The organism is Streptomyces corchorusii, assembly GCF_001514055.1.
GTDB lineage: Bacteria > Actinomycetota > Actinomycetes > Streptomycetales > Streptomycetaceae > Streptomyces > Streptomyces olivaceoviridis.
This window is the reverse complement of sequence record NZ_KQ948357.1, coordinates 266,348-322,720: the sequence shown is the minus strand read 5'-3', so window position 1 is coordinate 322,720 and position 56,373 is coordinate 266,348. Positions and strand designations below refer to the sequence as shown.

The following is a 56,373-nucleotide window of genomic DNA, read 5'->3' as shown; positions in this document are numbered from 1 at the left end:
GACCTGGACCACCGACTTCCCCGGCGACCTCACCGTCTACGGCTACCCCGGCGGCCTCCAGGTCCTCGTCCTCATCGGCGCACTCCTCGCCACCCTGTTCGCACTCGCCTCCTACGGCATCCGCGGCCTCGGATGGCTCGTACCCGCCGGCCCCGACGCGGCCCTGCGGTTCGCCACCCTCGCCACCTTCGCCACCAGCTGGTACACGGTCCTCGCGATCAGCGTCGACCTCGGCGGACTCGTCAACCTGGAACCCGGCGGCTTCCTCGTCGCCCTCGGCAGCCTCGCCGCCCTCGCCGGCGCCCTCTCCCTGCCCTTCCAGCGCCCCGAACCCGAGCCGATCGACCCCGACGACACCGGCTGGGAGAAGTTCAAGCACGGCGCCGCGTACAAGTGGGAGACCACCAAGGCGGTCTTCACCGCCGGCGCCCCCCGGCCCGTGGCCACCCTGCCCTCGTACGCCGAGATCCTGATCATCGTCGCGATGCTCGCCCTCGGCCTCGTCGTCTTCACCTACGGCATCGGCACCGAGTACGACGAACAGTTCATCGGCTTCCTCATCACCGCGGGCTTCGGCTTCGCCGCCCTCAACAAGGCCGGCCTCATCGCCCACGCCTCGCAGATCGCCTCCCGGCACACGAACATCACCATCTGCGGCGCCTTCGTCGCGGCGGCACTGTTCCCCTTCACCCAGACCAACGACCAGTACGCGACCCTCGGCGTCTACATCCTCATCTTCGCCACCGTCGCCCTCGGCCTGAACATCGTCGTCGGCCTCGCCGGCCTCCTCGACCTCGGATACGTCGCCTTCCTCGGCGTCGGCGCCTACGCCGCGGCCCTGGTATCCGGCTCCCCCAACTCGCCCTTCGACGTCCACTTCCCGTTCTGGGCCGCCGTCCTCATCGGCGCCGCCGCCTCCCTCGTCTTCGGCGTCCTCATCGGCGCCCCCACCCTCCGCCTGCGCGGCGACTACCTCGCCATCGTCACCCTCGGCTTCGGCGAGATCTTCCGCATCACCGCCAACAACCTCGACGGCACCTCCGGACCCGACCTCACCAACGGCTCCAACGGCATCGCCTCCATCCCCAACCTCGACGTCCTCGGCTTCGACTTCGGCGCCCAGCACGACATGGGCGGCTTCACCATCGGCCGGTTCGCCAACTACTTCTTCCTCATGCTGATCATCACCGCGGTCGTGGTGCTGGTCTTCCGCCGCAGCGGCAACTCCCGCATCGGCCGCGCCTGGGTCGCCATCCGCGAGGACGAGACCGCCGCCCTCGCCATGGGCATCAACGGCTTCCGCGTCAAGCTCATCGCCTTCGCCGTCGGCGCCTCCCTCGCCGGACTCGCCGGCACCGTCCAGGCCCACGTCACCTACACCGTGACCCCCGAGCAGTACCTGTTCGCCGGGCCCATCCCGCCCAACTCCGCCTTCCTCCTCGCCGCGGTCGTCCTCGGCGGCATGGGCACCATCAGCGGCCCCCTCATCGGCGCCGCCCTGCTCTTCCTCATCCCCAACAAACTCCAGTTCCTCGGTGACTACCAGCTCTTCGCCTTCGGCCTCGCACTCATCCTGCTGATGCGGTTCCGCCCCGAGGGCCTCATCCCCAACCGGCGCCGCCAGCTCGAATTCCACGAAGAGGCGGAAGCACCCACCCTCCTGACGAAGGCGGGGGCCTGACCACCATGACCACCCACACCACCACCCAGGACACCCCCGGCGCCCCCGCGCCCGGCGAGACCGTCCTCGACGCCCGCGGCGTCACCATGCGCTTCGGCGGCCTCACCGCCGTACGCGGCGTCGACCTCACCGTCCGCGCCGGCGAGATCGTCGGCCTCATCGGCCCCAACGGCGCCGGAAAAACCACCTTCTTCAACTGCCTCACCGGCCTGTACGTCCCCACCGAGGGCGAAGTCCGCTACAAGGGCGACGTCCTGCCGCCCAAATCCTTCAAGGTCACCGCCGCCGGCATCGCACGCACCTTCCAGAACATCCGCCTGTTCGCCAACATGACGGTCCTGGAGAACGTGCTCGTCGGCCGGCACACCCGCACCAAAGAAGGCTTCTGGTCGGCCGTCCTGCGCGGCCCCGGCTTCCACAAGGCCGAGAAGGCCTCCAAGGACCGGGCCATGGAACTGCTCCAGTTCATCGGCCTCGACCACAAGGCCGAACACCTCGCCCGCAACCTCCCCTACGGCGAACAGCGCAAACTGGAGATCGCCCGCGCCCTCGCCAGCGAGCCCGGCCTGCTCCTCCTCGACGAGCCGACCGCCGGCATGAACCCGCAGGAGACCCGGGCCACCGAAGAACTGGTCTTCGCCATCCGCGACATGGGCATCGCCGTCCTCGTCATCGAGCACGACATGCGCTTCATCTTCAACCTCTGCGACCGCGTCGCCGTCCTCGTCCAGGGCGAGAAACTCATCGAAGGCGACAGCGCCACCGTCCAGGGCGACGAACGCGTCGTCGCGGCCTACCTCGGCGAACCCTTCGAAGACGCACCCGGCGCCGAGGAAGCGGCCGAGGTCGAAGCCGCCGAGGCACACGCCGGGACCACGGCCGAGGCCACCGGCGCACGCGCCGACACCACGACCGACGCCGCGCCCGGCAAGGAGAACGACCGATGACCGCACTGCTCGAAGTCGAGGACCTCAGGGTCGCCTACGGCAAGATCGAAGCCGTCAAGGGCATCTCCTTCAAAGTCGAGGCCGGTCAGGTCGTCACCCTCATCGGCACCAACGGCGCCGGCAAGACCACCACCCTGCGCACCCTGTCCGGACTGCTCAAGCCGGTCGGCGGACAGATCAGGTTCAACGGCAGATCGCTGAAGAAGATCCCCGCCCACCAGGTGGTCTCCCTCGGCCTCGCCCACTCCCCCGAGGGCCGGCACATCTTCCCGCGCATGAGCATCGAGGACAACCTGCGCCTCGGCGCGTTCCTGCGCAACGACAAACCCGGCATCGAGAAGGACATCCAGCGCGCCTACGACCTCTTCCCCATCCTCGGGGAGCGGCGCAAGCAGGCCGCGGGCACCCTCTCCGGCGGCGAGCAGCAGATGCTCGCCATGGGCAGGGCACTGATGTCCCAGCCGAAGCTGCTCATGCTGGACGAGCCGTCCATGGGCCTGTCGCCGATCATGATGCAGAAGATCATGGCGACGATCGCCGAGCTGAAGGCCCAGGGCACGACGATCCTGCTCGTCGAGCAGAACGCCCAGGCCGCCCTCTCGCTCGCCGACCAGGGACACGTCATGGAAGTCGGCAACATCGTCCTGTCCGGCACGGGACAGGACCTGCTGCACGACGAGTCGGTCCGCAAGGCCTACCTCGGCGAGGACTGACCGCCCGGGTACGACACAGGCCCGCGCCCCCTTCTCCGGGGCGCGGGCCTTCGTCGTACCGGACGGGCTCAGTCCTTCTTGGCCGCCTTCTTCTCCTCGTTGTCCGCGATGACCGCCTCCGCGACCTGCTGCATCGACATACGGCGGTCCATCGACGTCTTCTGGATCCAGCGGAACGCGGCCGGCTCGGTCAGGCCGTACTCGGTCTGGAGGATGGACTTCGCGCGGTCGACCAGCTTGCGGGTCTCCAGCCGCTGGGTGAGGTCGGCGACCTCCTGCTCCAGCTGCTTCAGCTCGGTGAACCGGGAGACGGCCATCTCGATCGCCGGGACGACGTCGCTCTTGCTGAACGGCTTGACCAGATAGGCCATGGCACCGGCGTCCCGGGCGCGCTCGACGAGGTCGCGCTGCGAGAAGGCGGTGAGCATCAGGACCGGCGCGATGGACTCACCGGCGATCTTCTCGGCCGCGGAGATGCCGTCCAGCTTGGGCATCTTCACGTCCAGGATGACCAGGTCCGGCTTGTGCTCGCGGGCCAGCTCGACGGCCTGCTCACCGTCCCCGGCCTCGCCGACGACGGTGTACCCCTCCTCCTCCAGCATCTCTTTCAGATCGAGCCGGATCAGGGCCTCGTCCTCGGCGATGACGACACGGGTCGTCAGCGGAGGCACGTGCGACTTGTCGTCGTCGGGCACGTCTACGGGCTGGGGCGACTCGGCGGTCACGGGGGCTCCTCGTTCAGGGCAGGGGTACTGCTGACAAGAGCCTACCTAGCTACGGTATGGTGGACGCGCGGAGGGTCAAGGGAAACCTTTGATTCTGTGAGCCCCGGTAGCCCAATTGGCAGCAGGCAATGGATTCAAAACCCATACAGTGTCGGTTCGAGTCCGACCCGGGGCACTTTTCCTTCGATTACAAGGTCAGCTGACGAAGCGGATGCTCTCGTTCTCGTGAACATCCGCTTTTCGCTGCGTGTCCCGGGGATCGCTCACGCAGAGTGTGCACATGTACGACATCAGCACACGCGAGCGAGCGGTTGCGTTGGTGGCGCAGGGGCGCAGCCTTCGCTCCGTGAGCAGGGAGCTGGGGGTCTCCCGCTATGCGATTCGCTCCTGGCAGGCTCGCATCGAGCCGATTCAACGCGTGAGCAAGCCCTGCCCCCGATGCCGGGACGTCCCCGGTCCGCCTGAGGACCCGGCCGCCTACGCCTACCTCCTCGGCCTCTACCTCGGCGACGGCTGCGTCAACGCTCACCGCAGAGGCGTCTACACCATGCGCGTGGTGCTGGACAACGCCTGGCCAGGCATCATCGACGCGTGCGAGGCGGCACTCCGCGCCGTGCGCCCGGACAACAGCGTCTTCCGTGTGCAGAAACAAGGCTGTGCAGCGGTCACCAGCACCAGCAAGCACTGGCCCTGTCTCTTCCCCCAGCACGGCCCCGGTAAGAAGCACGAGCGCCCCATCGTCCTGGAACCCTGGCAGCGGGCCATCGTCGACGCCCACCCGTGGGAGTTCGTCCGCGGCCTCATCCACTCGGACGGGTGCCGCATCACCAACTGGACGACCCGGCTCGTCGCCGGTGAGCGCAAGCGGTACGAGTATCCGCGCTACTTCTTCACCAACACCTCGGCCGACATCGTCCGCCTCTTCACCGGCACCCTCGACAAGGTCGGTATCGAGTGGAAGACGCTCAACCAGAGCCGCGCGGCCGTGACCGTCTCCATAGCCCGCAAGGCCTCCGTCGCCCTCATGGACGCCCACGTCGGCCCCAAGCACTGAAGAGAGCCCCGCAAGAGGGCCCCCTGTCACTTCGGGCTGTCGTCCTCGCCGATGTGGTGGACGCGGACCATGTTGGTCGAGCCGGAGACGCCGGGCGGGGAGCCGGCCGTGATCACCACGACGTCGCCCTTCTGGCAGCGGCCGTACTTCAGGAGCAGTTCGTCCACCTGGTCGACCATGGCGTCCGTGGAGTCCACGTGCGGACCGAGGAAGGTCTCCGCGCCCCAGGTGAGGCTGAGCTGGGAGCGGGTGGCCGGCTCCGGCGTGAAGGCCAGGAGGGGGATCGGGGAGCGGTAGCGGGAGAGGCGGCGGGCGGTGTCCCCGGACTGGGTGAACGCGACCAGGAACTTCGCGCCGAGGAAGTCGCCCATCTCGGCGGCGGCCCGGGCGACCGCGCCGCCCTGGGTGCGCGGTTTGTTCCGCTCGGTGAGCGGCGGCAGGCCCGCCGCCAGCATGTCCTCCTCGGCCGCTGCGACGATCTTCGCCATGGTGCGTACGGTCTCGACCGGGTACTTGCCGACGCTGGTCTCGCCGGAGAGCATGACCGCGTCCGTGCCGTCGAGGACCGCGTTGGCGACGTCGGAGGCCTCGGCGCGGGTGGGCCGGGAGTTCTCGATCATCGAGTCGAGCATCTGGGTGGCGACGATCACCGGCTTGGCATTGCGCTTGGCGAGCTTGATGGCGCGCTTCTGGACGATCGGCACCTGCTCCAGCGGCATCTCCACGCCGAGGTCGCCACGTGCGACCATCAGCCCGTCGAAGGCGGCCACGATGCCGTCGAGGTCGGCCACGGCCTGCGGCTTCTCGATCTTGGCGATGACGGGGAGGCGGCGGCCTTCCTCGGCCATGATCCGGTGCACGTCCACGACGTCGTCCCCGCTGCGGACGAAGGAGAGGGCGATGACGTCGAAGCCGGTGCGCAGCGCCCAGCGCAGGTCGTCCTCGTCCTTCTTGGAGAGGGCGGGGACGGAGACGGCCACGCCGGGGAGGTTCAGGCCCTTGTGGTCGGAGATGACACCGCCCTCGACCACCCGGGTGTGTACGCGGGGGCCGTCGACGTCGGTGACCTCCAGGCAGACCTTGCCGTCGTCCACGAGGATGCGCTCGCCGGGGGTGACGTCGGTGGCGAGGCCGGCGTGGGTGGTGCCGCACCGGTGGCGGTCGCCGTGGACGCCTTCCTCCACGGTGATGGTGAAGGTGTCGTCGCGTTCAAGGAGTACGGGTCCTTCGGCGAAGCGGCCGAGCCGGATCTTCGGGCCCTGAAGGTCGGCGAGGATTCCGACGCTGCGCCCGGTCTCGTCGGCCGCCTTTCGCACGCGCTGGTACCGCTCCTCGTGATCGGCGTGGGTGCCGTGGCTGAGGTTGAACCGGGCGACGTCCATTCCGGCCTCGACCAGTGCCTTGATCTGGTCGTACGAGTCGGTGGCGGGCCCCAGGGTACAAACGATCTTTGCTCGGCGCATGAGTCGAGCCTATGGCTTACCGGCGGGTAGAGAATTGGCGCCGTATGACCACTCAACAGACTTTCGGCAAAGGGTTATTGACAAGTGTTGAATTGTGCGGTGGTCCGCTCCTATGAGCGATGGTCACCAGATCGCAACCTTCCGGACCTGTTGCCGGAAGTCATGCCCAGGTCAGAATCTACGCGCGTTGTTGTACTCGCGCGTTGTTGTGCCACCGCCAAGGAGACCGAGACATGCCGTTGAACCGCCGGAAGTTCCTGAAGAAGTCCGCCGCCACCGGGGCGGGAGTGGCGATCGCCGGCGCGGCGGCGGCTCCGGCGGCCGAGGCGGCACAGGCCCAGAAGCCCGGGCACCCCGTGAAGCGGTACTCCCTGACCGTCATGGGCACCACCGACCTGCACGGGCACGTCTTCAACTGGGACTACTTCAAGGACGCCGAGTACACCGACAGCGCGGGCAACGCGACGGGCCTGGCCCGTATCTCCACCCTGGTCGAGCAGGTGCGCGAGGAGAAGGGCCGCTGCAACACGCTGCTCCTGGACGCCGGTGACACCATCCAGGGCACCCCGCTCACCTACTACTACGCCAAGGTCGACCCGATCACCGCCAAGGGCGGCCCGGTGCACCCGATGGCGCAGGCGATGAACGCGATCGGGTACGACGCGGCGGCCCTCGGCAACCACGAGTTCAACTACGGCATCGAGACGCTGCGGAAGTTCGAGGACCAGCTCGACTTCCCGCTGCTCGGTGCCAACGCGGTGGACGCGAAGACGCTGAAGCCCGCTTTCCCGCCGTACTTCATGAAGACGTTCCACGTGCCGGGCGCCAAGCCGGTCAAGGTCGCCGTGCTCGGTCTGACCAACCCGGGCATCGCGATCTGGGACAAGGCCTACGTCCAGGGCAAGCTGGCGTTCCCGGGGCTGGAGGAGCAGGCCGCGAAGTGGGTGCCGAAGCTGAGGTCGATGGGCGCGGACGTGGTCGTCGTCTCGGCGCACTCGGGCACCTCGGGCACGTCGTCGTACGGCGACCAGGTGCCGTACGTGGAGAACGCGGCGGCCAACGTGGCCAAGCAGGTGCCGGGCATCGACGCGATCCTGGTCGGCCACGCGCACCTGGAGATCCCGGAGCTGAAGGTCGTCAACGAGCAGACCGGCAAGACGGTCGTCCTGTCCGAGCCGCTGTGCTTCGCCGAGCGGCTGACCCTCTTCGACATCGAGCTGGTGTTCAGCAAGGGCCGCTGGGAGGTCGAGTCGGTCTCCGCCTCGCTGCGCAACTCCAACGGCGTCGCCGACGACCCGAAGATCACCAAGCTGCTCACCGACGAGCACAAGAAGGTCGTCGCGTACGTCAACCAGGTCGTGGGCCGGGCGACCGAGACCCTGACGACCGTCGAGGCCCGCTACAAGGACGCCCCGATCATCGACCTGATCACCAAGGTCCAGGAGGACGTGGTCAAGGCCGCGCTCGCCGGTACGGCGTACACCTCGCTGCCGGTGATCGCGCAGGCCTCGCCGTTCTCCCGGACCTCCGAGATCCCGGCCGGCGACGTCACCATCCGGGACCTGTCGAGCCTGTACGTGTACGACAACACGCTGGTCGCCAAGCTGCTGACGGGCGCCCAGGTCCGCGCCTACCTTGAGTACTCGGCGGGGTACTACGTCCAGACGGCCGCCGGCGCCACGGTGGACGTGGAGAAGCTGACCAACGCCGGTGGCCGCCCGGACTACAACTACGACTACGTCTCGGGCCTGTCGTACGACATCGACATCGCCCAGCCGGCTGGGTCGCGGATCAGGAACCTGACCTTCGGCGGGGCCCCGCTGGACGACGCGCAGGAGTTCGTGTTCGCCGTGAACAACTACCGGGCCAACGGCGGCGGTGCCTTCCCGCACGTCGCCACGGCCAAGGAGCTGTGGTCGGAGTCGACGGAGATCCGCACCCGGATCGCCGAGTGGGTGACCGCGAAGGGTGTCCTGGACCCGAAGGACTTCGCGTCGGCGGACTGGAAGCTGGTGCGCGACGGCAAGCCGGTGTTCTAGGGGTCACCCTCCCGCGGCGGCGCTCACCTGTCCTCGACGAGCGGGGTGAGCCGCTGGGGCTGTCTGCCCTGCGGGACCCGGGCCGCCGGCTCCTTAAGTCCGAAGGAGGTGAAGGCGGTCCGGGACGGGAGCGGGTACGGCTCCTTGCCGGTGAGCGAGTTGAGGATGGTGGCGCTGCGCCAGGCGGCGAGGCCGAGGTCGGGGGCGCCGACGCCGTGTGTGTGCAGTTCGGCGTTCTGGACGTAGACCGAGCCGGTGACCGAGGGGTCCAGCACGAGGCGGTAGTCCTCGTCGACGCGCGGGCGTTCGCTGCTGTCGCGGCGGATGTAGGGGTCGAGTCCGGCGAGGATGCGGTCGAGGGGGCGGTCGCGGTAGCCGGTGGCGAGGACGACGGCGTCGGTGGTGAGCCGGGAGCGGCTGTCCTGCTGGAGGTGCTCCAGGTGCAGCTCGATCTTGCTGGTGGCGATCCGGCCGGCGGTGCGGACGCGGACGCCGGGGGTGAGGACGGCGTCGGGCCAGCCGCCGTGCAGGCTGCGCCGGTACAGCTCGTCGTGGATGGCGGCGAGGGTGCCGGCGTCGATGCCCTTGTACAGCTGCCACTGGGCGGCGACCAGCCGGTCGCGGACGGGCTCGGTAAGGGCGTGGAAGTAGCGCGTGTAGTCGGGTGTGAAGTGTTCCAGGCCGAGCTTGGAGTACTCCATGGGTGCGAAGGCCTCGGTACGGCCGATCCAGTGCAGTCTCTCCTGGCCGGCCGGCCGGTGCCGGAGCAGGTCCAGGAAGACCTCGGCGCCGGACTGTCCGGAGCCGACGACGGTGACGTGCCCGGCGGCGAGGATGCTGTCGCGGTGGGCGAGGTAGTCGGCGGCGTGGACGACGGGCACGCCGGGCGCGTCCACGAGGGGTCTGAGGGGGTCGGGCACGTAGGGGGCGGTGCCGATGCCGAGGACGACGTTGCGGGCGTAGGTGCGGCCGAGGGCCTCGGCCTCGCCGTCGGCGTCCAGCTGGGTGAAGTCGACTTCGAACACGTCCTGTTCGGGGTTCCAGCGGACGCCGTCGACCTGGTGGCGGAAGCGCAGCCCGGGCAGTTGGCCGGCGACCCAGCGGCCGTAGGCGTCGTACTCGGCGCGCTGGATGTGGAGGTGCTCGGAGAAGTAGAAGGGGAAGAGCCGCTCGCGGGTCTTGAGGTAGTTGAGGAAGCTCCAGGGGCTGGTGGGGTCGGCGAGGGTCACGAGGTCGGCGAGGAACGGCACTTGGACGGTGGCGCCGTCGACGAGCAGGCCGGGGTGCCAGTCGAAGTCGGGGCGCTGTTCGTAGAAGACGGCGTCGAGTTCGGCGAGCGGCTGGGCGAGCGCGGCGAGGGAGAGGTTGCAGGGGCCGATGCCGACGCCGACCAGGTCGCGTGGGGAGGCCGGTTCGTGGCGTGGGGGGTGGGTCATCCGGGGAGGCTTCTTTCGGCGAGTTCGACGAGTTTGAGCAGGTGGGTCAGGTCGTCCGGCCGGGTGTGGGGGTTGAGGACGGTGGCCTTGAGCCAGAGCCGGCCGTCGAGTCGGGCGCGGCCGAGGACGGCCCGGCCCTCGTGCAGCAGTCGTCGGCGGACGGTGGCCACGGCGTCGTCGTCGGCCTCGGCCGGCCGGAACAGGACGGTGCTGATGACGGGGCGGTCGTACAGCTCGAAGCCGGGGTGCTCGCGGATCTGTGCGGCGAACTCGCGGGCGCGGGCGCAGACCTGGTCGACCAGGGCGCCGACTCCGCTGCGGCCCAGTGTCTTCAGGGTGACGGCGATCTTCAGGATGTCGGGGCGGCGGCTGGTGCGCGGGGAGCGGCCGAGCAGGTCGGGGAGTCCGGCCTCGGTGTCGTCGTCGGCGTTCAGGTAGTCGGCGCGCTGGTGGAGTGCGGTGAGTTCGTGGGGGCGGGCGACGGCGAGGAGTCCGGCGGCGACCGGTTGCCAGCCGAGTTTGTGCAGGTCGAGGGTGACGGTGTGGGCGGTTTCGAGTCCGGCGAGTTGGTCGCGGTGCCGGTCGCTGAACAGCAGGCCGCCGCCGTAGGCCGCGTCGATGTGCAGGCGGGCGCCGTGGGCGGTGCACAGTCGGGCGATCTCGGGCAGCGGGTCGATGAGGCCGGCGTCGGTGGTGCCGGCGGTGGCGGTGACGAGCAGCGGGCCGGGGAGCGCGGTGAGGGCCGCGTAGAGGGCGGCCGGGTCGAGGGTGCCGCCCGGTGCCGGGATGACGACCGGGTCGGGCAGGCCGAGCAGCCAGGCGGCGCGGGGCAGCGAGTGGTGGGCGTTCGCGCCGCACACGAGGCGCACGCCGGCGTGTGCCTCGCGGGCGAGCAGCAGGGCGAGTTGGTTGGACTCGGTGCCGCCGGTGGTGACGAGGGCGTCGGCGAGCCCGGCCGTGCGGGCGAGGGCGCGGGTGACGGCGGCCTCCAGGGCGGAGGCGGCCGGGGCCTGGTCCCAGGAGTCCAGGGAGGGGTTGAGGGCGCTGGCGGCGAGGTCGGCGGCGGTGGCCACGGCGAGCGGCGGGCAGTGCAGGTGGGCCGCGCACAGCGGGTCGGCGGGGTCGGCGGAGCCCGCGGCGAGCGCGTGCACGAGGGTGCGCAGGGCGTCCGGGTCGCCGGTGTCGGGCAGGACGTCCCCGAGGGCGTCGGCGACGCGTGTGGCGACGGCGTCCGGTCCGCCGGCGGGCAGTGGTCCGCCGCGTTCGTCGCGGCCGGCCGCGAGGGCGTCGAGCACGGTGTCGAGGAGGGGCCGCAGGGCGTCGGGGCCGGCGGGGCCGGAGGCGAGGGGCGGCAGGCTCGTGGGCTCTCCTGCGCTCATGGGCTCTCCTCCGGGCAGGGGAACGTCCGGCGGGCGTCCAGGGCCCGGGCTTCCGGCGTGTGGGTGGAGTTCCAGCTTGTACCGGATGGGGTCCCTGTGTCCCGGAAGCCGGGCGAACGGAACCCGAAAGTGTGTACTGCCGTACCCCTGTGAGGGGTTGGGGCGGCCGGCTCCTCGGGTCCGCGCCCGGAGGCCGGCGGCGTGGTCCCGGGCCCGTGGGGCGGGGGTGCGGGCCGGGGTTCCGGTGAGCGGGCACTTGGGGCGGCACGTGCTGGAAGGGCTCCGGGCGGTCTCAACGGACGTCGGCCGGGGCGGTCTCCAGGGACGCCGGCCGGGGCGACGAAGCTGTTCCTGTGCGCGCGGGCGACCGTCCGGGGCGGCGCTCTGACGGGCTCCGCCCCGGCGGGGTGACCGTGGACGGGGGCTCGGCCGGTCCGCCGCGTCATCGGCAGGGACCGGCCGCGTCCTGCGGCGTCGGAGCTGTGCCGGGCAGCGAGCGGACGTCGGAGCTGTGCCGGGCAGCGAGCGGGCGTCGGAGCTGTGCCGGGCAGCGGGCGGGCGTCGGACCTGTGCCGGCCCACGCCCGCCCGCTCCCGCTCCGTGCGCTCCCGCTCCGTGCGCTCCTGCTCCGCCCGCTCCTACTCCGCCCGCTCCTCGCCGCGCACCTTCAGGGCGCGGGACAGGTCGTCCAGCCGGTCGGCGAGGGTGCGGCGCAGGGCCGGGGTGAGGTCCGCGTCGCGCAGGCAGGCCTCGCCGAGGCGGAGGTTCTCGGCGTCGACGGCGTGGGCCGGGAAGCACCAGCGGCCGGCGGCGACGGCGATGGCGGGGCCGCGGCGGGCGGCCACGGCGACCGCGTCCGTGTAGAAGCGCGCCACGTACTCCCGTACCAGGTCGGCCTGTTCGGGCTGCCAGAAGCCCTGGGCGGTGGCCGTGAAGAGGTAGTTGGACAGGTCGTCGCCGGCGAACATCGCCTCCCAGGCGGTGCGCTTGGCCTCCGGGTCGGGCAGGGCGGCGCGGCAGCGGGCGGCGCCCTCCTGGCCGGTGGCGCTCGGGTCGCGCGCCAGCTCGGCGGCGATGGCGTCCTCGTCGGTGGCGCCGAGCACGGCGAGCCGGGCGAGGATGCGCCAGCGCAGTTCGGGGTCGAGTTCCGGTCCGCCGGGCACTGTGCCGTCGGCGAGCCAGGCGGCGATGGTCTCCGGGTGGGCGGCGACGTCGATCAGGTGCCGTACCGCGATCAGCCGCAGGCCGGGGTGGTCTCCGTCCTCGGTGCGTCGCAGCAGGTCGCGGCAGAGCGAGGTGAGGGTGGCCAGGGCGGCCGGGCGGTCCTGCGGTGTCAGGTACTGGTTGGCGAGCTGGCCGGCGGCGAAGGCGAGGACGCCCTCGGTGACGGCCAGGTCGGTCTCGCGCGGCAGGTGGGCGCGGGCCGTCTCCAGGTAGGCGGCGGGCGCGAGTTCGCCGTCGCGGACGGCGTCCCTGAGGGCGTTCCACACGACCGCGCGGGTGAGCGGGTCGGGCAGGCCGGACAGGCTGGTGCGGAGCGTGTCGAAGGAGGCGGTGTCGAAGCGGATCTTGGCGTAGGTGAGGTCGCCGTCGTTGAGGAGGACGAGTGCGGGGCGCTTGCCGATGGGCTGCGGCGCGGTCTGCGGCACGTCGAGGCCGATGCGCTCGCGCAGCAGCAGCCGGCCCTCCTCGGCGACGTCGTGGTCGTACAGTCCGGCGCTGAGGCGGTGCGGGCGGCTGCCCGTGCGGTCGGCGGTCAGCGCGCAGGTGCCGCCGGTGGGGGCGATCCGCGGGGTGAGCGTGTCGACGCCGGTGGTGCGCAGCCAGCTGTCGGCCCAGGCGTGCACGTCGCGGTCGGTGGCGGAGGCGAGGGAGTCGATGAAGTCGGCGAGGGTGGCGTTGCCGAACTTGTGCCGCGTGAAGTGGGCGTTGATGCCGGCGAGGAAGTCCTTCTCGCCGAGCCAGGCGGCCAGCTGGCGCAGTGCGGAGGCGCCCTTGGCGTAGGAGATGCCGTCGAAGTTGAGCAGGGCGGAGGCCGTGTCGTCGACGTTCTCGGGGGCGACGGGGTGGGTGGTGGGCCGCTGGTCGGCGTCGTAGCCCCAGGACTTGCGGGTGACGCCGAACTCGGTCCAGGGGTCGGTGAAGCGGGTGGCCTCGGCGGTGGTCTGGTAGCCCATGTACTCGGCGAAGGACTCGTTCAGCCAGATGTCGTCCCACCACTTGAGGGTGACGAGGTCGCCGAACCACATGTGGGCCATCTCGTGGGCGATGACCATGGCGCGGGTCTGCCGCTCGGTGTCGGTGACGGCGGAGCGGTAGACGAATTCGTCGCGGAAGGTGACCAGGCCCGGGTTCTCCATGGCGCCCGCGTTGAACTCGGGGACGAACGCCTGGTCGTAGGAGTCGAAGGGGTAGGGCTCCTCGAACTTCTCGTGGTAGCGGTCGAAGCACGCGCGCGTGATGTCGAGGATCTCGTCGGCGTCGGTGTCGAGGTGGGGTGCGAGGGAGCGGCGGCAGTGGATGCCGAAGGGCAGTCCGCGGTGCTCGGTGCGCACGGAGTGCCAGGGGCCGGCGGCGACGGCGACGAGGTAGGTGGAGACGGGCGGGGTGGGCGCGGCCTGCCAGAGGCCGTCGCCGCGGTGTTCGGTGACGCCGTTGGCGAGGACGCTCCAGCCCGCGGGCGCCTTGACGGAGACCTCGAAGGCGGCCTTCAGGTCGGGCTGGTCGAAGGCGGCGAAGACGCGCTGGACGTCGTCCAGGAACATCTGGGTGTAGACGTACGTCTCGCCGTCGCTGGGGTCGGTGAAGCGGTGCATGCCCTCGCCGGTGCGGGAGTAGCGCATGACCGCGTCGACGCGCAGTTCGTGCTCGCCGGCGGCGAGGTTCTTCAGCGGCAGCCGGTCCTCGCACAGGGACTCCGGGTCGAGCGGCTGTCCGTCGAGCGTGACACCGCGCAGCTCGGCGGGCTTCAGCTCGACGAACGTGTCCCCGTCGGACCGCGCCGTGAACCGGATCGCGGTACGGGAGTCGAAGGTCTCGTCACCGGTCGTGAGGTCGAGTTCGACCGTGTACCGGTGGACGTCGAGGAACTGTGCTCGGAGCTGCGCTTCGTCGCGCGTGAGTACGGACATGCACGCCATGCTGCCTGATGGGGCCGACAGCGCACAGGGGCGGATCGGTACATGGCTTTTGTCCCCTGCGCGCCCCCTCGCCCACGCGTCCGGCCGGGCGCCTCCGGGCCCTGGTCAGGGCCGTGCTCGGTCCTCGTGCGCCGGATGTGCGTTGTGGGTGTCCTCGGCGATGCTTTCGTGGTGCCGGATCACCTCGGCGATGATGAAGTTGAGGAATTTCTCGGCGAACGCGGGGTCGAGCTTGGCGTTCTCGGCGAGGCGGCGCAGGCGTTCGATCTGCCGGGCCTCGCGGGCCGGGTCGGCGGGCGGCAGCTGGTGCAGCGCCTTGAGCCGGCCGACCTGCTGGGTGCACTTGAAGCGCTCGGCGAGCATGTGGACGACGGCCGCGTCGATGTTGTCGATGCTGTCGCGCAGCCGCTCCAGTTCCTGGCGGACCTCGGGGTCGTCGGCACCGGTGCCGGTGTTGCTGGTGGTCATGGGGGCTCACCCTATGCGCTTCACGGGCCGGGCCCTATGGGGTGTCCGGGGAGTGGATCACCGGCGGATCGCCGGGGTCGGGGACGCGGTCGCTCCAGCCGCCGGGGACGGTGTGGCCCTGCTGGGCGCGGAACCGGACGGGGGCGAGGCCCACGCGCCGGGAGAACAGCCGGGAGAAGTAGGCGGGGTCGTCGTAGCCGACGCGGCGGGCGACGGCCGCGACGGGCAGCTCGGTGCCGGCGAGGAGGTCCTTGGCCCGGCCGAGCCGGATGCCGAGCAGGTAGTCCTTCGGGGTGCGGCCGGCCGCCCGGCGGACCGCGTCGCGCAGCTCGGCGGTGGTCATCCCGTGCCGGGCGGCGTGGTCGGCGACGCTCAGCGGTGCGCAGGCGTCCCGGGCCAGGGCCGCCAGCAGCTGGTCGGCGCCGGGGGCGAGGTCGGCGCGGGCGCGGCGCAGCGCGACGAGGAGTTCGTGGACGGCGGCGCCGGTCTCCACTTCCAGCAGGGGGTTGTCGCGGCGGGCGGCCCGGGCGAGGCGGGTGATGACCGCGCGGGGTCCGGCGGCGTCGGAGAGCGGGACGACGGGCCGGTCGGGTTCGATGTAGCCGAGGTCGCGGTAGGCGGTCGTGGCGGGTCCGGTGAAGTCGACGAAGCCCTCGTCCCAGCCGGTGTCCGGGTCGGGCGCGTAGTGGTGGGGGACGCCGGGGGTGAGCCACAGCAGCGCGGGCGCGGTGACGGTCGTACGGCGGCCGTCGGCGCCGCGGTACCAGCCGCCGCCCGCGCTGATCACCACGGCGACGTGGTGGTCGAGGGTGCGCGGGCCGACGGTGGGCAGCGCGCCGTGCTGGAGGCCGACGCCGAGGCAGGCCAGGCCGAGGCGGTGGTGGGCGGGGCCGGGGGTGAGGAACCGCATCCAGGTCCGGTACATCGGCGCTCCTGCCGCCGTGCCGCGCGGCGCGTGGTCGTCCGGGCGGCGCCGCTCTTCCTATTGTCCAAGCAGTGGTGATCTTCGTCCATGGCGCCGGTCGCCGGTAGGGGTGAGGCTGAGGCCCTAGGACGAGATCAGGGTGGGGGGCGGCGCATGAGCGCGTTCGCGGTCGGGGAGTCCGGGTTCCTGCTGGACGGGCGGCCGGTGCGGCTGCTGTCCGGGGCGCTGCACTACTTCCGGGTGCACGAGGACCAGTGGGGGCACCGGCTGGCGATGCTGCGGGCGATGGGCCTGAACTGTGTGGAGACGTACGTCCCGTGGAACCTGCACGAGCCGCGTCCGGGCGTCTTCCGGGACGTGGGGGCGGTCGGCCGGTTCCTGGACGCGGTCCGCGGGGCGGGCCTGTGGGCGATCGTGCGGCCGGGGCCCTACATCTGCGCCGAGTGGGAGAACGGCGGGCTGCCGGTGTGGCTGACGGGCGAGCCGGGCACGCGCGCGCGTACGTGTGACGAGCGGTACCTGCGCCATGTCCGGAACTGGTTCCAGCGGCTGCTGCCCGAGATCGTGCCCCGCCAGATCGACCGCGGCGGTCCGGTGGTCATGGTCCAGGTGGAGAACGAGTACGGCAGCTACGGCAGTGACACCGGCCATCTGGAGGAGCTGGCCGGCGTGCTGCGCGCCGAGGGGGTCACCGCCGCGCTGTGCACCTCGGACGGCCCCGAGGACCACATGCTGACCGGGGGTTCGCTGCCCGGGGTGCTCGCCACGGTGAACTTCGGCTCCCACGCGCGCGTGGCCTTCGAGACGCTGCGCCGCCACCGCCCCGGGGGCCCGCTGATGTGCATGGAGTTCTGGTGCGGCTGGTTCGACCACTGGTCCGGTGAGCACGCCGTACGGGATCCGGCCGAGGCCACCGAGGCGCTGCGGGAGATCCTGGAGTGCGGGGCGTCGGTGAACCTCTACATGGCGCACGGCGGCACGAGCTTCGGCGGCTGGGCGGGTGCCAACCGGGGCGGCGGCGAGCTGCACGAGGGCCCGCTGGAGCCGGACGTGACCTCGTACGACTACGACGCGCCGGTGGACGAGTACGGCCGCCCCACGGAGAAGTTCTGGCGCTTCCGCGAGGTGCTGGCCGCCTACCGGCCCGGCCCGCTGCCCGACCCGCCCTCGCGGCCCGCCGCGCTGGCGGCCCCGGCCGGGGCGGAGCTCACCGGCTGGGCGCCGCCGGCCGACGTCCTGGAGGCGCTGGGCGGTCCGGAGACGGCCGGCCCCGTGCCGCCCACGTTCGAGGAGCTGGGGATCGCCCGGGGCCTCGTGCGCTACACGGTGGACGTGCCCGGCCCCCGGCGGCCGTACCCGCTGACCGTGCGCGGGCTGCGGGATCTCGCGGTGGTGTACGTCGACGGGGAGCGGGCCGGGGTGCTGACGGAGGCGGAGCCGCGGCTGGAGGAGCCGGTCGCGGGCCCCGCGCGCGTGGAGCTGTGGGTGGAGTCCCTGGGGCGGGTGAACTACGGGCCCCGGCTCGGTGAGGCGAAGGGCGTCACGGGCGGTGTCCTGCACGAGCGGCAGTATCTGCACGGGGTACGCGCGCGTGGGCTGGACCTGGACGCGTTCGCCGACGGGGTGGACGCGGTGCCCTTCGGCCCGGTGCCCGGGGACGGGGCGCCGGGTCTGTACCGGGGCACGGTCACGGTCCGCGGGGCCGGGGACGCGCGGCTGGAGCTGCCGGGCGGGACGCGGGGCTTCGTCTGGATCAACGGTTTCAACCTGGGACGTTACTGGGCGGTGGGCCCGCAGCGGTCGCTGTACGTCCCCGGGCCGGTGCTGCGGGAGGGCGCGAACGAGGTGTGGCTGCTGGAACTGGACGGCGGCACACCGGACGGACCGGCACCGCGGCTGGTGCCGGTGTGACGGGCGGTGGCGGTGTGACGGGAGGTGGGGAGTGTGACGGGTGGTCGGAGCCCTTCTCGCCTGCCATCCGGGTGACCGACGGCATCGGGACCCTCCCCGACCACGGCACGGGGGCTGTCCGGACGCCGAACGCCACCAGGGCCCCTTCCCGACCGCTGTCCGGGTGACTGCCGACCGAAGGGCCGTTCCCGTGCCGCCGTCCCGCCTACAGTGGTAGGGAGTTCCGGCGGCTTCAGGGGGTGCCGACGTGGGGAACGGCGGACCGGTCCAGCACGGCTACCCGCACCTGGAGACGGTGCGGGCCGCGATCACCGCGCTGTACCGGCGGCTGTCCCGCGACACCATCGAGACGTTCTCGGCCAGCGTGGCCCCGGCCGACGTGGCCTTCTGCGACACCGACGACCTGCATCTGGGCGCGCAGCGGGTGGCCCGGGAGATCGTGCGGCACTTCCGGTTGCCGGACGCGCGGCTGATCGTCGGCTTCCGGGAGATGACCCACGCGGCGAACGTCGAACTCGCGGCGGGCCCCGAGTACTTCGTCGAGCTGAACGACCGGTTCCGCACCCACCGCAGGGACATCGGTGCCGCGCTCGCCCACGAGGTGGCGCACGTCTACCTGCACCGCCTGGATCTCGCCTTCCCCAGCACGGCGGAGAACGAGATCCTCACGGACACGGCGACGACCTACCTGGGCGCGGGCTGGCTGCTGCTGGACGCCTACCGGGAGGACGGGGTCTCGTCGCAGAAACTCGGCTATCTCACCCCGGAGGAGTTCGGTTACGTCCTGGCCAAGCGGGCCCTGCTCTTCCAGGAGGACCCCTCGGTGTGGTTCACCAGCCCGCAGGCCTACACCGCCTACGTCAAGGGGATGGCCCGGGCTCGCCAGGACGGGCAGCAGCCGCCGCTGACGGCGGCCGGCTGGGCGGGCCGCCGCCGCTACGCCCACGACCGCCGGCACGCCTCGGGCGCCCCGCCGGCCGCCCCGTACACCTTCACCCCCGACAGCGGCGGCCACCTCGGGGTGACCTTCCCGTGCCCCACCTGCCACCAGCGGATCAGGGTGCCGGTGCGGGGGCGGGTACGGGCGCGGTGCGGGTTGTGCCGGACGGTGCTGGAGTGCGACACCTAGCCGACCAGGATCTACGCCCCGTACACCTTCCCAGGCGGCTCCGTCTCCGCCAGCAGCTTCGGCGAACGCCGGCCGGCCGCTGTTCCGCCGCCGTCCCGGCACTCGGTCACGGCCGTTCGCCGGGCGTCCCACCGTGGTGTCACAGCCGTTCGATGATCGTCACGTTGGCCTGGCCGCCGCCCTCGCACATGGTCTGGAGGCCGTAACGGCCGCCGGTGCGCTCCAGTTCGTGCAGGAGGGTCGTCATCAGCCGGGCGCGGGTCGTGCCGAGGGGGGTGGCCGAGGGCGATGGCGTCGCCGTTGACGTTGACCTTGCCGGGGTCGGCGCCGCTCTCCTTCAGCCAGGCGAGGACGACCGGCGCGAAGGCCTCGTCGATCTCCACGAGGTCGATGGCGTCGAGGGTCAGGCCGGTCTTCTTCAGGGCGTGCGCGGTGGCCGGGATGGGCGCGGTGAGCATGCGGATGGGGTCCTCGCCGCGCGCGGAGAGGTGGTGGACGCGGGCGCGCGGGCGTAACCCGTGGTCGCGTACGGCTCGTTCGGAGGCGAGCAGCAGGGCCGCGGCCCCGTCGGAGACCTGGGAGGAGCAGGCCGCGGTGACGGTGCCGCCGTCGAGGACCGGGCGCAGGGCGGCCATCTTCTCCAGGGAGGTGTCCCGGCGCGGGCCCTCGTCCACGGTGACCTGGCCGCACGGGACGGTCTCGCGGGAGAAGCGCCCGGTGTCGATCGCCCAGATCACGCGCCGGTGCGAGCGCAGGGCGAACTCCTCCTGTTCCTCGCGGCCGATCCCCCACTGGGCGGCGATCGTCTCGGCGCCGGCGAACTGGTTGACGGGCCGGTCGCCGTAGCGGGCGCGCCGGCCGGTGCTGCCGAGGAAGGGGCGCTCGGTCAGGCCGAGGGGGACGGCGGCCTGCCAGCAGGTGCGGGCGATGTCACCGGCCTGCGGTCCGACCGTGTCCAGGCAGCCGAAGACCACGTCGTCCACGGCGGCCGGGTCGATCCCGGAGCGCTCCACCAGCGCGGTGAGCACCCGCGCGCCCAGGCCGGCCGGGTGGACCGCGGGGAGTCCTCCCCCGCGCCGCCCGACCGGTGTGCGGACCGCTTCGACGATGTAGGCCTCGGCCATGGCAACTCCCACTGCCGGAAAGGGGCTATTCGCGTACGGCGATCCCGTCCAGGACCATCGACAGGTACTGGCGGGCGATCTCCTCGGGGCTGTGCTTGCCGCCGGGCCGGTACCAGGAGGCGGCGACCCACACGGTGTCGCGGACGAACCGGTAGGTGAGCCGGACGTCCAGGTCGGCGCGGAAGACCCGTTCGGCGACCCCGCGTTCCAGCGTGCTGAGCCAGGCCTTCTCGAACCGGCGCTGGGACTCGGCGAGGAAGGCGAACCGGTCCTGGGTGGCGAGTTGTCTGCTCTCCTTCTGGTGGATCGCGACGGCCGCGCGGTGCCGATCGATCTCCCGGAAGGGCTCGGTGACCAGTGCCTCCAGCGTCTCGCGGGGCCCGAGTCCGGAGGCGAGGACGGTGTCGTAGCCGTCCCAGAGCTCGTCGAGGAAGGTCCGCAGGATCTCCTCAAGCATCGACTCCTTGGAGTCGAAGTGGTAGTAGAGGCTGCCCGCGAGGATCCCGGCCCGGTCGGCGATCCTGCGGACGGTGGTGGCGTTGTAGCCGTGCTCGGCGAAGACCTCGGCGGCGGTGCTCAGGAGCTCTCCGCGCCGGGCCGCTGCCGCGGTCACCTGGGGCTTCTTCTTGGTCGGCACGCACCCATTGTGGTCTGCCCGCCCGTCAGGGGTGCTGGCTGCTGAGCTCACCTGGACCCGCCTGGCCACCGCCGCCCAGGCCCTCGGTGTCGGCCTCGCCCTGCTCGACCGGACCATCGCCCAGGTGAGGCAGCGCGCCCGGTTCGGCGTCCCCGTCGGCTCCTTCCAGGCCGTCGAACACCGCCTGGCCGACGCGAAGACCGCCTGGAGTTCGCCCGCCCCCTGCTGTTCGGCGCGGCGGTGTCCCTGCGCCCGGCGGAGGTGGCCGCCGCCAAGCTCACGGCGTGCGAGGCGGCGTACCGGACGGCCCGTACGGCGCTGCACCTGCACGGCGCGATCGGGTACACGGCGGAGTACGACCTGTCCCTGTGGCTGACCAGGGCCCGGGCGCTGCGCTCGGCGCGGGGGACGCCCGAGGAGTGCCGTGACCTGGTGCTCGCGGACGGGCTCCAGGAGGTGGTGGCGGATCGACGCGGGGTCGTCGTGTCAGTCCGGTCGTACGACGCCCGCCGCGCGCGCGGCCGTGAGCCACTTCGGGAACTCGCCGACGAGACGGTCGTACAGCTCGGCGTCGGAGACCCGGCGCGGGTCCTTCCCGGCGTGGAAGAAGCCGGCGTTGTCCACGATCCGCTTGCCGGGGACCGCCAGTTCGTCCAGCTTGCGCAGGAACTCGAACTGCCGGCTGGCGGGGTCGCCGAAGCCGACGAACTGCCAGAACAGCGGGAGCCGCGCGGCCTTGCACAGATAGCGCTCGGCGGCGGGCTTGCTGATCGGGCCGCCGTCGGTCTGGAAGACGACGAGGGCGGGGGGGGTGGCGCCGCTGTCCAGGTAGTGGTCGATGACGGCGTCCATCGCCAGGTGGTAGCTGGTCTTGCCCATGTGGCCGAGACCGGCCACGATCCGCTCGACGCGGCCCTCGTGTCCGGCGAGGGCGATGTCGGTGACCGCGTCGACGTCCGTGGAGAAGAACACGACGGGCACCCGGCCGTCGTCGTCCAGGTGCGCGGACAGGCCGAGCACCCGGTCGGCGAGCGCCTGCACACTGCCGTCCTGGTAGTACGGCCTCATCGAGCCCGAGTAGTCGACCACCAGGTAGACGGCGGCCCGCAGTCCGTCGAGGCCGTGCTTGCGCAGGGACACCCCCGCCGACCGGTAGGCGCCGACCAGCGCGGGCGCGGTCTCCTCCACCTTGCGCAGACTGATCGCGGCCATGATCTTCCCCCTCGGCTGTTCCGGCGCCCGAGCGTACCCCTGCGACGTATATGCGACGACGCCTGCCCAGTCGTCCGGTCGGGGACAGGCGGGCAGGCGCCGTTTCATGTTCCGTACGCCTTTGTACGGGACGTCTGTGCGGGACCTGGGGTCCGTTGTGCGCGCGTCAGACCGCCAGGGCGCGGTCCGTCGGGCGGATCGGGGCCGGCAGGTCGCTGGCTCCGGTCAGGAAGCGGTCGACTCCGCGGGCGGCCGAGCGGCCCTCCGCGATCGCCCACACGATGAGGGACTGGCCGCGGCCGGCGTCACCGGCGACGAACACACCCGGCACGTTGGTCTGGAAGTCGGCGTCGCGGGCGATGTTACCGCGTTCGTCGAGCTCCAGGCCGAACTGCTCCACCAGGCCGTTCTCCCGGTCGGTGCCGGTGAAGCCCATGGCGAGGGTGACCAGCTGAGCGGGGATCTTGCGCTCGGTGCCCGGCTTCGGGGTGAGCTTGCCGTCGATGAACTCCACCTCGGTGAGGTGCAGCCACTGGACGTTGCCGTCCTCGTCGCCCTCGAAGTGGGTGGTGGAGACGGAGTAGACCCGCTCGCCGCCCTCCTCGTGCGCGCTGGTGACCTTGTAGAGCATCGGGAAGGTCGGCCAGGGCTGGTTCGTCGGGTGCCGCTCGTCGTTCGGGCGGGGCATGATCTCCAGCTGGGTGACGGAGGCCGCGCCCTGCCGGTGGGCGGTGCCCACGCAGTCCGCGCCGGTGTCGCCGCCGCCGATGACGACGACGTGCTTGCCCTCGGCCGAGATCGGCGCGGTGACGTAGTCGCCCTCCTGGACCTTGTTGGCCAGCGGCAGGTACTCCATGGCCTGGTAGATGCCCTTGAGCTCGCGGCCGGGCACCGGCAGGTCGCGGGCGGTCGTGGCACCGACGGCCAGGACGACCGCGTCGTACCGCTTCTTCAGGTCGGTCGCCTTGAGGTCGCGGCCGATCTCGACGCCGGTGCGGAAGCGGGTGCCCTCCGCGCGCATCTGCTCGATACGGCGGTTGATGTGCCGCTTCTCCATCTTGAACTCGGGGATGCCGTACCGGAGGAGACCTCCGACGCGGTCCGCGCGCTCGTAGACGGCGACCGTGTGGCCGGCCCGGGTCAGCTGCTGGGCGGCGGCGAGACCCGCCGGGCCGGAGCCGATGACCGCGACCGTCTTGCCGGACAGGCGCTCGGGGATCTGCGGGGCGACGTCCCCGGTCTCCCACGCCTTGTCGATGATCGAGACCTCGACGTTCTTGATGGTGACCGGCGGCTGGTTGATGCCCAGCACGCACGCCGACTCGCAGGGGGCCGGGCAGAGGCGACCGGTGAACTCCGGGAAGTTGTTGGTCGCGTGCAGCCGCTCCTGGGCGGCGGCCCAGTCCTCGCGGTAGGCGTAGTCGTTCCACTCGGGGATCAGGTTCCCCAGCGGACAGCCGTTGTGACAGAACGGGATGCCGCAGTCCATGCAGCGGCTGGCCTGCTTGCTGATGATCGGCAGCAGGGAGCCGGGGACGTAGACCTCGTTCCAGTCCTTGACCCGCTCGTCGACGGGGCGGGTCTTGGCGACCTCACGGCCGTGGTTCAGGAAGCCCTTGGGGTCAGCCATTGGTCGCCGCCTCCATCATCTTCTCGGTGATCTCGGTCTCGGTGAGACCGGCTCGCTCGGCGGCGTCCTTGGCGGCGAGCACTGCCTTGTACGTGCTGGGGATGATCTTGCTGAACCGCTCCGCGGCCGTGGCCCAGTCGGCGAGCAGCTTCTCGGCGACCGTCGAGCCGGTCTCCTCGGCGTGGCGGCGCACCACGTCGTGCAGCCACTGCTTGTCCGTCTCGTCCAGCGCCTCGACGGAGCCGGCGTTGCCGGCGTTGACGTTGTCGCGGTCGAGGTCGATGACGTAGGCGATACCGCCGGACATGCCGGCCGCGAAGTTGCGGCCGGTCGGGCCGAGGACGACCGCGTGACCGCCGGTCATGTACTCGCAGCCGTGGTCGCCCACGCCCTCGGAGACGACCAGCGCGCCGGAGTTGCGGACGCAGAACCGCTCACCGGTACGGCCGCGCAGGAACAGCTCGCCGCCGGTGGCGCCGTAGGCGATGGTGTTGCCCGCGATGGTCGAGTACTCGGCGAGGTGGTCGGCAGCCCGGTCCGGGCGGACCACGATCCGGCCGCCGGAGAGGCCCTTGCCGACGTAGTCGTTGGCGTCGCCCTCCAGGCGGAGCGTGACACCGCGCGGCAGGAAGGCGCCGAAGGACTGGCCGGCCGAGCCGGTGAAGGTGATGTCGATGGTGTCGTCGGGCAGGCCCGCGCCACCGAACTTCTTCGTCACCTCGTGGCCGAGCATGGTGCCGACCGTGCGGTTGATGTTGCGGATGGCGACCTGGGCGCGCACCGGCTGTGCCTCGGTGGCGTCCGAAGCGCCCAGCGCGTCGGCGGCGAGCTTGATCAGCTCGTTGTCCAGGGCCTTCTCCAGGCCGTGGTCCTGGGCCACCAGCTGGTGGCGGACCGCGCCCTCGGGCAGGTCCGGCACGTGGAACAGCGGCTCCAGGTCCAGGCCCTGTGCCTTCCAGTGGTCGACCGCGCGCTCGACGTCCAGCACCTCGGCGTGGCCGACGGCCTCCTCGATGGAGCGGAAGCCCAGCTCGGCGAGGAGCTCGCGGACCTCCTCGGCGATGAACTGGAAGAAGTTCACCACGTACTCGGCCTTGCCGGCGAAGCGGTCGCGCAGGGCCGGGTTCTGGGTGGCGATGCCGACCGGGCAGGTGTCCAGGTGGCAGACGCGCATCATCACGCAGCCGGAGACGACGAGCGGGGCGGTCGCGAAACCGAACTCCTCGGCGCCGAGCAGCGCGGCGATGACCACGTCACGGCCGGTCTTGAGCTGGCCGTCGGTCTGGACGACGATGCGGTCGCGCAGGCCGTTGAGCAGCAGGGTCTGCTGGGTCTCGGCGAGGCCCAGCTCCCAGGGGCCGCCCGCGTGCTTCAGCGAGGTCAGCGGGGAGGCGCCCGTACCGCCGTCGTGGCCGGAGATGAGCACGACGTCCGCGTGCGCCTTGGACACACCGGCCGCGACCGTGCCGACGCCGACCTCGGAGACCAGCTTCACGTGGATCCGCGCCTGCGGGTTCGCGTTCTTCAGGTCGTGGATCAGCTGGGCCAGGTCCTCGATGGAGTAGATGTCGTGGTGCGGCGGCGGCGAGATCAGGCCGACGCCCGGCGTCGAGTGGCGCGTCTTGGCGACCCACGGGTAGACCTTGTGGCCGGGCAGCTGGCCGCCCTCGCCGGGCTTGGCGCCCTGGGCCATCTTGATCTGGATGTCGTCCGCGTTGACCAGGTACTCGGAGGTCACGCCGAAGCGGCCGGAGGCGACCTGCTTGATCGCCGAGCGGCGCGCCGGGTCGTACAGGCGCTCCGGGTCCTCGCCGCCCTCACCGGTGTTGGACTTGCCGCCCAGCTGGTTCATGGCGATGGCGAGGGTCTCGTGCGCCTCCTTGGAGATGGAGCCGTACGACATCGCACCCGTCGAGAACCGCTTGACGATCTCGCTCGCCGGCTCGACCTCGTCGATGGAGATCGGCTGCCGGTCGGACTTGAAGCCGAACAGGCCGCGCAGCGTCATCAGGCGCTCGGACTGCTCGTTCACCCGCCCGGTGTACTTCTTGAAGATGTCGTACCGGCCGGTGCGCGTGGAGTGCTGGAGGCGGAAGACCGTCTCCGGGTCGAACAGGTGCGGCTCGCCCTCGCGGCGCCACTGGTACTCGCCGCCGATGTCCAGCGCGCGGTGCGCCGGGGCGATGCCGGAGGCCGGGTAGGCCTTGGCGTGGCGGGCGGCGACCTCCTGGGCGATGACGTCGATGCCGACGCCGCCGATCTTGGTGGCGGTGCCGTTGAAGTACTTCTCCACGAAGGCCTCGTCCAGGCCGACGGCCTCGAAGACCTGGGCGCCGCGGTAGGAGGCGACGGTGGAGATGCCCATCTTGGACATGACCTTCAGGACGCCCTTGCCGAGGGCGTAGATCAGGTTGCGGATGGCCTTCTCGGGCTCGACGCCGTTGATGAAGGTGCCCGCGCGCAGCAGGTCCTCCACCGACTCCATCGCCAGGTAGGGGTTGACGGCGGCGGCGCCGTAGCCGATGAGCAGGGCGACGTGGTGGACCTCGCGGACGTCACCGGCCTCGACCAGCAGGCCCACCTGGGTGCGCTGCTTGGTGCGGATGAGGTGGTGGTGGACGGCCGCGGTGAGCAGCAGCGAGGGGATCGGCGCGTGCTCGGCGTCGGAGTGCCGGTCGGACAGGACGATCAGGCGGGCGCCGTTACCGATCGCCGCGTCGGCCTCGGCGCAGATCTCCTCGATGCGGGCGGCGAGGGCCTCACCGCCGCCGGAGACCCGGTACAGACCGGACAGCGTGGCGGCCTTGAAGCCGGGCATGTCGCCGTCGGCGTTGATGTGGATGAGCTTGGCCAGCTCGTCGTTGTCGATGACCGGGAAGGGCAGCACGACGGACCGGCAGGACGCGGCGGTCGGCTCCAGCAGGTTGCCCTGCGGGCCCAGCGACGAGCGCAGGGAGGTGACCAGCTCCTCGCGGATCGCGTCCAGCGGCGGGTTGGTGACCTGCGCGAACAGCTGGGTGAAGTAGTCGAAGAGCAGCCGCGGGCGCTCGGACAGGGCCGCGATCGGCGAGTCCGTGCCCATGGAGCCGATCGGCTCGGCGCCGGTGCGGGCCATCGGGGCGAGGATGACGCGCAGCTCCTCCTCGGTGTAGCCGAAGGTCTGCTGGCGGCGGGTGACGGAGGCGTGGGTGTGGACGATGTGCTCGCGCTCGGGCAGGTCGCCCAGCTCGATCTCGCCGGCCTCCAGCCACTCGGCGTACGGCTTCTCCGCGGCGAGGGACGCCTTGATCTCGTCGTCCTCGATGATGCGGTGCTCGGCGGTGTCGACGAGGAACATCCTGCCGGGCTGGAGGCGGCCCTTGCGGACGACCCTGGCCGGGTCGATGTCGAGGACGCCGACCTCGGAGCCGAGGACGACGAGGCCGTCGTCGGTGACCCAGTAGCGGCCGGGGCGCAGGCCGTTGCGGTCGAGCACGGCACCGACCTGGGTGCCGTCGGTGAAGGTGACGCAGGCGGGGCCGTCCCAGGGCTCCATCAACGTGGAGTGGAACTGGTAGAAGGCGCGCCGGGCCGGGTCCATGGAGTCGTGGTTCTCCCACGCCTCCGGGATCATCATCAGCACGGAGTGCGGCAGCGACCGGCCGCCCAGGTGCAGCAGCTCCAGGACCTCGTCGAAGGAGGCGGAGTCGGAGGCGTCCGGGGTACAGACCGGGAAGATGCGCTCGATGGTCTTCTCGTCGGAACCGAACAGGTCGGAGGCGAGCTGGGACTCGCGGGCGCGCATCCAGTTGCGGTTGCCCTTGACGGTGTTGATCTCACCGTTGTGCGCGACGAAGCGGTACGGGTGCGCGAGCGGCCACGACGGGAAGGTGTTCGTGGAGAACCGGGAGTGCACGAGCGCGATCGCGGAGGCGAAGCGGCGGTCGGACAGGTCCGGGAAGAAGGGCTCCAGCTGGCCGGTGGTCAGCATGCCCTTGTAGACGATCGTCCGGGCGGACAGGGACGGGAAGTAGACCCCGGCCTCGCGCTCGGCGCGCTTGCGCAGCACGAACGCCTTGCGGTCCAGCGCGATGCCCTCGCTGGCGCCCGCGGTGACGAAGATCTGCCGGAAGACCGGCATGGTGGAGCGGGCGGTGGCACCCAGCAGCTCGGGGGCGACCGGGACCTCGCGCCAGCCGAGGACGGTCAGCCCCTCGTCGGCGGCGATCGTCTCGATGTGTGAGACGGCGTCCTCGGTCCCGTCCTCCGGCAGGAAGGCGATGCCTACGGCATAGGAGCCGGCCGCGGGAAGGTCGAAACCGGCCACTTCGCGGAGGAAGGCGTCCGGCACCTGCGAGAGGATGCCCGCGCCGTCGCCGGAGTCGGGCTCGGAGCCGGTGGCACCACGGTGCTCCAGGTTGCGCAGGACGGTGAGGGCCTGCTCGACCAGGGTGTGGGACGCCTCGCCGGTGAGGGTGGCGACGAAACCGACGCCGCACGCGTCGTGTTCGTTGCGGGGGTCGTACATACCCTGCGCAGCAGGGCGAGCATCCATGAACGACCACTTCTGGCCATTCGCGGAATGCTGGGACGGCTGGCGCGGCGTACGCATCGGCTCTCCCGTCGTCGTCATGTGGCATGTGGCAGGTGCCGAGGGACGACGTTGGCCCTCTGCGTGAGATCTACGATGAGATCAAAATTTCGTGCAGGTTACATGATGGAGCGGTTCTCGGGAACCGGAAACACCGTTCCAACATGCGGACGCCGCGGTCGCGGCTCGGGTGCCGCGCGAACGCGGCGGGTGCCGTGCGGTGGCGGCGCGGTGCCGTGCCAGGACGGCGGTGCCGTGCGGTGACGGCGGGGGGCCGCGCGGTGGCGGCCGAGGTGTGTACGGGGGGACCGTCGCGGACACGATCGGTCGGATCGGCGTCCGGCGGCCCGAAGGGGGCCGGAGCGAGCGTCATCGCCCACCCCGCGGGGTGCGGCGGGCGTCATTGCCCACAGCGCTTACGGCTCATGCCCGGTGGTCATGCACTCGAAACCAGCGAGTAACGGGTACTTATGCGGCCCATCGCATAGGTACCGGTCGAACTATCCTACGGCCGTTCCGAACAGAGTGCCCAGGGCGTACGTCACACCGGCCGCCGCACCACCGAGCGCGAGCTGCCGCAGACCGCTGAACCACCAGCTGCGCGCGGTCACCTTGGCCACGACGGCACCGCACCCGAAGAGACCGGCGAGCGCCAGCAGGACGGCGGGCCACAGCGCGGTCGCACCGAGCAGGTACGGCAGGACGGGCAGCAGGGCGCCGAGCGCGAACGAACCGAAGGACGAGACGGCGGCGACCAGCGGCGAGGGCAGGTCCCCGGGGTCGATGCCCAGCTCCTCGCGGGCGTGGATCTCCAGCGCCTGCTCCGGGTCCTTGGAGAGCTGCCGGGCGACCTGCCGGGCCAGTCCCGGCTCGACCCCGCGGGCCACGTACAGCGCGGCCAGCTCGTCCTCCTCGTCCTGCGGATGCCGGCGCAGCTCACGGCGCTCGACGTCGAGTTCCGCCTCGACGAGCTCCCGCTGGGAGGCGACGGAGGTGTACTCGCCGGCGGCCATGGAGAAGGCACCGGCGGCGAGCCCCGCGAGACCGGTGATGACGATGGTGTGCTGGGTCACGGACCCGCCGGCCACACCCGTCATCAGGGCGAGGTTGGAGACGAGGCCGTCCATGGCACCGAAGACGGCGGGGCGCAGCCATCCGCCGTTCACATCGCGGTGCGTGTGGTTGTCACGGTGCGCCTCGTGCAGCGCGGCCTCGGTTTCGATGATGGCCATCCGGGTCCCCCAGGGAAGCTAAGCCAAAGCTAACTTTGGACGCGTTCTACTTTTCGACAACACAGAACTTACGCTCATCATTTCGCCCGCGCCAGCAAGGAAAGGCTGGGCTAACCTGCGACTTCTCCCCCGGCCGCTCAGATGTGCGAGAGATGGCTCAGATGCCGACCGGGTGACAGAGCCCCTCCCCCGGCTCACGCGGGCGCCTCCCGTGGGACACATCCGCAAAGGGTCCCGTGGGGCCCGCCGAAGGAGGCCGCCCATGGCATCGACCGCCTGCACTCCCCCGGCCCCGGCGCCCGGTGACGCCGCCGGACTCCGCGAGCGGGCCCGCGGTGCGCTGCTGGGCCTGGCCGTCGGGGACGCGCTGGGCGCACCGGCGGAGAACCTCAGGCCCTCCGAGATCCGCGCCCGCTGGGGCCGGATCACCGGGTACGTCAGCGAGCAGCCGTACGGCACCGACGACACCGAGTACGCGATCTTCTCCGGTCTGCTGCTGGCCCGGCACGGCGCGGCGCTCACCCCGGAGCATGTCGAGGCGGCCTGGCACGAATGGATCGCCGACCGGGCGGAGGGGCCCTTCCGCGGCGCGGGCTTCAGCGAGCGCGGCACGCTGGAGAACCTCCGCCGCGGCCTCGCCGCGCCCATCTCGGCCCAGCACCGGCACGCCTGGAGCGACGGGCTGGCGATGCGGGCGGCGCCCTTCGGGGTCTTCGCCGCCGGGCGCCCCGCCGAAGCGGCCCGGCTGGTGGCCGTCGACGGCTCCGTCAGCCACGAGGGCGAGGGCATCTACGGCGGCCAGGCGGTCGCGGCGGGCGTGGCGGCGGCGATGAGCGGCGCGGCGGTCGCGGTGGTCATCGCCGCCGCGCTCGCGGTGATCCCGGACGACTCCTGGACGGCTCGCTCCCTGCGGCGCGCGGTGTCGGTGGCGCACCACGGGGAACGCGCGGTGCGCTCCGCGGTCGTCATCGGCGGCTACCCCTGGACCGACCTGGCCCCGGAAGCGGTCGCCCTCGCCTTCGGCGCGTACGCGGCGGCCGACGGCGACTTCCGGGAGGCGGTCCTGACGGCCGTCAACATGGGCCGCGACGCGGACACGACGGCGGCGGTGGCGGGCGCCCTCTGCGGCGCCGGCCAGGGCCTCTCGGCGATCCCGCCCCACTGGTCCGCAGCGATCGGCCCGGCCCGGGGCCGCTGCCTCCCGTCCATCACCGGCCACCACGTCCTGGAGATCGCGGAACTCCTGGTGACGGCGGCGGAGGCGGACACGGGTACGGGTACGGGTACGGCGGGAGCCGGAGCGACGGGGAAGCGTGAGGTGATCCCGGCGGCCGTGGTGGAGGGGGGCAGCGCGGAAGCGGGGACGGCGGGGAAACGGGAGCTGATCGCGGCGGAGGCGGCCGGGGCGTTGGCTGTGGCCGTACCAGGGACCGTGCTGGTGGAGGGCACCGCGGAAGCGGGAGCGGCGGGGAAGCAGGAGCCGATCGCGACGGAGACGGCGGCGGCCTTGGTGGCGGCACTGCCGGGGGCCGTGGCGGAGGGGGAGCGGGTGGCAGTCGAGGATGTGGTGCAGCCACCCCCACAGCCGACCGAACTTCCCCCACCCCTTCCCCCCACCACCCGGCCGACCGACCTGCTCCCACCCCTTCCCCCCACCACCCAGCCAACCGAGTCGGGTGGCGGGTGGGCGGGGGATCGGGGGTCCGGGGGGCGGAGCCCCCTGGTGGGGGACCGGAACGCCGGGCCGGCGGACAGCGGGCGGAGCCCCCTGGTGGGGGCCGGGCGGCCGGACGGCGAGGGGTGTCGGGGCACCGGGCGGAGCCCCCTCGCCGGGCGATGCGACAGCGAGGGCCGGCCATGACAGCGCGCCGTATCGAGGGCCTCCTCCTCGGCCTCGCCGCGGGAGACGCCGCCGGCTGGCCCGCCGCCCGGCACCGCGCCGCCCGGATGCCCGAGTGGACCCGCCGCCTCACCCGGGAACTGGACACCTTCGCCGAGCAGAACGCCACCACCACCCTCCCGGTGCCGATCGCCCTCAACCAACCCCCCGAGCCCCTCCGCCTCGGCCCCTCCGACGACGCCGAGTGGGCGGTGTTCGCCGCGGAGGCGGTCCTGCGCGCCGGCGCCGACGACGTCCTCGGCGACCTCAGCCGCGCCCGCCGTATGCGCGCCGCCATCGACCTCACCTGGACCGCCGTGGCCTGTGAGGTCGCCGCCGCGGCGGACCGCGCCCCGGAGATCGAGTCCGCCGTACTGCCGCTGCGCGCCCGCATCTCCGTCCGCGCCGGCCTCGGCAACCTCGCCACCGGCCTGCGCCCGCCCGCCACCGGACACGACAACCCGCACTACTTCGACGACGCGGCCTGCGTCCGCGCCTGCGTCCTCGCCGTGGCCCACCCCGGCGACCCGCAACAGGCCGCAGCGCTCGCCGAGTTCGACGCCCGCTACACCCAGGACGGCGACGGCGTGCACGGCGCGCGGGCCATGGCGGCGGCCCTCTCCCTCGCCCTCGCCGACGCGGACACCGGCACCTGCGTGACCGCCGCGCTCGCCGAACTCCCGGCGGACACCGAGATCGGCCGCAACACCCGCCACGCCCTCGCCCTGGCCGAGGACAGCGAGTCCGCCTTCGCCCTCGTCCCCCTCCTGGAACACCAGATCGTCGACCACGTCTACAGCTACGGCATCGCCGCCGCGGAGACCGTTCCCGTCGCCCTCGCCCTGGCCACCGCGGCCCGGGGCCGGATCGCCGAGGCCGTACCGGCCGCCGCCTGCCTGTCCCGGGTCGCCGACTCCGCGCCCGCCCTCGCCGGCGCGCTCACCGGCGCCCTCGGCGGCGGCGCGGCCATCCCCGCGACCTGGCGGGACGCCTGCCGCGTCCTGCCCGGCTGCACCCTGCCCCGTCTCACCGGCACCGACCTGGTGGAACTCGCCGGACTCCTGGAAGCCGCGCAACCGGCCCGTCCAGGAGGATGATTCGGGGCATGACGCCCAAGAAAGAAGAAATCAGCGGGCCCGGCCCGAACGGTCTCGCCGACCGCGTCACCGCCGCCGTGGTGGGAGCCGCCGTCGGTGACGCCCTCGGCGGCCCGGTCGAGGGCTACTCCCCCGACCAGATCGCCGAGCGGCACGGCGGTCGCGTGCGCGGCATCGTCGGCCCCTGGCACGGTGACGCCTGGCGCACCGCCCGCCCCATCGCGCCGTACCACAAGGGCGACGGCCACGTCACCGACGACACCTTGATGACGCACGCGCTCATCCGCGTCTACGACCGCGTCCGCGACCACCTCGACGCCTACGCGATCGCCGACCACCTGGTCCCGGACCTGATGACCGCCCCCCGCTGGATCCCCGAGCTGGAGGCCGAGGCACTGCCGCTGCACCGCCTCTTCCTCGCCGAGAAATGGCTGGTGGCCCGGCTGGCCTACGGTCACGCCGACCCCCGGGAAGCGGGCACCGGCAACATCGTCAACTGCGGCGCGGCGATGTACATGGCCCCGGTCGGCCTGGTCAACGCGGCCAACCCGGCCGCCGCGTACGCCGAGGCGCTGGACATCGCGGGTGCGCACCAGTCGTCGTACGGCCGTGAGGCGGCCGGTGTGTTCGCCGCGGCGGTGGCCGCCGCCGCCACCCCCGGCGCGACCCCCGACTCGGTGGTGGGCGCCTGCCTGTCCCTGGCCAAGGACGGCACCCGTACGGCGATCGAGAAGGTCTGCGAAGTCGCCGCCGGACACCGGGACTTCGAGTCGGCGCTCGGTCCGCTGCGCGCGGCGGTGGAGCCGTACGACACCGTCGGTCCGGACTACCGCGCCCCCTCCCTCGCCGCCCGCCGCCCCTCCCGGCTGCACTCCATCGAGGAACTCCCGGTCGCGCTCGGCATGCTGGTCGTCTCCGGCGGCGACTACCGGCAGGCCGTGCTCGGCGCGGTCAACTACGGCCGTGACTGCGACTCGATCGCGACGATGGCCGGTGCCCTCGCGGGCGCGCTCGGCTCGCCCGCCCCCGAGGAGTGGGCGAAGACGGTCGCCGACGCCAGCCGCCTGGACCTGTGGGCGCCGGCCCGGACGCTCACCGAGGTCGCGCGCGAGGTCTTCGAGCGGGACGTCCGCCGCCGGCGCGCCCACGAGGAGGCGTTCGGCGCGCTCGGAGGCCGGCCGTGCTCCGACTGACCTGGGTCCAGCCGGAGGACCTGCTGGGCCACGAACTGCGCCAGGCCCGCCTGGACGGGCGCGAGCCGAAGGCGGTCGAGGCGCGCTGGCGGGCGGCGGGCGGCCCGGACGCCCCGGAGCGCGCGGGCGCGTCCCCGCACCGGGTGTCCCGCTATCTGCGCCTGCTGGCGGAGGACCTGCTGGACGAACTCGCCGATCTGCCCAGCCGCTTCGCCGACGACGAGCCCACGGACCTGGCCCGCATCAGGGCCCAGTGCCCCGACTGGCCCGCCGGACGGTCCGCCACCGCCGTGGACCCCCGCGCCCTGGAGGCCGCCTGGCTCGGGCGGGCCATCGGCTGCCTCCTCGGCAAACCGGTCGAGAAACTCCCGCTCGACGGCATCCGCGCCCTCGCCCGGGCGGCCGGGAACTGGCCCCTCACCACCTGGTTCACCGCCAGGGGGGTCCCCGACGACCTGCTGGCCGCCCACCCCTGGAACCGCCGCTCGGCCCCCACCTCGCTCGCCGAGAACATCGACGGCATGCCCCAGGACGACGACCTCGACTACCCCCTGCTCAACCTGCTGCTGCTCCAGCGCCACGGGAGGGCCTTCACCACCGACGACGTGGCCCGGCTCTGGCTCGAAGAACTCCCGCCCGGCCGCACCTTCACCGCCGAACGCGTCGCCCACCGCAACCTCCTCGCCGGCATCGAACCCCCGCACACGGCCCGCCACCGCAACCCGTTCCGCGAGTGGATCGGCGCGCTGATCCGCGCCGACATGCACGGGTGGAGCAACCCGGGCGACCCGGCCGCCGCCGCGGAGCAGGCTCACCGCGACGCGGTCCTCACCCACACCGCCAACGGCGTCTACGCGGCGATGTTCACGGCCGCCGCCATCGCCACGGCCGCCACCGGCACGCACGACGTCCACGCCTGTCTGCGCACCGGCCGCACGGTGGTCCCGGCCCGCTCCCGCCTGGCGAAGGCGATCGACCACGCCGTCCGACTGGCCACCGCCACCGACGACTTCGACGACGTCGTGGACGAACTCCACGCCCTCTACGGCCCCACCCACCACTGGGTCCACGCCCTCCCCAACACCGCCCTGACCGTCGCCGCCCTCACCCACGCCGACGGCGACTTCACGGGCTCCGTCTGCCGTGCGGTGTCGGGTGGTTGGGACACCGATTCCAACGGCGCCACCGCCGGAAGCGTCGCCGGCCTGCTGGCCGGCTCCCCCGGCGCGCTCCCCGACCGCTGGCGGGCCCCGCTGAAGAACCGGCTCGCCACGACCGTCGCGGACTTCGACGGCGCCGGCTTCGACACCCTCGCCCACCTCACCCACCTGGAGGCGACCCGACCATGACCCACATCGCCGTCCTCGGCAGCACGAACATGGACCTCGTCACGTACGTCGGCAAGGCCCCGCAGCGCGGGGAGACGGTGACGGGCCGGGAGTTCCGCACGATCCCCGGCGGCAAGGGCGCCAACCAGGCGATCGCCGCGGCCCGCGCCGGCGCCACCGTCTCGATGATCGGCGCGGTCGGCAACGACGCCTTCGGCGCGCGGCTGCGCGACACCCTCGAACACTCCGGCGTGGACACCGACTTCCTGCGCACGGTCGAGGGCCCGTCCGGCACCGCGCACATCGTCGTGGACGACGAGGGCGGCAACGCGATCGTCGTCATCCCCGGCGCGAACGGCACGGTCGACCACCTCTCCCCCGGTGACGAGGGGGTGATCGCCACCGCCGACGCCCTGCTGCTGCAACTGGAGATCCCGCTGGCGGCGGTCGTCGCCGGCGCGCAGGCGGCCCGCCGGCACGGCATCCGTACCGTCCTCACCCCGTCCCCCGTCCAGCCGCTGCCGCCCGAACTCCTGGCCGCAGTCGACCTGTTGGTGCCGAACGAGTACGAGGCGGTCACGCTCACCGGCCGCACCGACCCGCGCGAGGCGGCGGCCACCCTGCTGGACCTGGTGCCGGAGGTCGTGGTCACCCTGGGCGCCACGGGCTGCCTGTACCTGACCCGGGGCGCCGAACCGCTCGTCGTCCCCGCGCCCCGGGTGCGGGCCGTGGACTCCACGGGCGCGGGCGACACGTTCGTCGGCACGCTCGCGGTGGCCCTCGCCGAGGAGAAACCGGTACGGGAGGCCCTGTCCTGGGCGGCGACCGCGGCGGCGATCTCCGTCCAGCGGGAAGGCGCGTCGGCGTCGATGCCGTACCGCCCGGAGATCGAGGCCCAGTACAGCTCATGAACACGACGAGCACGACACGTACGACGGCTGCGACGGCTGCGACGGCTGCGACGGCTGCGCAAACACGGACGACCCCGGCCCTGGACGGCCTGCGGGTGCTGGACCTCGCGACCCTCTTCGCCGGGCCGATGGCCGCGACGCTGCTCGGTGACTTCGGCGCCGAGGTGATCAAGGTGGAGCATCCCCGGCGGCCCGACCCGTCCCGGGGCCACGGCCCGGCCAAGGACGGCGTCGGCCTGTGGTGGAAGGTGCTCGGCCGCAACAAGCGGGCCATCACCCTCGACCTGTCCGCACCCGGCGGCCGGGCCACCCTGCTGCGGCTCGCCGCCACCGCCGACGTGGTGATCGAGAACTTCCGCCCCGGCACCCTGGAGAAATGGGACCTCGGCTGGCCGGAGCTGTCCGCGGCCAACCCCCGGCTGGTCCTCGCCCGGGTCACCGCCTTCGGCCAGTTCGGCCCCTGCGCGCACCGCCCCGGCTTCGGCACCCTCGCCGAGGCGATGAGCGGCTTCGCCGCGGTCACCGGCGAACCGGACGCGCCCCCGACGCTGCCGCCCTTCGGTCTCGCCGACTCGATCGCCGGCCTGGCGACCGCCTACGCCGTGCTGACCGCGCTGGCCGCGCGCGAGCGCACCGGCGTGGGGCAGACGGTCGACATGGCGATCATCGAACCGATCCTGTCGGTCCTCGGCCCCCACGCCACCTGGTACGACCAGCTCGGCTACGTCCAGGAACGCACCGGCAACCGGTCCGCGAACAACGCCCCGCGCAACACCTACCGCACCGCCGACGGCACCTGGGTCGCCGTCTCCACCTCGGCCCAGTCGGTCGCCGAGCGGGTGCTACGGCTGGTGGGCCGCCCGGAGCTGATCGAGGAGCCGTGGTTCACCACCGGCGCGGACCGGGCCGCCCACGCCGATGTGCTGGACGAGGCGGTCGGCTCCTGGATCGCCGGCCGTACCCGCGCCGAGGTGCTCGCGGCCTTCGAGGAGGCGGAGGCCGCGGTGGCGCCCGTGCAGGACGTCCGGGACGTCCTGGCGGACCCCCAGTACCAGGCCCTGGACACGGTCACCACCGTCGACGACCCGGAACTGGGCCCGCTGCGCATGCAGAACGTCCTCTTCCGGCTCTCCGCCACGCCCGGCGGCATCCGCTGGGCCGGCCGTCCGCACGGCGCCGACACCGACGCCGTGCTCGGCGAACTCGGCCTCACCCCGGCCGACATCGCGGCGCTGCGCGCGGAGGGCGCCCTGTGACCCGGACCCCGCTCACCTGGCTCTACGTCCCCGGCGACCGCCCGCATGTCGTGGCCAAGGCCCTGGTGGCGGGCGCCGACGTGGTGGTGATCGACCTGGAGGACGCGGTCGCCCCGGACCGCAAGGAGTACGCCCGCGCGGCCACCGCGGAACTCCTGACGCAGCCCCAGCCGGTCCCGGTGCACGTGCGCGTCAACGCCCTGGACGGCGCCTGGGCCGCCGCCGACTTCCACGCCCTGGCCGGTCTGCCGGGCCTGTCCGGCGTACGGCTGCCGAAGGTGACGGCCCCGGGCGAGGTACGGCAGGCCGCCGTGGCCACGCCGGTCCCCCTCTACGCGCTCCTGGAGTCGGCCCTCGGCATCGAGCACGCCTACGCCATCGCCACCGCCCACCCCGCCCTGCGGGGCATCGCCCTGGGCGAGGCCGACCTCCGCGCCGACCTCGGGGTGCGGGCCGACGCGGGCCTGGACTGGCCGCGCTCGCGGGTGATCGTCGCCGCCCGCGCGGCGGGCCTGGCCCCGCCGTCCCAGACCGTCTACCCGGACATCCGTGACCTGGACGGCCTGGCGGCCTCCTGCGCCCACGGCCGGGCTCTCGGGTTCCTGGGCCGCGCCGCGATCCACCCGCGCCAGCTACCGGTGATCGAGCGGGCCTACCTGCCCACGGAGGCCGAGATCGAACACGCGGAGACGGTCATCAAAGCGGCCTCGGCGAACTTGGGCGCCCAGGCCCTGCCCGACGGCCGCTTCATCGACGCGGCGGTGGTGGCGATGGCACGGCGGACCCTGTCGCTGGCCGCCCGGAGCTGACCCCCCGCACACACCGAGGGCGCCCGGAAGAACTCCGGGCGCCCTCGGTGCCGTACCACGAACGGTCAGCTCTTCTCGGCCGGAGCCGCCTTCTCCTCGCCCTCGGCGTCGGCATCCGCGTCGGCGTCGCCGTCAGCCTCCGTGTCCTTGACAGCCTCCGTGTCCTTGACCGGGCCGGCGGAGACCCCCGGCTCGACCACGGCTTCCCGTCCCGGCCGCTTCTTCGACGACACCACGATGTACGCCACCGCCAGCAGGAAGACGAGCAGCGCGGTCCAGTCGTTCAGACGGAGGCCCAGGATGTGGTGGGCGTCGTCCACCCGCATGTACTCGATCCAGCCCCGGCCCACGCAGTACGCGGCGACGTACAGGGCGAACGCCCGGCCGTGCCCCAGCTTGAAGCGGCGGTCCGCCCAGATGACCAGCAGGCCCACGCCGACGCACCACAGGGACTCGTAGAGGAAGGTCGGGTGGTAGTACCCCGGCACCCGGCCGCCCTCGGAGGAGGTGATGTGCAGCGCCCAGGGCAGATGGGTCTCGCGGCCGTACAGCTCCTGGTTGAACCAGTTGCCCCAGCGGCCGATGGCCTGCGCGAAGGCGATGCCGGGCGCGACGGCGTCGGCGTACGCGGGCATCGGGATGCCCCGGCGCCGCGCGCCGATCCACGCGCCGAGCGCGCCGAGCGCGATGGCGCCCCAGATGCCCAGGCCGCCCTCCCACACCTTGAAGGCGTCCACCCAGTCACGGCCCTCGCTGAAGTACAGCTCGTAGTCCGTGATCACGTGGTAGAGGCGGCCGCCGACCAGGCCGAAGGGCACGGCCCAGACGGCGATGTCCGCGACCGTGCCGGACTGCCCGCCGCGGGCGATCCAGCGCCTGTTGCCGAACCAGACGGCAACGAAGACGCCGATGATGATGCAGAAGGCGTAGGCGCGCAGCGGGATGGGGCCGAGGTACTGCACCCCGTGCGACGGGCTGGGGATGTAGGCAAGGTTCATGGGGTTCATGGCAAGTCCGACGCTACCGTGCCGGGCCGTGGGGACGGCAAGCAGACCGGCTACGGGTCCATAACGGGGGTGTGAGAAACGCTTACCCCCGGTCGGCCGCCTCCACGAGTTGCTTGAGCTTGGCCGGGGTCATCGTCTGGTCCTGGTAGATGTTCTTGCCGCCGAGCAGCACCGTGGGCGTACCCGTGAAGCCGCCGGAGCGGAACGCCTGGTTGGACCTGTCCACCCAGCTGTCGTGCGTGCCGTCCTGGACGCACTTGCGGAAGGCGGGCGTGTCCAGGCCCTTCACCTTGCCGGCCAGCTCGATCAGCTTGTCGTTGCTCGCGAAGGCGTCGTCGGTCTCCTTCGGCTGGTTCGCGTACAGCACGTCGTGGAATGCGCGGAACTTCCCGGCGTCCTGGGCGCAGGCCGCGGCGTTGGCGGCGCGCAGCGAGCCGCTGCCGCCGAGGTTGCCGTCGATCAGCCGGACGAGGTGGTACTCGACTCTGAGCTTGCCGGCGTCGGTCAGTTCATGGAGGGTCGGCCGGTACGCCACCTCGAAGGCCTGGCAGGCCGGGCAGCGGAAGTCCTCCCAGACGGTGAGCGTCGACTTGGCGCCGTCCTTGCCGACCGGGATCGCGAGGCCGTCCTTGCCCTGCGCGCCCGACGGCGCCACGGCCGGGCCCGCGCTGCTGGCCTTGTGCTTGCCGGAGTTCGCGGCGACCACGCCGATCACCGCCGCCAGCCCCAGGACGCAGACGACGCTCGCGCCCACGATCAGCGCGCGCCGTCGCTTCTCCGCGGCCTTCTGCTTCTCGCGCTCGACCGCCAGCCGTTCCCGGGCGGTGCGCTTTCCGTCACGGTTCTTCTCGCTCACACCCCCAGAACGAACCGGGGAGGCGCAGCGCGCCTCCCCGGTCCGAGGTCCACCCGTTCGAGTGATCGCGTCATCCGAGGCGGGATGCCCGCCGACGGTCACTCCCGCCCGTCACGCCTGTCCGCGCACGCCTTTCGCCAGCTCACCGGCCAGCTCGCGGACCGCCGCGAGGCCGGAGGCGTGGTCTGGGGCGTCCAGCATCCGCTTCACGAACGCCGAGCCGACGATCACGCCGTCGGCGAAGCCGGCGACCTCGGCGGCCTGGGCCCGGTTGGAGACGCCGAGTCCGACGCAGACGGGCAGGTCGGTGCCGGTGGCGCGGGTGCGCCGGACCAGGTCCTGGGCCTGCGTACCGACGGATTCCCGGGTGCCGGTGACGCCCATGAGGGAGGCCGCGTACACGAAGCCGCTGCCCGCCGCGGTGATCTGGGCGAGCCGCTCGTCCTTGCTGCTCGGCGCCACGACGAAGACCGTGGCGAGGCCGTGCTTCTCGGCGTGCTCCCGCCACAGCGCCGACTCCTGCACGGGCAGGTCGGGCAGGATGCAGCCCGCGCCGCCCGCCTCGGCCAGCTCGGCGGTGAACCGTTCCACGCCGTAGCGGTCGATGGGGTTCCAGTACGTCATGACGAGCACCGGCTTCCCGGTGGCCTCGTGGGCCTCCCGGACCGTGCGCATGACGTCGGCGATCCTCACTCCGCCCCGCAGGGCGATGTCGTCGGCGGTCTGGATGACCGGGCCGTCGAGCACCGGGTCGCTGTGCGGCAGCCCGACCTCGACCACGTCGGCGCCCCCGTCGAAGACGGCCTTGATCGCCTCGATGCCGCCGTCCACGGTCGGGAAGCCGGCCGGGAGGTAGGCGATGAGCGCGGAGCGGCCCTCGGCCTTGGCGGCGGCGAGGGTGTCGCTCAGCAGCTGTGCGTTCCCGCTCACTTGGCGTCCCCCTCGATCTCGGCGGTGTCGGCTTCGTTGGCGGCCACCTCGGCGTCGGTGTCGTAGAGGCCGAAGTAGCGGGCGGCGGTGTCCATGTCCTTGTCGCCGCGGCCGGACAGGTTGACGACGATCAGGCCGTCCTTGCCCAGCTCCTTGCCGACCTCCAAGGCGCCGGCCAGCGCGTGGGCGCTCTCGATGGCCGGGATGATGCCCTCGGTGCGCGACAGCAGGCGCAGGGCCTGCATGGCGGCGTCGTCGGTGACCGCGCGGTACTCGCCGCGGCCGGAGTCGCGGAGGTAGGAGTGCTCCGGGCCGACACCCGGGTAGTCCAGGCCGGCCGAGATCGAGTACGGCTCGGTGATCTGGCCCTCGTCGTCCTGGAGGACGTACGACCGGGAGCCGTGCAGGATGCCGGGCTCGCCGGCGGTGAGGGTGGCCGCGTGCTCGCCGGTCTCGACGCCGTGGCCGGCCGGCTCGCAGCCGATGAGGCGGACGCCCTCGTCGGGGATGAAGGCGTGGAAGAGGCCGATGGCGTTGGAGCCGCCGCCGACGCAGGCGACGGCCGCGTCGGGGAGACGGCCGGCGCGCTCCAGGAGCTGACGCCGTGCCTCCACGCCGATCACCCGGTGGAAGTCGCGGACCATGGCGGGGAACGGGTGCGGGCCGGCGACCGTGCCGAAGAGGTAGTGGGTGTGGTCGACGTTGGCGACCCAGTCCCGGAACGCCTCGTTGATGGCGTCCTTGAGGGTGCGGCTGCCGGACTTCACGGCGACGACCTCGGCGCCGAGCATGCGCATACGGGCCACGTTGAGGGCCTGGCGCCTGGTGTCGACCTCGCCCATGTAGATGGTGCAGTCGAGGCCGAACAGCGCGCAGGCGGTGGCCGTCGCGACACCGTGCTGGCCGGCGCCGGTCTCGGCGATGACCCGGGTCTTGCCCATGCGCTTGGTGAGCAGGGCCTGGCCGAGCACGTTGTTGATCTTGTGGGAGCCGGTGTGGTTGAGGTCCTCGCGCTTGAGGAACACACGGGCGCCACCGGCGTGTTCGGCGAAACGGGGCACCTCGGTGAGCGCCGACGGACGGCCGGTGTAGTTGACGAGCAGGTCGTCGAGCTCACGGGCGAACTCGGGGTCGTGCTTGGCCTTGTCGTACTCGACGGCCACCTCGTCCACGGCGGCGACGAGGGCCTCCGGGATGAACTTGCCGCCGAACGCGCCGAAGTAGCCGTCGGCGCTGGGCACCTGGCCGCTGGGGTCAGGGATGAAGAACTCGCTGGGCATGCGGAAACCTCACGGTGAGTGCGGTGGGACAACACTGATCGCCGTGGGGGCGGGGCCAGTCGTACGGCCTCAGGCCGGGTGTGGTTGCTCGCGCACACGCGGCGGTAGCCGCATGTCAGACAGGAATCCCGCGCCCCTTGGGGGCGCGCTGCCATCGGCGTCCGTTGACCTGCCCGGGTTCGTCGCCGATGACGTACCGGACGCGGCGGCCGTGCACGCGCCGCGCGGGCGCCCGGCAGCCACGCGGACGGCAGCCGCGCGCCAGGCGCGCGTGCCGGTCCACGGTCGTCACGGTGGGAGTCATCGGTGCCAAGCCTAGCGGGATCAGCCGCGCCCGTGCCGCAGGGCCGGGTGTTCGCCCGCCGCCACCAGGTCGGCCACTGCCGCCTTGGGGTCGCGGCCGGTCACCAGGGACTCGCCGACCAGCACCGCGTCGGCGCCGGCGTTGGCGTACGCGATCAGGTCGTGCGGGCCGCGGACGCCGGACTCGGCGACCTTCACGATGGTGTCCGGGATCTCCGGGGCGACCCGCTCGAACGTGCCGCGGTCGACCTCCAGCGTCTTCAGGTTGCGCGCGTTGACGCCGATGACCTTGGCGCCCGCGTCCACCGCCCGCTCGACCTCGTCCTCGTCGTGCACCTCGACGAGGGGGGTCAGGCCGATGGACACCGCCCGCTCGATCAGCGACTCCAGGGCCGGCTGGTCCAGGGCGGCCACGATCAGCAGCGCGAGGTCGGCGCCGTACGCCCGGGCCTCCCAGAGCTGGTACGACGTGACGATGAAGTCCTTGCGCAGGACGGGGATGTCGACCCGCGCGCGCACCGCCTCCAAGTCGGCGAGCGAACCGCCGAAGCGGCGCTGTTCGGTGAGGACGGAGATGACGGCCGCGCCGCCCGCTTCGTAGTCCGCGGCGAGTCCGGCGGGGTCGGCGATGGCGGCCAGCGCGCCCTTGGAGGGGCTGGAGCGCTTCACCTCACAGATCACCTTGACGCCGTCGCCCTTGAGCGCGGCCACCCCGTCCTTGGCGGCGTGGGCCTTGGCCGCGCGCTCCTTGAGCTCGTCGAGGGTGACGCGTGCCTGCCGCTCCGCGAGGTCGGCACGGACTCCGTCGATGATCTCGTCGAGCACACTCACGCGAGCGGCCCCCTTCCAGACGGTGGTTCCTTCAGGTTCTGAAAACCCGTGGTCAAACCGATGGTATCCGCAGGAGCGCCGTGGCCTCGCATCCGGTGGGGGGCGGTCCCACTACCTGGACATTCGCTGTTGATCAAGGGTGGAGCCAGCCACCGAACGGCAGGTTCCGGACGACGGTGAACACCAGCAGCAGGGCGCCGGCCGCCCACAGCGGCGCCGGTCCGAGGTCGATCCGCAGCGGCCTGCCGTGTGCCGCGCGGACCACCCAGACGGTCCACAGCACGGCGAAGCCCACATAGGCGGCCACGGCCGGCGCGTTGTCGCGCAGGGCGGCGAGGAGGTCGCCGTGCAAGAAGGCGTGCGCACTGCGCAGCCCGCCGCAGCCGGGGCAGTACAGACCGGTGAGCCGGTACAGGGGGCAGACGGGGTAGTGCCCGGGTTCACCCGGATCGACGACACCGACGTAGGCGAAGGCCCCGCCGACGGCCGCGAACAGCCCGGCGGGGACGGCGACCCGCCGCCAGAGGGGGGCGGGCCGCGGCACCGGGCGGCCGGGAGCATCCGCGCGGGCGTTCACGGGGGCATCCGCAGGGGCGTTCACGGGGGCGTTCACGCGGGCATTGTCCCCCGCCGCCCGTCGGCGCACCCGCTCGCGGCCGCGGTCGGCGGCACCGCTGACTGCGAATGCGAAGGGCGGCCGGCACCGGGTGCCGGCCGCCCTTCGCAGAAACCCTGGGCTCAGCTCTCCGCCGCGGCCGGCTCCCGCGTGGCCGCGGGCGCGGTGTGCGGCAGCGTGCGGGACTCCTTCGGCTGCCCCAGACCCATGGCGCGCATGATGCCGCCGACCACACCGCCGAGGAGCGTGAGGGCCATGCCGGCCCAGAAGCCGACGGGCTGGGCCATCACCATGAAGGCGCCCGCGACGCAGAAACCGATGAAGGCGATGATGACACCGGTCCAGGCGGCCGGGGTGTGACCGTGGCTGCTGCCCGCCATGACTTGCTCCTCGTTGCTGTGTACGTGTCGTACTGTCCGAGCCGGACGCTCGCCCTCCATTGTCCCGTACGCGCACGCGTGCCCGACGCGGGGGTGGCGTCTGTTTCACCACACCGGGGGTCCCCGCTCCGGACGCGGGCTCCGGGTGCGCCCCGCGGATTCAGGCGCCCGTCGGGTCCTCGCCCCGGTCCAGCGCCTTCCAGATCTCCTCGGGCCGCTCCGGATCGACCGGCCGGGCCGTGCGCCGCGGGCGGTCGGTGCCGCGCTCGTAGCGGCCGGACATGGCGGGCCACGAAGGGCCGTAGCGCAGGGCGAGCAGTCCGGCGAGCAGCAGCAGCACGCCGCCGGCGGCGGCGACGTACGGCCAGCCGGTGTGGGTGAGCGCGTCGACGGTGGCGGAGGTGTCGCCGCTCGCCTTGGCGGCCTGCTCGTCCAGCGCGGAGCTGTCCGAGGCGGACACGAGGGCCGCGGCGGCGATCCCGGCGCCGGACAGCGCGAGCAGCCCGGAGACGAGGAACCGGCCGGCCCTGCGGACGGCGAAGACGGCGACGAGCGCGGCGAGGCCCACTATGGCGAGGGCCGCGGGGACGCCCGTGACGTCGCTGCCCTTGGCGGTCAGCGGGAACGCGCCGCCGGCCACCGTCGCGGTGCCCTCCGCCCAGCGCTGCCGGGTCGCGAGCAGCGCCACGGCCGCGCCGAGCGCACCGCACAGGAGGGCCACGGCGAGGCTCCGCCGGCCGGACCGGGCGGACGCGGCGGCTTGGGAACGGGGGTCAGGTGCAGCAGTCACGTACTCCACTATCGCCTGAACCCCGGGTGCGCCGTCACCCGGGGTTCGTATGAGAAGCGCCCTACGCGCGAGCGGAGTGCCCTGGGGAACGCCCTACGCGCCCAACCGGTTGGCGGTGTGCACGGCCCGCAGCACCGCCGCGGCCTTGTTGCGGCACTCCTGGTCCTCCGCGACCGGGTCGGAGTCGGCGACGATGCCGGCGCCGGCCTGGACGTAGGCCGTGCCGTCGCGGAGCAGGGCCGTACGGATGGCGATCGCGGTGTCGGAGTCGCCGGCGAAGTCCAGGTAGCCGACGCAGCCGCCGTACAGGCCGCGCCGGGACGGCTCCAGTTCGTCGATGATCTGCATCGCGCGGGGCTTGGGGGCGCCGGAGAGGGTGCCGGCCGGGAAGCAGGCGGTGAGCACGTCGAAGGCCGTGCGGCCGGGGGCGACCGTGCCGGTGACGGTCGAGACGATGTGCATCACGTGGGAGTAGCGCTCGACGGACATGAAGTCGACCACCTCGACCGAGCCGGGCTCGCAGACCCGGCCGAGGTCGTTGCGGCCGAGGTCGACCAGCATCAGGTGCTCGGCGCGTTCCTTGGGGTCGGCGAGGAGTTCCTCGGCCAGGGCCTGGTCCTCCTGCGGGGTGGCCCCGCGGTGCCGGGTGCCGGCGATGGGGTGGACCATCGCGCGTCCGCCCTCGACCTTCACCAGCGCTTCCGGGGAGGAGCCGACGACGTCGAACCCGTCGAAGCGGAAGAGGTACATGTACGGCGAGGGGTTGGTGGCCCGCAGGACCCGGTAGACGTCCAGGGCGCCGGCCGTGCACGGGGTCTCGAAGCGCTGGGAGGGCACGACCTGGAAGGCCTCGCCCGCGCGGATGCGCTCCTTGACGTCCTCGACGGCCCGCTGGAAGTCGGGGCCGCCCCAGCGGGCGGTGTACTCGGGCAGCTCGGAGGGCGGCAGGTGGGCCGGGGGCTGGGCGACCGGGCGGGAGAGGTCGGCCTCCATGGCGTCGAGCCGGGCGACGGCGTCCGCGTACGCCTCGTCGACGCCGGTGTCGAGGTCGTTGTGGTTGATCGCGTTGGCGATCAGCAGGACCGAGCCCTCCCAGTGGTCCATCACCGCGAGGTCGCTGGTCAGCAGCATGGTCAGCTCGGGCAGCCCCAGGTCGTCGCGTTCGCCGGGGCCGATCTTCTCCAGGCGGCGGACGATGTCGTAGCCCAGGTAGCCGACCATGCCGCCGGTGAAGGGCGGCAGGCCCTCCTGGTGCGGGGTGTGCAGGGCCTGGAGGGTGGCGCGCAGGGCCGCGAGGGGGTCGCCGTCGGTGGGGACGCCGACGGGCGGGGTGCCGAGCCAGTGGGCGTGTCCGTCCCGCGCGGTGAGCGTGGCGGCGCTGCGGACGCCGACGAAGGAGTAACGGGACCAGGAACGGCCGTTCTCCGCGGACTCCAGCAGGAAGGTGCCGGGGCGCTCGGCGGCGAGCTTGCGGTACAGCGCGACCGGGGTGTCGCCGTCGGCGAGCAGCTTGCGCGTGACCGGGATGACACGCCGGTCGGTGGCCAGCTTGCGGAAGGTCTCCAGTTCCATGGCCGCTGACCTTACTGACCGGATCCGGGTACGCCGGAACCGGCGTCCTTGAGGAGCACGTCCGCGTCGAAGCAGGTGCGGGCGCCGGTGTGGCAGGCGGCGCCGACCTGGTCGACCTTGACCAGCAGGGTGTCGGCGTCGCAGTCCAGCGCGACCGACTTCACCCACTGGACGTGGCCGGAGGTGTCGCCCTTGACCCAGTACTCCTGGCGGCTGCGCGACCAGTAGGTGCAGCGGCCGGTGGTCAGCGTCCGGTGCAGCGCCTCGTCGTCCATCCAGCCGAGCATGAGCACCTCGCCGGTGTCGTACTGCTGGGCGATGGCGGGGACGAGCCCGTCGGCGCTGCGCTTGAGCCGCGCGACGATCTCCGGGTCGAGGCTGCTGGGCCGGGGGGCACCGGTCGTACTGGTCATGGGTCATATTGTGCCGCGCGGGACCGGCGGCGGGACGCGGCCGTCCATGGAATGGTCACGACGGCGCGCGGCGCCTCCTTGGGGGGGGGTGACGGGTGGGCGGAATGTTTACGCGGTCGTAGGCTGACACCATGTCGACCTTCGCCAAGCGTGAACGGCTTCTCCTCGCCGACCTCTTGGAAACCGTCGGGCCGGACGCCGAGACCCTCTGCGAGGGCTGGCGGACCCGGGACCTGGCCGCGCACGTGGTCGTGCGCGAACGCCGCCCGGACGCGGCGGGGGGCACGCTGATCAAGCAGCTCGCGCCGCGTCTGGAGAAGGTGACGGCCGAGTACACGGCGAAGCCGTACGAGGAGCTGATCCAGCTGATCCGCACCGGCCCGCCGCGCTTCTCGCCCTTCCAGCTCAAGCAGGTCGACGAGGCGGCCAACATCGTGGAGTTCTACGTCCACACGGAGGACGTCCGCCGCGCCCAGCCGGACTGGAGCCCGCGCGAGCTGGACCCGGTCTTCCAGGACGCGCTGTGGTCCCGCCTCGAACGCGGCGCGCGGCTGATGGGCCGGGGCGCGCCGACGGGTCTGGTGCTGCGCCGCCCGAACGGCCAGACGGCGGTGGCGCACCGGGGCACCCCGGTGGTCACGGCGACCGGTGAGCCGTCGGAGCTGCTGATGTTCGCGTTCGGCCGGCAGCGCGCGGCGAAGGTGGAGCTGGACGGCGACGCGGAGGCGATCGCCAAGCTGCACGAGACCAAGCAGCTGGGCATCTGAGAGGGCCGGGCCGTGATCAAGGTGGCGATGACCGGCGTGTACGTCGACGACGTGGCGGCGGCGCACGCCTTCTACACCGACGTCCTCGGCTTCGAGACCCGTACGCACATGGACCTCGGCGACGGCACGCTCTTCGTGACGGTCGGGGCGCGGGAGGGCGCCCAGCCGGATCTCCAGCTGCTGCTGGAGCCCGGCCAGGGCCCGATCGCGGAGCCGTACCGCAGGGCGCTGTACGAGGCGGGGCTGCCGTGCATCGTCTTCTCCGTGGACGACCTGCGAGCGGAGTACGACCGGCTGCGCGGCCTCGGTGTCCGGTTCACGCATCCCCCGCAGGAGCAGGGGCCGGTCATCGCGGCGGTGCTGGACGACACGGTGGGCAATCTGGTGCAGCTGGTTCAGCCCAAGGAGTGAACGGCGGTCAGCCCGGGAGTTCGGCGCGGCGCAGGGCCGGTACGGCGAGGGCGACGACCCCGCCGAGCCCGCAGACGACCGCGCTGGCGACGAACACCGGGCCGAGGCCCCAGGCCCCGATCGCGGCGGCGGCGAACGGCATGCTCAGCGGGGTGAGGCCGAGGCTGACCAGGCTGGAGACGGAGGTGACCCGGCCGAGGTAGGCGGGGTCGGAGTGGGTCTGGAGCAGGGCGCCGCACATCGCGCCGCTGAGCCCGGTGAGCAGGCCGACCAGTACGGCCGTGGCGACGGCGGCGACGAGGCCCGGCACGTAGGCGAGGGCGCCGATGGCCACGCAGCCCGCGATGATGGCGGACCCGGCGACCAGCCCGGCGCGCGGCAGCCGCCCCCGGACGGCCAGCAGCAGTGAGGCGGCCCCCGCGCCGACCCCGAATCCGGCGAGCACCCAGCCCATGCCGGCGGCACCCCAGCCGCGCCGGTCGGCGAGCAGGGTCAGCCCGACGTTCAGCGGCCCGACGAAGCCGAGGTCACCGAGGGCGATGGCGGCCATCAGCGGCGCGAGCACCCGGTGCCGCCGGATGTACCGCAGTCCGGCCCTCAGGTCGCCCCAGGGGGTTCCCGCCGTGCCGGGGGCGCCGTCCTCGGGCAGCTCCCGCACCCGCACCGACACCAGGAGCGGTACGGACAGCGCGATGAGCAGCCCGGCGACGGTGAACGCGGCCGGGGCTCCGCCGGCGGCCACGGCGAGTCCGCCGAGCGGGGCGCCCAGGACGCTCGCGCAACGGATCGCGAGGCCGCGCATGCCCTGGATGCGGGCGAGCTGGTCCTTCTCGGTGAGACGGGCCGGCAGCGCGCCCACGGCGGGCATGAACACGGCGTCGACGGTGCCGAAGACCAGCGCCAGCAGGGCGAGCGGCCACAGCCCGGGGCTGGTGAGGTACAGCAGGGCGGCCACGGCGAGGACGGCGGCGCAGCGTACGGCGTCACTGCCGATGACGACCCGGCGCGGCCCGAACCGGTCGGCGACCACTCCCCCGCCGAGCATCAGCACGGCCCGGGGCAGCGCGCTGGCCGCCATCACCAGCCCGGCCTGCGCGGGGCTCCCGGTCTGGACGGCGGCCCAGGACAGGGCGAGGTAGTAGACGCTGTCGCCGAGCATCGAGGAGGTGTAGGCCCCGAGCCAGCGCAGCACGTTGGGGTCGCGGTGGGCCCGCGCGGTGGCCGGCGGTATGAGCGTGGCGGTCACGGGATGGCTGTCCTCTCAGACGTCAGACGCGGAACGGGAAGCCGTACACGTGCAGCGCGACATGCTCGCGCCCGTCGGTGTCACCGGCGGCCTCGCGGGCCCGCCCCCGCTCGTCGTACCGCGCGAGCAGGTCGGTGAGGTCCTTCTTCAGCTCGGCGAGTTCACCGGCGGTGAGCCGGAGCAGGGACTCGGAGTCGTGGGCCGCCGTGTTCCAGCCGGGCCCCCACCGGGCGCGTTCGTCGAGGTACCGCCGGTACATCTCGGCGCGCTGGTCCAGGAACAGCCGCGAGGCCGCGAGGTGCGCCGCCGCCTTCTCGGGTGCGTCGCGGAAGTCCTCGTCGCGGATGGTGACGCCGTCGGACGCCGGCTGCCACCAGCGCTCGCGCGCGTCCGCGCTGCGCGGCTCGGCCTCCTCGACGAGACCGTGCTCGGCCAGCTTGCGCAGGTGGTAGCTGACGAGGGAGACGGCCTCGTCCACCTGCTCGGCCAGCTGGGAGGCGGTGGCGGCCTCCGCGACGAACAGCAGCCGGTACAGCTTCATGCGCAGCGGGTGGGCGAGCGCCTTGAGCGTCCCGATGTCCGTGATCCGGCGGTTCTCCTCGCGTGCCATGACACCGACCCTAGATACGAAAGAGAAACTGCGCAATATTCCTTGCGCAATTTCTCTTGCGCTTCTCCTCGACAAGAAGGCCCCGGCCGTCCGGCCGGGGCCCTGGGAAGCGGCGGCTACCGCACCGGGTGCCCTGCCCCCCGCAGCGTCTCCTTCACCTGGCCGATCCTCAGGTCGCCGAAGTGGAACACCGATGCCGCGAGGACCGCGTCCGCGCCCGCGTCGATGGCCGGGGGGAAGTCGGCCAGCTTGCCGGCGCCGCCGGAGGCGATCACCGGGACGGTCACGTGCTTGCGCACCGCCGCGATCATCTCCAGGTCGTAGCCGTCCTTCGTGCCGTCCGCGTCCATGGAGTTCAGCAGGATCTCCCCCGCGCCCAGCTCGGCCGCCCGGTGCGCCCACTCCACCGCGTCGATGCCGGTGCCGCGCCGGCCGCCGTGGGTGGTGACCTCGAAGGTGCCCCCGGGGGTGCGGCGCGCGTCCACCGAGAGGACCAGCACCTGCCGGCCGAACCGCTCGGCGATCTCGCGGATCAGGTCGGGTCGCGCGATGGCCGCCGTGTTGACGCCCACCTTGTCGGCGCCCGCCCGCAGCAGCTTGTCCACGTCCTCCGCCGTGCGGACGCCGCCGCCGACGGTCAGCGGGATGAACACCTGCTCGGCGGTGCGGCGCACCACGTCGTACGTCGTCTCCCGGTTGCCGGAGGACGCGGTGATGTCCAGGAACGTCAGCTCGTCGGCGCCCTCGGCGTCGTACACCTTGGCCATCTCGACGGGGTCGCCGGCGTCGCGCAGGTTCTGGAAGTTGACGCCCTTGACGACCCGGCCGTTGTCCACGTCCAGGCAGGGGATGACTCGGACCGCCAGGGTCATGAATCCACGGCTCCTTAAAGGCCTTCAGCCTCTGAATGCTTCTAGTTCTACTTCGACCAGGATGCGCGGGTCGACGAAGCCCTCCACGACCAGCAGGGTCGAGACCGGGCGGACGGCGTCGAACAGTTCCTGGTGGGCCCGCCCGACGGCGTCCACGTCCCGCACATGGGTCAGGTACATCCGCGTACGGATCACGGACTCGATGCCGAGCCCGAACTCGCCGATCGCCTCCAGGGCGCTGGTGAAGGCCACCTTGGCCTGTTCATACGGGTCGCCCTCGCCGTACAGCACGGTGCCCTTGAAGGACGTCGTGCCGCCCACCAGCACCCGGTCACCCGCCGTGACGGCGCGTGCGAACCCGAAACTCTCTTCCCAGGGACTCCCGCTCTGCACGCGCCGCACGGCTCCGCTCATGACGACACAGCCTCCAAGGCCTCTTCCAGGGTGAACGCCTTCGCGTACAGCGCCTTCCCTACGATGGCGCCCTCGACACCGAGGGGTACCAGTTCGGCGATGGCGCGGAGGTCGTCCAGGGACGACACGCCGCCGGAGGCCACGACCGGCCGGTCGGTGGCGGCACACACGTTCTTCAGCAGCTCCAGGTTGGGGCCCTGGAGGGTGCCGTCCTTGGCGATGTCGGTGACGACGTAGCGGGCGCAGCCCTCCTTGTCCAGGCGCTCCAGCGTCTCGTAGAGGTCGCCGCCGTCGCGGGTCCAGCCCCGGCCGCGCAGCGTGGTGCCGCGCACGTCCAGACCGACGGCGATCTTGTCGCCGTGCTCGGCGATGACCTTGGCGACCCACTCGGGGGTCTCCAGGGCGGCCGTGCCGAGGTTCACCCGGGTGCAGCCGGTGGCGAGGGCGGCGGCGAGGGTGTCGTCGTCGCGGATGCCGCCGGACAGCTCCACCTTGATGTCCATCGCCTTCGCGACCTCGGCGATCAGGGCGCGGTTGTCACCGGTGCCGAACGCGGCGTCCAGGTCGACCAGGTGCAGCCACTCGGCGCCGGACCGCTGCCAGGCGAGGGCGGCCTCCAGCGGGGAGCCGTAGGAGGTCTCGGTCCCGGACTCGCCGTGCACGAGGCGGACGGCCTGGCCGTCGCGGACGTCGACGGCGGGGAGGAGTTCGAGCTTGGCCATGGTCTACAGGGTTCCGATCCAGTTGGTGAGGAGCTGGGCGCCGGCGTCGCCGGACTTCTCGGGGTGGAACTGGGTGGCCCACAGGGCGCCGTTCTCCACGGCGGCCACGAACGGCTTGCCGTGCGTCGACCAGGTGACCTTGGGGGCCTCGATCACCGGGTTGTGGCTCTCCAGGGCCCAGTCGTGGACGGCGTAGGAGTGCACGAAGTAGAACCGCGCGTCGGCGTCCAGGCCGGCGAACAGCCGCGAGTCGGCCGGGGCGTCCACCGTGTTCCAGCCCATGTGGGGCACGACGTCGGCCTGGAGCGGCGCGACCGTGCCGGGCCACTCGTCCAGGCCCTCGGCCTCCACGCCGTGCTCGATGCCGCGCGCGAAGAGGATCTGCATGCCGACGCAGATGCCCATGACCGGGCGCCCGCCGGACAGCCGGCGGTCCACGACCCAGTCGCCCCGGGCGGCGCGCAGGCCCCGCATGCAGGCGGCGAAGGCGCCGACGCCCGGCACGAGCAGGCCGTCGGCGTTCATCGCCTTGTCGAAGTCACGCGTGATCTCGACGTCGGCGCCCACGCGCGCGAGGGCCCGCTCGGCGGAGCGGACGTTGCCGAAGCCGTAGTCGAAGACGACGACCTTCTTGTTCGGGGACGTGGTGCTCAATTCCACACCTCCAGCCGCATGACGCCCGCCACCAGGCACAGGCCCGCGCCGATCGAGAGCAGCACGATCAGGCTGGTGGGCATCTTCTGCTTGACGAAGGAGATGATGCCGCCGACCAGGAAGAGGCCGACGACGATCAGGAGGGTCGACAGACCGGTCATGGGTTACAGCGCGCCCTTCGTCGACGGGAGGATGCCGGCCGCGCGCGGGTCGCGCTCGGAGGCGTAGCGCAGCGCCCGGGCCAGCGCCTTGAACTGGCACTCCACGATGTGGTGCGCGTTGCGCCCGTACGGCACGTGCACGTGCAGCGCGATCTGCGCCTGGGCAACGAAGGACTCCAGGATGTGCCGGGTCATCGTCGTGTCGTACTCGCCGATCATCGGCGCCATGTTCTCGGGCTCGGTGTGCACGAGGTACGGGCGGCCGGACAGGTCGACGGTGACCTGGGCGAGGGACTCGTCCAGCGGGACCGTGCAGTTGCCGAAGCGGTAGATGCCCACCTTGTCGCCGAGCGCCTGCTTGAAGGCGGCGCCGAGGGCGAGGGCGGTGTCCTCGATGGTGTGGTGGGAGTCGATGTGCAGGTCGCCGTCGGTCTTGACGGTCAGGTCGAACAGACCGTGCCGGCCGAGCTGGTCGAGCATGTGGTCGTAGAAGCCGACGCCGGTGGCGATGTCGGTCCGGCCGGTGCCGTCGAGGTCTATCTCGACCAGCACCGACGTCTCCTTGGTGGTGCGCTCCACGCGTCCAACGCGGCTCATCGCTCAAGCTCCTTCTTCAACTCACGGACCGCGTCGAGGAACGCGTCGTTCTCCTCCGGGGTGCCGGCGGACACCCGCAGCCATCCCGGTACGCCGTTGTCCCGGACCAGGACGCCCCGGTCGAGGATCCTCCGCCAGGCCTCGTGGGCGCTGGCGAACCGGCCGAACTGCACGAAGTTCGCGTCGGACTCGGTCACCTCGTAACCGATCGCGCGCAGCTCGGCGACCAGCCGGTCCCGCTCCGCCTTCAGCTGTTCGACGTACCCGAGCAGCGTGTCGGTGTGCTCCAGCGCGGCCAGGGCGGTCGCCTGGGTGATCGCCGACAGGTGGTACGGCAGCCGGACCAGCTGGACGGCGTCCACGACCGCCGGGTGCGCGGCCAGGTAGCCGAGGCGCAGGCCTGCCGCGCCGAACGCCTTGGACATCGTCCGGGAGATCACCAGGTGCGGGCGGCCGGCCAGCAGCGGCAGCAGCGAGTCGCCGTGGCTGAACTCGATGTACGCCTCGTCCACGACCACCATGGACGGCTTGGCCGCCTGCGCCGCCTCGTACAGCGCGAGGACGGTCTCCGGCGGGACCGCGTTGCCGGTGGGGTTGTTGGGGGTGGTGATGAAGACGACGTCCGGCTTGTGCTCGGCGATGGCCCGCCGGGCGGCGGCGAGGTCGATCGTGAAGTCCTCGGCGCGCGGGCCGGAGATCCAGCCGGTGCCGGTGCCGCGCGCGATGAGCGCGTGCATCGAGTACGACGGCTCGAAGCCGATCGCCGTGCGGCCCGGTCCGCCGAAGGTCTGGAGGAGCTGCTGGATGACCTCGTTGGAGCCGTTGGCGGCCCACACGTTCTCGGGGCCGAGCGGGTACTTCCCGGTCTTCGTCAGGTACGTGGCCAGCTCGGTGCGCAGCTGGACCGCGTCCCGGTCCGGGTAGCGGTTCAGGCCGCGGGCGGCCTCCCGCACCCGCTCCGCGATCCGTTCGACCAGCGGCTCGGGCAGCGGGTAGGGGTTCTCGTTGGTGTTCAGCCGTACGGGGACGTCCAGCTGGGGCGCGCCGTAGGGGGACTTGCCACGCAGCTCGTCCCGTACGGGGAGATCGTCGATCCGCACGTCGCTCACTTGCTCTCGGGTACCTTCCAGCCGAACCGCGCCTTGACCGCCGCGCCGTGCGCCGGCAGGTCCTCCGCCTCCGCCAGCGTCACCACGTGGTGGGCGACCTCGGCGAGCGCGTCCTTCGTGTAGTCCACGATGTGGATGCCGCGCAGGAAGGACTGGACGGACAGGCCCGAGGAGTGGCAGGCGCATCCGCCGGTGGGCAGGACGTGGTTGGACCCGGCCGCGTAGTCGCCGAGCGAGACGGGGGCCCAGGGGCCGATGAAGATCGCGCCGGCGTTGCGGACCCGGTCGGCCACCGCCGCGGCGTCGGCGGTCTGGATCTCCAGGTGCTCGGCGCCGTACGCGTCGACGACCCGCAGGCCCTCGTCGATGCCGTCGACCAGCACGATGGCGGACTGCTTGCCCTTCAGCGCGGGCACGATCCGGTCCTCGATGTGCTTGGTGGCCGCGACCTGCGGCTCCAGCTCCTTCTCGACCGCGTCCGCCAGCTCGACGGAGTCGGTGACCAGGACGGCCGCCGCCAGCGGGTCGTGCTCGGCCTGGCTGATCAGGTCGGAGGCGACGTGCACCGGGTCGGCGCCGGCGTCCGCGAGGATCGCGATCTCGGTCGGGCCGGCCTCGGCGTCGATGCCGATCTTGCCGGTGAAGTAGCGCTTGGCGGCGGCGACCCAGATGTTGCCGGGCCCGGTGACCATGTTGACGGGCGGGCAGGACTCCGTGCCGTACGCGAACATCGCGACGGCGGTGGCGCCGCCGGCCGCGTACACCTCGTCCACGCCCAGCAGGGCGCAGGCGGCGAGGATCGTCGGGTGCGGCAGCCCGCCGAACTCGGCCTGGGCCGGTGAGGCGAGCGCGATGGACTCGACGCCGGCCTCCTGGGCGGGCACCACGTTCATCACCACGGAGGACGGGTAGACCGAGCGGCCGCCGGGCGCGTACAGCCCGACGCGCTCGACCGGAACCCATTTCTCGGTCACCGAGCCGCCGGGCACGACCTGCGTGGTGTGGGTCGTACGGCGCTGTTCGCGGTGGACCAGCCGGGCGCGCCGGATGGACTCCTCCAGGGCGGCGCGCACGGCCGGGTCGAGTCCGGCGAGCGCGTCGGTGAGCGCCTGGGCCGGGACACGGACGGTTTCCAGCCGTACTCCGTCGAACTTCTCGGCGAAGTCGATCAGCGCCGCGTCGCCACGATGATGCACGGCCTCGCAGATCGGGCGCACCTTCTCCAGGGCGGCCTGAACGTCGAAGTCGGCTCGGGGCAGCAGGTCGCGCAGGGCGGGGCCCTCGGGAAGGGCGTCGCCGCGCAGATCGATTCGGGAAATCACAGTCCCAATTCTCTCAGACCGCCGTCGGGAGCCGTCCGCGCGTATCAATGGCTGATACAGACCGTGGGCCAATGTCTGGTACAGAGGGTGGCCGGAACCCGGAAGATCACCTTCACGGGTGGTGTCCCGGCGGTCACAGAGGGCATGAACGGCTGTACGAAAACCAGCGAACCGGAAGAGGAGAGAAGAGGAGAACGGTGAGCGAGGGGGCCGGCATCCGCACGGGGGACCTGCCGGACGACCTGACCGCGACCGAGGCGGGCATGTGGCAGGCCTTCCGCAACGGCAGCGTGTACGACCTGACCAGCGGCGACTTCGCGGTGGACGATCCGCACGGCGGGCATCCCTGGGGTCCGGAGCGGACCGTACGGGCCCGCATCGTCTGCTGGCTGCTTCTCGACGGCCCGCCGGCGCTCGCCGGCCGGGTGTCCGCGCTGAAGCTCGCCGGCGTGCGCATCACCGACCCGCTGGACCTGGCGGGCGGCCAGGTCACGCCGTACGTGGAGCTGCGCGGCTGCCGCTTCGACGAGGAGATCCGGCTGCCGGAGGCCCGGTTCACGACCCTGCGCCTGGTGGACTGCGCGGTGCCGCGCCTGGAGGCCGCCCGTGTGCACACGGAGGG

Annotated in this window: 49 protein-coding genes, 1 tRNA gene and 3 pseudogenes (2 of these 53 only partly in view); 19 read left to right on the top strand and 34 right to left on the bottom strand. The window is 72.4% G+C overall.

Annotated elements, in window-relative coordinates:
- The 3 genes in view from AQJ11_RS19945 to AQJ11_RS19935 are tightly spaced (at most 5 nt apart) and all read left to right on the top strand, a layout consistent with a single transcriptional unit that may run on beyond the window.
- Positions 1 to 1,681 carry the 3' portion of a branched-chain amino acid ABC transporter permease gene (locus AQJ11_RS19945; RefSeq protein WP_059263911.1) on the top strand. 146 nt of this gene lie to the left of the window's left edge, so 1,681 of the gene's 1,827 nt are visible here — the last part of the coding sequence; its start codon lies off the left edge, out of view; the stop codon is at positions 1,679 to 1,681.
- 5 nt (positions 1,682 to 1,686) lie between these two features.
- On the top strand, positions 1,687 to 2,628 hold the full coding sequence (locus AQJ11_RS19940; protein ID WP_059263910.1) for an ABC transporter ATP-binding protein: 942 nt from the start codon (positions 1,687 to 1,689) through the stop codon (positions 2,626 to 2,628).
- Positions 2,625 to 3,341, top strand: coding sequence for an ABC transporter ATP-binding protein (locus AQJ11_RS19935; protein WP_014672089.1), 717 nt, complete (start codon positions 2,625 to 2,627; stop codon positions 3,339 to 3,341). The genes AQJ11_RS19940 and AQJ11_RS19935 overlap by 4 nt, the downstream gene beginning before the upstream one ends.
- A 68-nt stretch (positions 3,342 to 3,409) precedes the next feature.
- Here AQJ11_RS19935 and AQJ11_RS19930 read toward each other — a convergent pair whose 3' ends face one another.
- A complete protein-coding gene (locus tag AQJ11_RS19930; RefSeq protein ID WP_014672090.1) occupies positions 3,410 to 4,066 on the bottom strand; it encodes an ANTAR domain-containing response regulator in 657 nt (218 codons plus the stop codon).
- Between the two features lie 100 nt (positions 4,067 to 4,166).
- Here AQJ11_RS19930 and AQJ11_RS19925 point away from each other — a divergent pair.
- Positions 4,167 to 4,241: transfer RNA gene (locus tag AQJ11_RS19925), tRNA-Leu, on the top strand.
- A 105-nt stretch (positions 4,242 to 4,346) separates the two neighbouring features.
- Positions 4,347 to 5,120 (top strand): helix-turn-helix domain-containing protein, encoded by a 774-nt coding sequence (locus tag AQJ11_RS19920; RefSeq protein ID WP_059263909.1) that lies wholly within the window; start codon positions 4,347 to 4,349, stop codon positions 5,118 to 5,120.
- 26 nt (positions 5,121 to 5,146) lie between these two features.
- On the opposite strand, the gene pyk is transcribed toward AQJ11_RS19920, so the two are convergent.
- The gene (gene pyk, locus AQJ11_RS19915) at positions 5,147 to 6,583 is read right to left on the bottom strand and encodes a pyruvate kinase (protein WP_058080167.1); all 1,437 of its coding nucleotides are present in this window, start codon (positions 6,581 to 6,583) and stop codon (positions 5,147 to 5,149) included.
- Between the two features lie 233 nt (positions 6,584 to 6,816).
- Here pyk and AQJ11_RS19910 point away from each other — a divergent pair, with 233 nt between their 5' ends.
- Positions 6,817 to 8,622 (top strand): bifunctional metallophosphatase/5'-nucleotidase, encoded by a 1,806-nt coding sequence (locus tag AQJ11_RS19910; RefSeq protein ID WP_059263908.1) that lies wholly within the window; start codon positions 6,817 to 6,819, stop codon positions 8,620 to 8,622.
- A gap of 23 nt (positions 8,623 to 8,645) precedes the next feature.
- Here the strand turns inward: AQJ11_RS19910 and AQJ11_RS19905 are convergent, their stop codons facing one another.
- The 5 genes from AQJ11_RS19905 to AQJ11_RS19885 form a co-directional block, all read right to left on the bottom strand.
- The gene (locus AQJ11_RS19905) at positions 8,646 to 10,058 is read right to left on the bottom strand and encodes a lysine N(6)-hydroxylase/L-ornithine N(5)-oxygenase family protein (RefSeq protein WP_059263907.1); all 1,413 of its coding nucleotides are present in this window, start codon (positions 10,056 to 10,058) and stop codon (positions 8,646 to 8,648) included.
- Entirely contained in the window at positions 10,055 to 11,437 is a 1,383-nt protein-coding gene (locus tag AQJ11_RS19900; RefSeq protein ID WP_059263906.1) for a pyridoxal phosphate-dependent decarboxylase family protein, read from the bottom strand. The genes AQJ11_RS19905 and AQJ11_RS19900 overlap by 4 nt, the downstream gene beginning before the upstream one ends.
- Before the next feature lie 638 nt (positions 11,438 to 12,075).
- Positions 12,076 to 14,568, bottom strand: a complete 2,493-nt coding sequence (gene pepN / locus AQJ11_RS19895; protein WP_059264034.1) for an aminopeptidase N — start codon at positions 14,566 to 14,568, stop codon at positions 12,076 to 12,078.
- 114 nt (positions 14,569 to 14,682) lie between these two features.
- Positions 14,683 to 15,045, bottom strand: a complete 363-nt coding sequence (locus AQJ11_RS19890) for a chorismate mutase (RefSeq protein WP_014672097.1) — start codon at positions 15,043 to 15,045, stop codon at positions 14,683 to 14,685.
- A 34-nt stretch (positions 15,046 to 15,079) separates the two neighbouring features.
- A complete protein-coding gene (locus AQJ11_RS19885; RefSeq protein ID WP_059263905.1) occupies positions 15,080 to 15,970 on the bottom strand; it encodes a helix-turn-helix domain-containing protein in 891 nt (296 codons plus the stop codon).
- Between the two features lie 153 nt (positions 15,971 to 16,123).
- On the opposite strand from AQJ11_RS19885, the gene AQJ11_RS19880 reads away from it, so the two are divergent.
- On the top strand, positions 16,124 to 17,881 hold the full coding sequence (locus tag AQJ11_RS19880) for a glycoside hydrolase family 35 protein (RefSeq protein ID WP_059263904.1): 1,758 nt from the start codon (positions 16,124 to 16,126) through the stop codon (positions 17,879 to 17,881).
- Between the two features lie 247 nt (positions 17,882 to 18,128).
- Entirely contained in the window at positions 18,129 to 19,010 is an 882-nt protein-coding gene (locus AQJ11_RS19875; RefSeq protein WP_059263903.1) for a hypothetical protein, read from the top strand.
- A 139-nt stretch (positions 19,011 to 19,149) separates the two neighbouring features.
- Here the strand turns inward: AQJ11_RS19875 and AQJ11_RS19870 are convergent.
- Both AQJ11_RS19870 and AQJ11_RS19865 read right to left on the bottom strand, forming a co-directional pair.
- Positions 19,150 to 20,134 (bottom strand): annotated as a pseudogene (locus AQJ11_RS19870) (acetyl-CoA C-acyltransferase).
- Positions 20,135 to 20,159: 25 nt separating this feature from the next.
- Complete coding sequence (locus AQJ11_RS19865; protein WP_059263902.1) at positions 20,160 to 20,771, bottom strand: TetR/AcrR family transcriptional regulator; 612 nt, start codon at positions 20,769 to 20,771, stop codon at positions 20,160 to 20,162.
- A gap of 37 nt (positions 20,772 to 20,808) precedes the next feature.
- On the opposite strand from AQJ11_RS19865, the pseudogene AQJ11_RS46080 reads away from it, so the two are divergent.
- Positions 20,809 to 21,209: pseudogene (locus AQJ11_RS46080) on the top strand (acyl-CoA dehydrogenase family protein); the annotation flags it as partial.
- 48 nt (positions 21,210 to 21,257) lie between these two features.
- Here AQJ11_RS46080 and AQJ11_RS19860 read toward each other — a convergent pair.
- From AQJ11_RS19860 to AQJ11_RS19845, 4 genes are all read right to left on the bottom strand, one after another.
- Positions 21,258 to 21,983, bottom strand: coding sequence for a vWA domain-containing protein (locus AQJ11_RS19860; protein WP_059263901.1), 726 nt, complete (start codon positions 21,981 to 21,983; stop codon positions 21,258 to 21,260).
- Between the two features lie 166 nt (positions 21,984 to 22,149).
- Entirely contained in the window at positions 22,150 to 23,613 is a 1,464-nt protein-coding gene (locus AQJ11_RS19855) for a glutamate synthase subunit beta (RefSeq protein ID WP_014672105.1), read from the bottom strand.
- Positions 23,606 to 28,204 (bottom strand): glutamate synthase large subunit, encoded by a 4,599-nt coding sequence (gltB, locus tag AQJ11_RS19850; protein WP_208616569.1) that lies wholly within the window; start codon positions 28,202 to 28,204, stop codon positions 23,606 to 23,608. Before gltB ends, AQJ11_RS19855 begins: the two co-directional genes overlap by 8 nt.
- Positions 28,205 to 28,683: 479 nt before the next feature.
- On the bottom strand, positions 28,684 to 29,415 hold the full coding sequence (locus AQJ11_RS19845; RefSeq protein WP_058080179.1) for a VIT1/CCC1 transporter family protein: 732 nt from the start codon (positions 29,413 to 29,415) through the stop codon (positions 28,684 to 28,686).
- A gap of 262 nt (positions 29,416 to 29,677) precedes the next feature.
- On the opposite strand from AQJ11_RS19845, the pseudogene AQJ11_RS51125 reads away from it, so the two are divergent.
- From AQJ11_RS51125 to AQJ11_RS19810, 7 genes and pseudogenes are all read left to right on the top strand, one after another.
- Positions 29,678 to 30,694, top strand: a pseudogene (locus AQJ11_RS51125) (ADP-ribosylglycohydrolase family protein); the annotation flags it as partial.
- Between the two features lie 578 nt (positions 30,695 to 31,272).
- A complete protein-coding gene (locus tag AQJ11_RS19835; protein WP_058080180.1) occupies positions 31,273 to 32,391 on the top strand; it encodes an ADP-ribosylglycohydrolase family protein in 1,119 nt (372 codons plus the stop codon).
- Between the two features lie 8 nt (positions 32,392 to 32,399).
- On the top strand, positions 32,400 to 33,584 hold the full coding sequence (locus tag AQJ11_RS19830) for an ADP-ribosylglycohydrolase family protein (RefSeq protein ID WP_059263898.1): 1,185 nt from the start codon (positions 32,400 to 32,402) through the stop codon (positions 33,582 to 33,584).
- Positions 33,572 to 34,933: an ADP-ribosylglycohydrolase family protein gene (locus AQJ11_RS19825; RefSeq protein WP_059263897.1), complete on the top strand. Its 1,362-nt coding sequence runs from the start codon at positions 33,572 to 33,574 to the stop codon at positions 34,931 to 34,933. The genes AQJ11_RS19830 and AQJ11_RS19825 overlap by 13 nt, the downstream gene beginning before the upstream one ends.
- Positions 34,930 to 35,823 (top strand): ribokinase, encoded by an 894-nt coding sequence (rbsK, locus tag AQJ11_RS19820; protein ID WP_014672112.1) that lies wholly within the window; start codon positions 34,930 to 34,932, stop codon positions 35,821 to 35,823. Before AQJ11_RS19825 ends, rbsK begins: the two co-directional genes overlap by 4 nt.
- Positions 35,820 to 37,079 carry a CaiB/BaiF CoA transferase family protein gene (locus AQJ11_RS19815; RefSeq protein ID WP_398780429.1) on the top strand — a complete coding sequence of 420 codons (1,260 nt, stop codon included), beginning with the start codon at positions 35,820 to 35,822 and terminating at the stop codon, positions 37,077 to 37,079. The genes rbsK and AQJ11_RS19815 overlap by 4 nt, the downstream gene beginning before the upstream one ends.
- A complete protein-coding gene (locus tag AQJ11_RS19810) occupies positions 37,076 to 37,888 on the top strand; it encodes an HpcH/HpaI aldolase/citrate lyase family protein (RefSeq protein WP_059263895.1) in 813 nt (270 codons plus the stop codon). Before AQJ11_RS19815 ends, AQJ11_RS19810 begins: the two co-directional genes overlap by 4 nt.
- Before the next feature lie 65 nt (positions 37,889 to 37,953).
- Here AQJ11_RS19810 and lgt read toward each other — a convergent pair whose 3' ends face one another.
- From lgt to hisI, 11 genes are all read right to left on the bottom strand, one after another.
- Positions 37,954 to 38,886: a prolipoprotein diacylglyceryl transferase gene (lgt, locus tag AQJ11_RS19805; protein WP_208616568.1), complete on the bottom strand. Its 933-nt coding sequence runs from the start codon at positions 38,884 to 38,886 to the stop codon at positions 37,954 to 37,956.
- A 91-nt stretch (positions 38,887 to 38,977) separates the two neighbouring features.
- Entirely contained in the window at positions 38,978 to 39,751 is a 774-nt protein-coding gene (locus AQJ11_RS19800; protein WP_014672116.1) for a DsbA family protein, read from the bottom strand.
- Between the two features lie 111 nt (positions 39,752 to 39,862).
- Positions 39,863 to 40,681 (bottom strand): tryptophan synthase subunit alpha, encoded by an 819-nt coding sequence (trpA, locus tag AQJ11_RS19795; RefSeq protein ID WP_059263893.1) that lies wholly within the window; start codon positions 40,679 to 40,681, stop codon positions 39,863 to 39,865.
- Entirely contained in the window at positions 40,678 to 41,961 is a 1,284-nt protein-coding gene (gene trpB, locus AQJ11_RS19790) for a tryptophan synthase subunit beta (protein ID WP_059263892.1), read from the bottom strand. The genes trpA and trpB overlap by 4 nt, the downstream gene beginning before the upstream one ends.
- Before the next feature lie 115 nt (positions 41,962 to 42,076).
- The gene (trpM, locus tag AQJ11_RS46075) at positions 42,077 to 42,265 is read right to left on the bottom strand and encodes a tryptophan biosynthesis modulator TrpM (RefSeq protein WP_078611725.1); all 189 of its coding nucleotides are present in this window, start codon (positions 42,263 to 42,265) and stop codon (positions 42,077 to 42,079) included.
- Between the two features lie 20 nt (positions 42,266 to 42,285).
- The gene (gene trpC, locus AQJ11_RS19785; RefSeq protein WP_014672119.1) at positions 42,286 to 43,095 is read right to left on the bottom strand and encodes an indole-3-glycerol phosphate synthase TrpC; all 810 of its coding nucleotides are present in this window, start codon (positions 43,093 to 43,095) and stop codon (positions 42,286 to 42,288) included.
- 133 nt (positions 43,096 to 43,228) lie between these two features.
- Positions 43,229 to 43,672 (bottom strand): DUF2752 domain-containing protein, encoded by a 444-nt coding sequence (locus tag AQJ11_RS19780; protein ID WP_059263891.1) that lies wholly within the window; start codon positions 43,670 to 43,672, stop codon positions 43,229 to 43,231.
- 161 nt (positions 43,673 to 43,833) lie between these two features.
- Positions 43,834 to 44,091: an HGxxPAAW family protein gene (locus tag AQJ11_RS19775; RefSeq protein ID WP_058080189.1), complete on the bottom strand. Its 258-nt coding sequence runs from the start codon at positions 44,089 to 44,091 to the stop codon at positions 43,834 to 43,836.
- Between the two features lie 160 nt (positions 44,092 to 44,251).
- The gene (locus AQJ11_RS19770) at positions 44,252 to 44,890 is read right to left on the bottom strand and encodes a TIGR02234 family membrane protein (protein ID WP_086011517.1); all 639 of its coding nucleotides are present in this window, start codon (positions 44,888 to 44,890) and stop codon (positions 44,252 to 44,254) included.
- 84 nt (positions 44,891 to 44,974) lie between these two features.
- Positions 44,975 to 46,453 (bottom strand): anthranilate synthase component I, encoded by a 1,479-nt coding sequence (locus tag AQJ11_RS19765; RefSeq protein WP_058080191.1) that lies wholly within the window; start codon positions 46,451 to 46,453, stop codon positions 44,975 to 44,977.
- 11 nt (positions 46,454 to 46,464) lie between these two features.
- On the bottom strand, positions 46,465 to 46,866 hold the full coding sequence (gene hisI / locus AQJ11_RS19760) for a phosphoribosyl-AMP cyclohydrolase (protein WP_014672124.1): 402 nt from the start codon (positions 46,864 to 46,866) through the stop codon (positions 46,465 to 46,467).
- 131 nt (positions 46,867 to 46,997) lie between these two features.
- Here hisI and AQJ11_RS19755 point away from each other — a divergent pair, with 131 nt between their 5' ends.
- Together AQJ11_RS19755 and AQJ11_RS19750 are read left to right on the top strand one after the other, a co-directional pair.
- Positions 46,998 to 47,633, top strand: coding sequence for a TIGR03085 family metal-binding protein (locus tag AQJ11_RS19755; protein WP_058080193.1), 636 nt, complete (start codon positions 46,998 to 47,000; stop codon positions 47,631 to 47,633).
- A 12-nt stretch (positions 47,634 to 47,645) separates the two neighbouring features.
- Positions 47,646 to 48,044, top strand: a complete 399-nt coding sequence (locus tag AQJ11_RS19750; RefSeq protein WP_014672126.1) for a VOC family protein — start codon at positions 47,646 to 47,648, stop codon at positions 48,042 to 48,044.
- A gap of 7 nt (positions 48,045 to 48,051) precedes the next feature.
- Here AQJ11_RS19750 and AQJ11_RS19745 read toward each other — a convergent pair whose 3' ends face one another.
- The 10 genes from AQJ11_RS19745 to hisD all read right to left on the bottom strand — a co-directional run bounded on the left by AQJ11_RS19745 (position 48,052) and on the right by hisD (position 55,751).
- The gene (locus AQJ11_RS19745) at positions 48,052 to 49,290 is read right to left on the bottom strand and encodes an MFS transporter (RefSeq protein WP_059263890.1); all 1,239 of its coding nucleotides are present in this window, start codon (positions 49,288 to 49,290) and stop codon (positions 48,052 to 48,054) included.
- A gap of 22 nt (positions 49,291 to 49,312) precedes the next feature.
- Positions 49,313 to 49,900 carry an ArsR/SmtB family transcription factor gene (locus AQJ11_RS19740; RefSeq protein WP_014672128.1) on the bottom strand — a complete coding sequence of 196 codons (588 nt, stop codon included), beginning with the start codon at positions 49,898 to 49,900 and terminating at the stop codon, positions 49,313 to 49,315.
- Between the two features lie 116 nt (positions 49,901 to 50,016).
- Positions 50,017 to 50,772, bottom strand: a complete 756-nt coding sequence (gene hisF, locus AQJ11_RS19735; protein ID WP_014672129.1) for an imidazole glycerol phosphate synthase subunit HisF — start codon at positions 50,770 to 50,772, stop codon at positions 50,017 to 50,019.
- A gap of 24 nt (positions 50,773 to 50,796) precedes the next feature.
- A complete protein-coding gene (locus AQJ11_RS19730; protein WP_058080196.1) occupies positions 50,797 to 51,186 on the bottom strand; it encodes a RidA family protein in 390 nt (129 codons plus the stop codon).
- Complete coding sequence (gene priA / locus AQJ11_RS19725; RefSeq protein WP_059263889.1) at positions 51,183 to 51,908, bottom strand: bifunctional 1-(5-phosphoribosyl)-5-((5-phosphoribosylamino)methylideneamino)imidazole-4-carboxamide isomerase/phosphoribosylanthranilate isomerase PriA; 726 nt, start codon at positions 51,906 to 51,908, stop codon at positions 51,183 to 51,185. The genes AQJ11_RS19730 and priA overlap by 4 nt, the downstream gene beginning before the upstream one ends.
- Positions 51,909 to 51,911: 3 nt before the next feature.
- Complete coding sequence (gene hisH / locus AQJ11_RS19720) at positions 51,912 to 52,568, bottom strand: imidazole glycerol phosphate synthase subunit HisH (protein ID WP_107112835.1); 657 nt, start codon at positions 52,566 to 52,568, stop codon at positions 51,912 to 51,914.
- Positions 52,559 to 52,723 carry a hypothetical protein gene (locus AQJ11_RS49865; protein WP_014672133.1) on the bottom strand — a complete coding sequence of 55 codons (165 nt, stop codon included), beginning with the start codon at positions 52,721 to 52,723 and terminating at the stop codon, positions 52,559 to 52,561. Before AQJ11_RS49865 ends, hisH begins: the two co-directional genes overlap by 10 nt.
- A 3-nt stretch (positions 52,724 to 52,726) precedes the next feature.
- The gene (gene hisB / locus AQJ11_RS19710; protein WP_030783530.1) at positions 52,727 to 53,320 is read right to left on the bottom strand and encodes an imidazoleglycerol-phosphate dehydratase HisB; all 594 of its coding nucleotides are present in this window, start codon (positions 53,318 to 53,320) and stop codon (positions 52,727 to 52,729) included.
- Positions 53,317 to 54,429, bottom strand: a complete 1,113-nt coding sequence (locus AQJ11_RS19705; RefSeq protein WP_059263888.1) for a histidinol-phosphate transaminase — start codon at positions 54,427 to 54,429, stop codon at positions 53,317 to 53,319. The genes hisB and AQJ11_RS19705 overlap by 4 nt, the downstream gene beginning before the upstream one ends.
- Entirely contained in the window at positions 54,426 to 55,751 is a 1,326-nt protein-coding gene (hisD, locus tag AQJ11_RS19700) for a histidinol dehydrogenase (RefSeq protein ID WP_058080199.1), read from the bottom strand. Before hisD ends, AQJ11_RS19705 begins: the two co-directional genes overlap by 4 nt.
- A 197-nt stretch (positions 55,752 to 55,948) precedes the next feature.
- Here hisD and AQJ11_RS19695 point away from each other — a divergent pair, with 197 nt between their 5' ends.
- On the top strand, positions 55,949 to 56,373 hold the beginning of the coding sequence (locus tag AQJ11_RS19695; RefSeq protein ID WP_059263887.1) for a hypothetical protein. It continues 1,153 nt past the right edge of the window; the window shows 425 of its 1,578 coding nt (coding positions 1-425); its start codon is at positions 55,949 to 55,951; its stop codon lies off the right edge, out of view.

What these genes read in the sequence shown, in the direction of transcription:
- AQJ11_RS19940 (WP_059263910.1), top strand. Translation starts at nt 1,687, where the DNA reads ATGACCACCCACACCACCACCCAGGACACCCCCGGCGCCCCCGCGCCC.
- AQJ11_RS19935 (WP_014672089.1), top strand. Translation starts at nt 2,625, where the DNA reads ATGACCGCACTGCTCGAAGTCGAGGACCTCAGGGTCGCCTACGGCAAG.
- AQJ11_RS19920 (WP_059263909.1), top strand. Translation starts at nt 4,347, where the DNA reads ATGTACGACATCAGCACACGCGAGCGAGCGGTTGCGTTGGTGGCGCAG.
- pyk (WP_058080167.1), bottom strand. Translation starts at nt 6,583, where the DNA reads ATGCGCCGAGCAAAGATCGTTTGTACCCTGGGGCCCGCCACCGACTCG.
- AQJ11_RS19910 (WP_059263908.1), top strand. Translation starts at nt 6,817, where the DNA reads ATGCCGTTGAACCGCCGGAAGTTCCTGAAGAAGTCCGCCGCCACCGGG.
- AQJ11_RS19905 (WP_059263907.1), bottom strand. Translation starts at nt 10,058, where the DNA reads ATGACCCACCCCCCACGCCACGAACCGGCCTCCCCACGCGACCTGGTC.
- AQJ11_RS19900 (WP_059263906.1), bottom strand. Translation starts at nt 11,437, where the DNA reads ATGAGCGCAGGAGAGCCCACGAGCCTGCCGCCCCTCGCCTCCGGCCCC.
- pepN (WP_059264034.1), bottom strand. Translation starts at nt 14,568, where the DNA reads ATGTCCGTACTCACGCGCGACGAAGCGCAGCTCCGAGCACAGTTCCTC.
- AQJ11_RS19890 (WP_014672097.1), bottom strand. Translation starts at nt 15,045, where the DNA reads ATGACCACCAGCAACACCGGCACCGGTGCCGACGACCCCGAGGTCCGC.
- AQJ11_RS19885 (WP_059263905.1), bottom strand. Translation starts at nt 15,970, where the DNA reads ATGTACCGGACCTGGATGCGGTTCCTCACCCCCGGCCCCGCCCACCAC.
- AQJ11_RS19880 (WP_059263904.1), top strand. Translation starts at nt 16,124, where the DNA reads ATGAGCGCGTTCGCGGTCGGGGAGTCCGGGTTCCTGCTGGACGGGCGG.
- AQJ11_RS19860 (WP_059263901.1), bottom strand. Translation starts at nt 21,983, where the DNA reads ATGGCCGCGATCAGTCTGCGCAAGGTGGAGGAGACCGCGCCCGCGCTG.
- AQJ11_RS19855 (WP_014672105.1), bottom strand. Translation starts at nt 23,613, where the DNA reads ATGGCTGACCCCAAGGGCTTCCTGAACCACGGCCGTGAGGTCGCCAAG.
- gltB (WP_208616569.1), bottom strand. Translation starts at nt 28,204, where the DNA reads ATGCGTACGCCGCGCCAGCCGTCCCAGCATTCCGCGAATGGCCAGAAG.
- AQJ11_RS19845 (WP_058080179.1), bottom strand. Translation starts at nt 29,415, where the DNA reads ATGGCCATCATCGAAACCGAGGCCGCGCTGCACGAGGCGCACCGTGAC.
- AQJ11_RS19835 (WP_058080180.1), top strand. Translation starts at nt 31,273, where the DNA reads ATGACAGCGCGCCGTATCGAGGGCCTCCTCCTCGGCCTCGCCGCGGGA.
- AQJ11_RS19830 (WP_059263898.1), top strand. Translation starts at nt 32,400, where the DNA reads ATGACGCCCAAGAAAGAAGAAATCAGCGGGCCCGGCCCGAACGGTCTC.
- rbsK (WP_014672112.1), top strand. Translation starts at nt 34,930, where the DNA reads ATGACCCACATCGCCGTCCTCGGCAGCACGAACATGGACCTCGTCACG.
- AQJ11_RS19815 (WP_398780429.1), top strand. Translation starts at nt 35,820, where the DNA reads ATGAACACGACGAGCACGACACGTACGACGGCTGCGACGGCTGCGACG.
- lgt (WP_208616568.1), bottom strand. Translation starts at nt 38,886, where the DNA reads ATGAACCTTGCCTACATCCCCAGCCCGTCGCACGGGGTGCAGTACCTC.
- trpB (WP_059263892.1), bottom strand. Translation starts at nt 41,961, where the DNA reads ATGCCCAGCGAGTTCTTCATCCCTGACCCCAGCGGCCAGGTGCCCAGC.
- trpM (WP_078611725.1), bottom strand. Translation starts at nt 42,265, where the DNA reads ATGACTCCCACCGTGACGACCGTGGACCGGCACGCGCGCCTGGCGCGC.
- AQJ11_RS19775 (WP_058080189.1), bottom strand. Translation starts at nt 44,091, where the DNA reads ATGGCGGGCAGCAGCCACGGTCACACCCCGGCCGCCTGGACCGGTGTC.
- AQJ11_RS19765 (WP_058080191.1), bottom strand. Translation starts at nt 46,453, where the DNA reads ATGGAACTGGAGACCTTCCGCAAGCTGGCCACCGACCGGCGTGTCATC.
- hisI (WP_014672124.1), bottom strand. Translation starts at nt 46,866, where the DNA reads ATGACCAGTACGACCGGTGCCCCCCGGCCCAGCAGCCTCGACCCGGAG.
- AQJ11_RS19755 (WP_058080193.1), top strand. Translation starts at nt 46,998, where the DNA reads ATGTCGACCTTCGCCAAGCGTGAACGGCTTCTCCTCGCCGACCTCTTG.
- AQJ11_RS19740 (WP_014672128.1), bottom strand. Translation starts at nt 49,900, where the DNA reads ATGGCACGCGAGGAGAACCGCCGGATCACGGACATCGGGACGCTCAAG.
- hisF (WP_014672129.1), bottom strand. Translation starts at nt 50,772, where the DNA reads ATGACCCTGGCGGTCCGAGTCATCCCCTGCCTGGACGTGGACAACGGC.
- AQJ11_RS19730 (WP_058080196.1), bottom strand. Translation starts at nt 51,186, where the DNA reads ATGAGCGGAGCCGTGCGGCGCGTGCAGAGCGGGAGTCCCTGGGAAGAG.
- priA (WP_059263889.1), bottom strand. Translation starts at nt 51,908, where the DNA reads ATGGCCAAGCTCGAACTCCTCCCCGCCGTCGACGTCCGCGACGGCCAG.
- AQJ11_RS49865 (WP_014672133.1), bottom strand. Translation starts at nt 52,723, where the DNA reads ATGACCGGTCTGTCGACCCTCCTGATCGTCGTCGGCCTCTTCCTGGTC.
- hisB (WP_030783530.1), bottom strand. Translation starts at nt 53,320, where the DNA reads ATGAGCCGCGTTGGACGCGTGGAGCGCACCACCAAGGAGACGTCGGTG.